The 56,905-nt window shown below is 54.3% G+C and carries 56 protein-coding genes and 2 tRNA genes (1 of these 58 cut by a window edge); 40 read left to right on the plus strand and 18 right to left on the minus strand.

The window, feature by feature from the left end:
* Positions 1-220: 220 nt before the first annotated feature.
* On the plus strand, positions 221-1,024 hold the full coding sequence (gene dkgB / locus AA74_RS0113530) for a 2,5-didehydrogluconate reductase DkgB (protein WP_008500284.1): 804 nt from the start codon (positions 221-223) through the stop codon (positions 1,022-1,024).
* A gap of 29 nt (positions 1,025-1,053) precedes the next feature.
* On the opposite strand, the gene yafC is transcribed toward dkgB, so the two are convergent.
* Positions 1,054-1,959, minus strand: coding sequence for a DNA-binding transcriptional regulator YafC (yafC, locus tag AA74_RS0113535; RefSeq protein ID WP_021242864.1), 906 nt, complete (start codon positions 1,957-1,959; stop codon positions 1,054-1,056).
* Between the two features lie 104 nt (positions 1,960-2,063).
* Between yafC and AA74_RS0113540 the strand changes: the two genes are divergently transcribed.
* The 3 genes from AA74_RS0113540 to AA74_RS0113550 all read left to right on the plus strand — a co-directional run bounded on the left by AA74_RS0113540 (position 2,064) and on the right by AA74_RS0113550 (position 5,026).
* Positions 2,064-3,239 carry an MFS transporter gene (locus tag AA74_RS0113540; protein ID WP_025912578.1) on the plus strand — a complete coding sequence of 392 codons (1,176 nt, stop codon included), beginning with the start codon at positions 2,064-2,066 and terminating at the stop codon, positions 3,237-3,239.
* Between the two features lie 136 nt (positions 3,240-3,375).
* Positions 3,376-4,176 (plus strand): endonuclease/exonuclease/phosphatase family protein, encoded by an 801-nt coding sequence (locus tag AA74_RS0113545; RefSeq protein ID WP_025912579.1) that lies wholly within the window; start codon positions 3,376-3,378, stop codon positions 4,174-4,176.
* A gap of 76 nt (positions 4,177-4,252) precedes the next feature.
* Positions 4,253-5,026: a class I SAM-dependent methyltransferase gene (locus AA74_RS0113550; protein ID WP_023343407.1), complete on the plus strand. Its 774-nt coding sequence runs from the start codon at positions 4,253-4,255 to the stop codon at positions 5,024-5,026.
* Between the two features lie 52 nt (positions 5,027-5,078).
* Here AA74_RS0113550 and mltD read toward each other — a convergent pair whose 3' ends face one another.
* Together mltD and gloB are read right to left on the minus strand one after the other, a co-directional pair.
* Positions 5,079-6,443, minus strand: coding sequence for a murein transglycosylase D (gene mltD, locus AA74_RS0113555; protein WP_023293221.1), 1,365 nt, complete (start codon positions 6,441-6,443; stop codon positions 5,079-5,081).
* Positions 6,444-6,511: 68 nt separating this feature from the next.
* Positions 6,512-7,270, minus strand: a complete 759-nt coding sequence (gene gloB / locus AA74_RS0113560) for a hydroxyacylglutathione hydrolase (RefSeq protein ID WP_025912580.1) — start codon at positions 7,268-7,270, stop codon at positions 6,512-6,514.
* Positions 7,271-7,302: 32 nt separating this feature from the next.
* On the opposite strand from gloB, the gene AA74_RS0113565 reads away from it, so the two are divergent.
* The gene (locus AA74_RS0113565; protein ID WP_008500277.1) at positions 7,303-8,019 is read left to right on the plus strand and encodes a class I SAM-dependent methyltransferase; all 717 of its coding nucleotides are present in this window, start codon (positions 7,303-7,305) and stop codon (positions 8,017-8,019) included.
* Here AA74_RS0113565 and rnhA read toward each other — a convergent pair whose 3' ends face one another.
* On the minus strand, positions 8,020-8,487 hold the full coding sequence (gene rnhA, locus AA74_RS0113570) for a ribonuclease HI (RefSeq protein ID WP_008500276.1): 468 nt from the start codon (positions 8,485-8,487) through the stop codon (positions 8,020-8,022). It lies immediately after the preceding gene.
* Between the two features lie 64 nt (positions 8,488-8,551).
* On the opposite strand from rnhA, the gene dnaQ reads away from it, so the two are divergent.
* The 9 genes from dnaQ (at position 8,552) to AA74_RS0113615 (ending at position 17,653) form a co-directional block, all read left to right on the plus strand.
* Positions 8,552-9,283 (plus strand): DNA polymerase III subunit epsilon, encoded by a 732-nt coding sequence (dnaQ, locus tag AA74_RS0113575; RefSeq protein ID WP_025912581.1) that lies wholly within the window; start codon positions 8,552-8,554, stop codon positions 9,281-9,283.
* A 132-nt stretch (positions 9,284-9,415) separates the two neighbouring features.
* Positions 9,416-9,492, plus strand: a tRNA-Asp gene (locus AA74_RS0113580).
* Positions 9,493-9,878: 386 nt separating this feature from the next.
* Entirely contained in the window at positions 9,879-10,598 is a 720-nt protein-coding gene (locus AA74_RS0113585) for a FadR/GntR family transcriptional regulator (protein ID WP_025912582.1), read from the plus strand.
* Positions 10,595-11,608 (plus strand): ABC transporter ATP-binding protein, encoded by a 1,014-nt coding sequence (locus tag AA74_RS0113590; protein WP_023326737.1) that lies wholly within the window; start codon positions 10,595-10,597, stop codon positions 11,606-11,608. The genes AA74_RS0113585 and AA74_RS0113590 overlap by 4 nt, the downstream gene beginning before the upstream one ends.
* Positions 11,605-12,687 (plus strand): ABC transporter ATP-binding protein, encoded by a 1,083-nt coding sequence (locus AA74_RS0113595; protein WP_025912583.1) that lies wholly within the window; start codon positions 11,605-11,607, stop codon positions 12,685-12,687. The genes AA74_RS0113590 and AA74_RS0113595 overlap by 4 nt, the downstream gene beginning before the upstream one ends.
* Positions 12,688-12,689: 2 nt before the next feature.
* Positions 12,690-14,204: an ABC transporter substrate-binding protein gene (locus AA74_RS0113600; protein ID WP_023343412.1), complete on the plus strand. Its 1,515-nt coding sequence runs from the start codon at positions 12,690-12,692 to the stop codon at positions 14,202-14,204.
* Between the two features lie 18 nt (positions 14,205-14,222).
* Entirely contained in the window at positions 14,223-15,164 is a 942-nt protein-coding gene (locus AA74_RS0113605) for an ABC transporter permease (RefSeq protein ID WP_008500268.1), read from the plus strand.
* A 2-nt stretch (positions 15,165-15,166) separates the two neighbouring features.
* Positions 15,167-16,042 (plus strand): ABC transporter permease, encoded by an 876-nt coding sequence (locus AA74_RS0113610; RefSeq protein ID WP_008500267.1) that lies wholly within the window; start codon positions 15,167-15,169, stop codon positions 16,040-16,042.
* A 9-nt stretch (positions 16,043-16,051) separates the two neighbouring features.
* A complete protein-coding gene (locus AA74_RS0113615; RefSeq protein WP_025912584.1) occupies positions 16,052-17,653 on the plus strand; it encodes a gamma-glutamyltransferase family protein in 1,602 nt (533 codons plus the stop codon).
* A gap of 57 nt (positions 17,654-17,710) precedes the next feature.
* Here the strand turns inward: AA74_RS0113615 and AA74_RS0113620 are convergent, their stop codons facing one another.
* A complete protein-coding gene (locus AA74_RS0113620) occupies positions 17,711-18,481 on the minus strand; it encodes an amidohydrolase (RefSeq protein ID WP_025912585.1) in 771 nt (256 codons plus the stop codon).
* 108 nt (positions 18,482-18,589) lie between these two features.
* Positions 18,590-21,034: an acyl-CoA dehydrogenase FadE gene (gene fadE / locus AA74_RS0113625; protein WP_025912586.1), complete on the minus strand. Its 2,445-nt coding sequence runs from the start codon at positions 21,032-21,034 to the stop codon at positions 18,590-18,592.
* A gap of 239 nt (positions 21,035-21,273) precedes the next feature.
* On the opposite strand from fadE, the gene lpcA reads away from it, so the two are divergent.
* Both lpcA and AA74_RS0113635 read left to right on the plus strand, forming a co-directional pair.
* A complete protein-coding gene (gene lpcA / locus AA74_RS0113630) occupies positions 21,274-21,852 on the plus strand; it encodes a D-sedoheptulose 7-phosphate isomerase (RefSeq protein ID WP_021242877.1) in 579 nt (192 codons plus the stop codon).
* Between the two features lie 48 nt (positions 21,853-21,900).
* A complete protein-coding gene (locus AA74_RS0113635) occupies positions 21,901-22,668 on the plus strand; it encodes a class II glutamine amidotransferase (protein ID WP_008500262.1) in 768 nt (255 codons plus the stop codon).
* Here the strand turns inward: AA74_RS0113635 and dpaA are convergent.
* Positions 22,639-23,379 (minus strand): peptidoglycan meso-diaminopimelic acid protein amidase, encoded by a 741-nt coding sequence (dpaA, locus tag AA74_RS0113640; protein WP_008500261.1) that lies wholly within the window; start codon positions 23,377-23,379, stop codon positions 22,639-22,641. The genes AA74_RS0113635 and dpaA overlap by 30 nt on opposite strands.
* A gap of 298 nt (positions 23,380-23,677) precedes the next feature.
* On the opposite strand from dpaA, the gene AA74_RS0113645 reads away from it, so the two are divergent.
* The 8 genes from AA74_RS0113645 to dinB all read left to right on the plus strand — a co-directional run bounded on the left by AA74_RS0113645 (position 23,678) and on the right by dinB (position 30,885).
* On the plus strand, positions 23,678-25,021 hold the full coding sequence (locus tag AA74_RS0113645; RefSeq protein WP_023326742.1) for a Na(+)-translocating NADH-quinone reductase subunit A: 1,344 nt from the start codon (positions 23,678-23,680) through the stop codon (positions 25,019-25,021).
* A 3-nt stretch (positions 25,022-25,024) separates the two neighbouring features.
* Positions 25,025-26,260 carry an NADH:ubiquinone reductase (Na(+)-transporting) subunit B gene (locus AA74_RS0113650; RefSeq protein WP_025912587.1) on the plus strand — a complete coding sequence of 412 codons (1,236 nt, stop codon included), beginning with the start codon at positions 25,025-25,027 and terminating at the stop codon, positions 26,258-26,260.
* On the plus strand, positions 26,253-27,047 hold the full coding sequence (locus AA74_RS0113655) for a Na(+)-translocating NADH-quinone reductase subunit C (protein ID WP_025912588.1): 795 nt from the start codon (positions 26,253-26,255) through the stop codon (positions 27,045-27,047). The genes AA74_RS0113650 and AA74_RS0113655 overlap by 8 nt, the downstream gene beginning before the upstream one ends.
* Positions 27,040-27,678: an NADH:ubiquinone reductase (Na(+)-transporting) subunit D gene (locus AA74_RS0113660; protein ID WP_008500256.1), complete on the plus strand. Its 639-nt coding sequence runs from the start codon at positions 27,040-27,042 to the stop codon at positions 27,676-27,678. Before AA74_RS0113655 ends, AA74_RS0113660 begins: the two co-directional genes overlap by 8 nt.
* Positions 27,679-27,684: 6 nt before the next feature.
* On the plus strand, positions 27,685-28,281 hold the full coding sequence (nqrE, locus tag AA74_RS0113665; RefSeq protein WP_008500255.1) for an NADH:ubiquinone reductase (Na(+)-transporting) subunit E: 597 nt from the start codon (positions 27,685-27,687) through the stop codon (positions 28,279-28,281).
* A gap of 10 nt (positions 28,282-28,291) precedes the next feature.
* Positions 28,292-29,515: an NADH:ubiquinone reductase (Na(+)-transporting) subunit F gene (nqrF, locus tag AA74_RS0113670; RefSeq protein WP_008500254.1), complete on the plus strand. Its 1,224-nt coding sequence runs from the start codon at positions 28,292-28,294 to the stop codon at positions 29,513-29,515.
* On the plus strand, positions 29,515-29,718 hold the full coding sequence (gene nqrM / locus AA74_RS0113675) for a (Na+)-NQR maturation NqrM (protein ID WP_023615899.1): 204 nt from the start codon (positions 29,515-29,517) through the stop codon (positions 29,716-29,718). The genes nqrF and nqrM overlap by 1 nt, the downstream gene beginning before the upstream one ends.
* A gap of 108 nt (positions 29,719-29,826) precedes the next feature.
* The gene (gene dinB / locus AA74_RS0113680) at positions 29,827-30,885 is read left to right on the plus strand and encodes a DNA polymerase IV (protein WP_008500252.1); all 1,059 of its coding nucleotides are present in this window, start codon (positions 29,827-29,829) and stop codon (positions 30,883-30,885) included.
* Between the two features lie 76 nt (positions 30,886-30,961).
* On the opposite strand, the gene pepD is transcribed toward dinB, so the two are convergent.
* Positions 30,962-32,419, minus strand: a complete 1,458-nt coding sequence (pepD, locus tag AA74_RS0113685; protein WP_008500251.1) for a cytosol nonspecific dipeptidase — start codon at positions 32,417-32,419, stop codon at positions 30,962-30,964.
* Positions 32,420-32,679: 260 nt separating this feature from the next.
* Here pepD and gpt point away from each other — a divergent pair, with 260 nt between their 5' ends.
* The 3 genes from gpt to crl all read left to right on the plus strand — a co-directional run bounded on the left by gpt (position 32,680) and on the right by crl (position 34,948).
* Complete coding sequence (gene gpt, locus AA74_RS0113690; protein ID WP_003863205.1) at positions 32,680-33,138, plus strand: xanthine phosphoribosyltransferase; 459 nt, start codon at positions 32,680-32,682, stop codon at positions 33,136-33,138.
* Between the two features lie 106 nt (positions 33,139-33,244).
* Positions 33,245-34,489, plus strand: a complete 1,245-nt coding sequence (frsA, locus tag AA74_RS0113695) for an esterase FrsA (RefSeq protein ID WP_025912589.1) — start codon at positions 33,245-33,247, stop codon at positions 34,487-34,489.
* A 57-nt stretch (positions 34,490-34,546) separates the two neighbouring features.
* Positions 34,547-34,948 carry a sigma factor-binding protein Crl gene (gene crl, locus AA74_RS0113700; protein ID WP_008500249.1) on the plus strand — a complete coding sequence of 134 codons (402 nt, stop codon included), beginning with the start codon at positions 34,547-34,549 and terminating at the stop codon, positions 34,946-34,948.
* A gap of 69 nt (positions 34,949-35,017) precedes the next feature.
* Here the strand turns inward: crl and phoE are convergent, their stop codons facing one another.
* Positions 35,018-36,070: a phosphoporin PhoE gene (gene phoE / locus AA74_RS0113705; RefSeq protein WP_008501878.1), complete on the minus strand. Its 1,053-nt coding sequence runs from the start codon at positions 36,068-36,070 to the stop codon at positions 35,018-35,020.
* Positions 36,071-36,374: 304 nt separating this feature from the next.
* Between phoE and proB the strand changes: the two genes are divergently transcribed.
* The 10 genes from proB to AA74_RS1000000123800 all read left to right on the plus strand — a co-directional run bounded on the left by proB (position 36,375) and on the right by AA74_RS1000000123800 (position 43,970).
* Positions 36,375-37,478, plus strand: a complete 1,104-nt coding sequence (gene proB / locus AA74_RS0113710; RefSeq protein ID WP_008501877.1) for a glutamate 5-kinase — start codon at positions 36,375-36,377, stop codon at positions 37,476-37,478.
* Between the two features lie 11 nt (positions 37,479-37,489).
* Positions 37,490-38,743 (plus strand): glutamate-5-semialdehyde dehydrogenase, encoded by a 1,254-nt coding sequence (gene proA, locus AA74_RS0113715; protein ID WP_025912590.1) that lies wholly within the window; start codon positions 37,490-37,492, stop codon positions 38,741-38,743.
* 111 nt (positions 38,744-38,854) lie between these two features.
* Positions 38,855-38,930: transfer RNA gene (locus AA74_RS0113720), tRNA-Thr, on the plus strand.
* A gap of 367 nt (positions 38,931-39,297) precedes the next feature.
* A complete protein-coding gene (locus tag AA74_RS01000000122195; RefSeq protein ID WP_032667550.1) occupies positions 39,298-39,570 on the plus strand; it encodes an ogr/Delta-like zinc finger family protein in 273 nt (90 codons plus the stop codon).
* 583 nt (positions 39,571-40,153) lie between these two features.
* Positions 40,154-41,023, plus strand: coding sequence for a hypothetical protein (locus AA74_RS1000000123435; protein WP_155267970.1), 870 nt, complete (start codon positions 40,154-40,156; stop codon positions 41,021-41,023).
* Entirely contained in the window at positions 40,974-41,258 is a 285-nt protein-coding gene (locus tag AA74_RS0113725; protein WP_155267971.1) for a hypothetical protein, read from the plus strand. The genes AA74_RS1000000123435 and AA74_RS0113725 overlap by 50 nt, the downstream gene beginning before the upstream one ends.
* A gap of 15 nt (positions 41,259-41,273) precedes the next feature.
* On the plus strand, positions 41,274-41,831 hold the full coding sequence (locus AA74_RS0113730) for a hypothetical protein (RefSeq protein WP_025912592.1): 558 nt from the start codon (positions 41,274-41,276) through the stop codon (positions 41,829-41,831).
* A 514-nt stretch (positions 41,832-42,345) separates the two neighbouring features.
* On the plus strand, positions 42,346-43,410 hold the full coding sequence (locus tag AA74_RS1000000122475; RefSeq protein ID WP_025912593.1) for a hypothetical protein: 1,065 nt from the start codon (positions 42,346-42,348) through the stop codon (positions 43,408-43,410).
* Positions 43,407-43,706: a hypothetical protein gene (locus tag AA74_RS0113740; RefSeq protein WP_025912594.1), complete on the plus strand. Its 300-nt coding sequence runs from the start codon at positions 43,407-43,409 to the stop codon at positions 43,704-43,706. Before AA74_RS1000000122475 ends, AA74_RS0113740 begins: the two co-directional genes overlap by 4 nt.
* Positions 43,707-43,787: 81 nt before the next feature.
* Positions 43,788-43,970: a thermonuclease family protein gene (locus tag AA74_RS1000000123800; protein ID WP_071965063.1), complete on the plus strand. Its 183-nt coding sequence runs from the start codon at positions 43,788-43,790 to the stop codon at positions 43,968-43,970.
* A 50-nt stretch (positions 43,971-44,020) separates the two neighbouring features.
* Here the strand turns inward: AA74_RS1000000123800 and catA are convergent, their stop codons facing one another.
* From catA to AA74_RS0113775, 7 genes are all read right to left on the minus strand, one after another.
* Positions 44,021-44,698: a type A chloramphenicol O-acetyltransferase gene (gene catA / locus AA74_RS0113745; protein WP_025912595.1), complete on the minus strand. Its 678-nt coding sequence runs from the start codon at positions 44,696-44,698 to the stop codon at positions 44,021-44,023.
* Positions 44,699-44,761: 63 nt separating this feature from the next.
* On the minus strand, positions 44,762-46,693 hold the full coding sequence (locus AA74_RS0113750; protein WP_025912596.1) for a bifunctional diguanylate cyclase/phosphodiesterase: 1,932 nt from the start codon (positions 46,691-46,693) through the stop codon (positions 44,762-44,764).
* A 17-nt stretch (positions 46,694-46,710) separates the two neighbouring features.
* A complete protein-coding gene (locus AA74_RS0113755) occupies positions 46,711-47,205 on the minus strand; it encodes a molybdopterin-dependent oxidoreductase (RefSeq protein WP_008503255.1) in 495 nt (164 codons plus the stop codon).
* 396 nt (positions 47,206-47,601) lie between these two features.
* On the minus strand, positions 47,602-48,189 hold the full coding sequence (locus AA74_RS0113760) for a cytochrome b (protein ID WP_025912597.1): 588 nt from the start codon (positions 48,187-48,189) through the stop codon (positions 47,602-47,604).
* Complete coding sequence (locus AA74_RS0113765) at positions 48,186-49,259, minus strand: catalase family peroxidase (RefSeq protein WP_025912598.1); 1,074 nt, start codon at positions 49,257-49,259, stop codon at positions 48,186-48,188. The genes AA74_RS0113760 and AA74_RS0113765 overlap by 4 nt, the downstream gene beginning before the upstream one ends.
* Before the next feature lie 162 nt (positions 49,260-49,421).
* Positions 49,422-50,033: a flavin reductase family protein gene (locus AA74_RS0113770; protein WP_025912599.1), complete on the minus strand. Its 612-nt coding sequence runs from the start codon at positions 50,031-50,033 to the stop codon at positions 49,422-49,424.
* A gap of 217 nt (positions 50,034-50,250) precedes the next feature.
* A complete protein-coding gene (locus AA74_RS0113775) occupies positions 50,251-51,456 on the minus strand; it encodes an L-dopachrome tautomerase-related protein (protein WP_025912600.1) in 1,206 nt (401 codons plus the stop codon).
* Positions 51,457-51,565: 109 nt separating this feature from the next.
* Here AA74_RS0113775 and AA74_RS0113780 point away from each other — a divergent pair, with 109 nt between their 5' ends.
* Together AA74_RS0113780 and AA74_RS0113785 are read left to right on the plus strand one after the other, a co-directional pair.
* Positions 51,566-52,465, plus strand: a complete 900-nt coding sequence (locus AA74_RS0113780) for a LysR family transcriptional regulator (RefSeq protein ID WP_025912601.1) — start codon at positions 51,566-51,568, stop codon at positions 52,463-52,465.
* Positions 52,466-52,481: 16 nt separating this feature from the next.
* Positions 52,482-52,991: a hypothetical protein gene (locus tag AA74_RS0113785; RefSeq protein ID WP_025912602.1), complete on the plus strand. Its 510-nt coding sequence runs from the start codon at positions 52,482-52,484 to the stop codon at positions 52,989-52,991.
* A 31-nt stretch (positions 52,992-53,022) separates the two neighbouring features.
* On the opposite strand, the gene AA74_RS0113790 is transcribed toward AA74_RS0113785, so the two are convergent.
* Positions 53,023-54,807 (minus strand): diguanylate cyclase, encoded by a 1,785-nt coding sequence (locus AA74_RS0113790; protein ID WP_025912603.1) that lies wholly within the window; start codon positions 54,805-54,807, stop codon positions 53,023-53,025.
* A 119-nt stretch (positions 54,808-54,926) separates the two neighbouring features.
* Positions 54,927-56,036: an AI-2E family transporter gene (locus tag AA74_RS0113795; RefSeq protein ID WP_008503245.1), complete on the minus strand. Its 1,110-nt coding sequence runs from the start codon at positions 56,034-56,036 to the stop codon at positions 54,927-54,929.
* 363 nt (positions 56,037-56,399) lie between these two features.
* Here AA74_RS0113795 and mmuP point away from each other — a divergent pair, with 363 nt between their 5' ends.
* Positions 56,400-56,905: the 5' portion of an S-methylmethionine permease gene (mmuP, locus tag AA74_RS0113800; protein ID WP_008503244.1), read on the plus strand. Its footprint extends 895 nt past the window's final position; the window shows 506 of its 1,401 coding nt (coding positions 1-506); its start codon is at positions 56,400-56,402; its stop codon lies off the right edge, out of view.

The raw sequence follows: 56,905 nt of genomic DNA on the forward strand, positions 1-56,905 counted from the left end.
GGTTAGAATACCTGCCTGTCACGCAGGGGGTCGCGGGTTCGAGTCCCGTCCGTTCCGCCACTTATTAAAAGCCCTGAGCTAACGCTCAGGGCTTTTTTCTTATCTGACGTTTAATTATTGCGAAATCAGCAAAAATCCTCTGCATTTTGCGATCTTTTTCTCTATAACACCGCCAGCGATAATCGTCCTCAGTTTACGAACATAATGATTGAGGAATAGTATGACTCTCCCTGCATTTGGTTTGGGCACTTTCCGCCTGAAAGACGACGTTGTTATCGCATCAGTTAAAACCGCACTCGAACTGGGCTACCGTGCTGTTGATACGGCGCAGATCTATGAAAACGAAGCAGCCGTTGGACAAGCTCTCGAAGAGAGCGGTGTGCCGCGTAATGAGCTGTTTATTACCACGAAAATCTGGATTGAGAATCTCAGCAAAGACAAGCTGATCCCAAGCCTGAAAGAAAGCCTGAAAAAACTGCGTACTGACTACGTGGATCTGACGCTGGTCCACTGGCCATCACCGAACGATGCCGTCTCCGTGGAAGAATTCATGCAGGCGCTGCTGGAAGCGAAAAAACAGGGCTTAACGCGTGAAATTGGGATCTCCAACTTCACGATCCCGCTGATGGAAAAGGCCATTGCTGCTGTTGGCGCAGAAAATATTGCAACCAACCAGATTGAGCTCTCTCCATATCTGCAAAACCGCAAAGTGGTGGACTGGGCAAAACAGCATGGGATCCACATCACCTCATACATGACGCTGGCCTACGGTAAGGCACTGAAAGATGAGGTGATTATCCGTATCGCCGAGAAGCATAATGCGACGGCTGCGCAGGTCATTCTGGCATGGGCAATGGGTGAAGGGTATGCCGTGATCCCATCATCCACTAAGCGTGAAAACCTGGCGAGCAACCTGTTAGCAACGGATCTTCATCTGGATGCTGACGATAAAAAAGCGATCGCAGCCCTGGAGTGCAACGATCGCCTGGTCAGCCCGGAAGGCTTAGCGCCAAACTGGGATTAAGTTTGACCCACCCTCTGTAACCTGAACCCTCACACAGCTCCTCCGGGAGCTGTTTTTATATGTTCACTCAGAAAATCGATAAAGGCACGAATGCGCGTACTCACCGCTCTGTCGCTGTAATACACCGCGCTGAAAGGCATTTCGACTGGCAGGCGTTTATCGGCCATCAATTCCACCAGTTCACCCCGCGCAATCTCCTTATCAATCATATAGTCAGACAAACAGGCGATACCGTTGCCTTCAAGACACAATTGCTTCAGCGTCTCCCCGCTGTTGGACGACAACCCGCAGGTGATCTCATGCAACTGACCGTCAGGGCAGGCGACGGGCCAGGTATTTAGCGAAACGGGTTCCGTGAAGCCCAGGCACAAATGCTGTTTCAACTCCTCAACCGTCTCCGGTTTGCCATGTTCAGCAATATACTGTGGCGACGCGATAATTTTACGGTAGCTGGCAAACAGCGGGCGGGCCCGCAGGCTTGAATCGGTCAGCGTTCCGGCCCGGATCGCCACATCTACCTTTCGCTCGATGAGGTTAATAAACGTCTCGGACGAGACCAGAGAGAGCGTCATCTCCGGATAGCGTTCACGGAAAGGTTTGATTAGCGGCATCAGAAAGTGCAGCACAACCGGCGTGGCTGCATCAATGCGCAGTAACCCACGCGGCGTGCTGCGGGTCTCCATAATCTCGGTCTCTGCTGCGGCCATCTCCTGCAGTACCGACTGCACGCGGCGAAAATAACGCTCACCTTCCTCCGTCAGGCTCAGCTGCCGCGTCGTTCGGTTGAGCAGACTCACCCCAAGCTTCATCTCCAGCTTTTTTACCGAGCGGCTGATGGCTGAGTTAGCCTGTCCCAGCTGTTCGGCCGCGCGGCTAAAGCTGCCGCTTTCAACCACGGCGACAAAGATTGTCAGCTCTTCTGACGTTGCTTTCATTGTTGCACCACCCGCAAAATTCTATTGAGATTTTGACCATTTTTGTTATTTAAGCACTGACGCATACTGCCTGTCATCTTAATCCTGATGATACGGAGTATTTTATGCCACTGGCGCTACTTGCCCTGACGATCAGTGCCTTCGCAATTGGCACGACCGAATTTGTTATCGTGGGACTGGTTCCCACCATTGCTAACCAGCTTGCGATCTCGCTGCCCTCCGCCGGATTGCTGGTGTCTATCTATGCCCTGGGCGTTGCCGTCGGTGCGCCAGCCCTGACGGCCCTGACAGGACGTTTCCCACGTAAGCAGCTGTTAGTTGCACTGATGGTGCTGTTCACTGCTGGCAACATTCTGGCCTGGCAGGCGCCGGACTACACCACGCTGGTCATCGCTCGGCTGTTGACCGGCCTTGCTCACGGGGTGTTCTTCTCGATTGGTTCTACTATTGCAACCAGCCTGGTACCCAAAGAGAAAGCGGCATCCGCCATTGCGATCATGTTCGGTGGGTTGACCGTTGCACTCGTTACGGGCGTACCGTTGGGCACGTTTATCGGACAACACTTCGGCTGGCGTGAAACGTTCCTGGCCGTCTCCCTACTGGGCGTCATTGCCTTGGTGACCAGCCTGCTGCTGGTGCCGTCGAATATTCCAGGCCGGGCCAGCGCTAGCTTGAGCGATCAGCTGAAGGTACTTACGCATCCGCGTTTGCTGATCATCTACGCGGTTACGGCGCTGGGCTATGGTGGCGTATTCACTGCTTTTACCTTCCTGGCACCGATGATGCAGGACCTGGCGGGCTTCTCTACCAACGCCGTGAGCTGGATCTTGCTGGGGTACGGTATTTCCGTTGCGATTGGCAATATCTGGGGCGGCAAGCTTGCGGATAAGCATGGTGCGGTGCCGGCGCTGAAATTCATCTTCGCCGCGCTGGTTGTTCTGCTGATGATTTTCCAGTTCACCGCCTCGATACAGTACGCCGCGCTGGTCACGGTACTGGTCATGGGGATCTTCGCTTTTGGTAATGTGCCAGGGCTTCAGGTCTACGTTGTACAGAAAGCCGAGCTTTATACGCCAAATGCGGTGGACGTGGCATCGGGGCTGAACATTGCCGCATTTAATATTGGTATTGCGCTGGGTTCAATTATTGGCGGACAAACCGTCGAGCACTTCGGATTGACCCAGACCCCGTGGATTGGCGCGGTGATTGTCCTGATCGCCTTCCTGCTGATTGGCATGAGCGGACGTCTGGATAAGCCAGCCCGCGTTGCGCTGGGGTAACATCAGTAAGCGCTGGCTTACAAAACTGGAAAGCGGTTTCTCAGAAATTGCGTTGAAAGTGTGACCTAAAGTCCCTATAACATTAGAACCAGTCCGTTTTCCGGACTGGTTCATGTTACAGAGGCTGTTTCCAAAAGTGCGAAAAAATACCTATGCCATGCGTTATGTTGCCGGAATGCCCGCGGAGAGGATCTTGCCTCCGGGGTCGTTTGCGAGCATCAGTCAGGCATTACCCGCCGGCACACCGTTAAGCAGCGATGAAAAAATCCGCGTACTGGTGTGGAATATCTTTAAGCAGCAGCGTGCGGAGTGGTTATCGGTACTCAAGAATTTTGGCAAAGATGCCCATCTGGTTCTGCTCCAGGAGGCGCAAACCACCCCTGAGCTGGTCCGGTTTGCCACCACTCACTATCTTGCCGCCGACCAGGTACCGGCCTTTGTTCTGCCTCAGCACCCCTCGGGGGTGATGACGCTTTCAGCAGCACATCCGGTCTATTGTTGTCCATTGCGCGAACGCGAGCCTATCCTGCGTCTGGCGAAATCGGCACTGGTGACGGTCTATCCACTGCCGGATACCCGTATGCTGATGGTCGTGAATATCCACGCGGTAAACTTCAGCCTGGGCGTGGATGTTTATAGCAAGCAGTTACTTCCGATCGGCGATCAGATTGCGCATCACAGTGGGCCGATCATTATGGCCGGTGATTTCAATGCCTGGAGCCGCCCGCGCATGAATGCGCTGTACCGCTTTGCGCGCGAAATGTCGCTGCGTGAAGTCCGTTTTAGCGATGACCAGCGCAAAAAAGCCTTTGGTCGTCCTCTCGATTTTGTCTTCTACCGTGGTTTAAGCGTACACGACGCCTCTGTGCTGGTGACGCGCGCCTCCGATCATAACCCTCTACTAGTCGAATTCAGTCCCGGCAAACCTGATAAATAATGGTGTGTCAGGTCTGCCGTGGGGCAGACCTGCGCGGGTGCTGCCCTTCTATTTTTAACCCACAAAGGACAGTACGATGACAACAACACACTCCCATCATGACAACGTAGAAAAACAGTTTGGTTCTCAGGCAAATGCCTATCTGAGCAGCGCCGTGCACGCTTCAGGTCGCGATCTGGTGCGTCTCGGTGAACGTCTGTCGGCATTCCCGCAGGCGCACGTGCTGGATTTAGGCTGCGGGGCAGGGCATGCCAGCTTCACGGCTGCGCAGCAGGTGGCGCACGTAACCGCATATGACTTATCCAGCCAGATGCTGGAGGTGGTTGCTGAAGCGGCGAAAGCGAAGGGACTGGGCAACATTGATACGCGTCAGGGCTATGCCGAATCCTTACCTTTTGATGATGCCTCGTTTGAGGTGGTGATCAGCCGTTATTCCGCGCACCACTGGCATGATGTTGGCCAGGCATTACGCGAAGTCAAACGCGTTCTGAAGCCGGGTGGCATCTTCATTATTATGGATGTCATGTCGCCTGGGCATCCGGTACGTAATATCTGGCTGCAGACGGTGGAAGCGCTGCGCGACACCTCCCATGTGCAAAACTACGCCAGCGGAGAGTGGTTATCGCTTATCACGGAAGCGGGGCTGATCGCGCGTTCGTTAATCACAGACCGTTTACCGCTGGAGTTTAGCTCGTGGATAGCGCGTATGCGCACCCCGGAAGCATTAAGCCAGGCTATCAGGCTGTATCAGGAGAGTGCGTCGGCAGAGGTGAAGGCGTACTTTGAACTGCAGGACGATGGTTCATTTACCAGCGATACCATCATGGCGGAAGCGCAAAAAGCGGGATAAACAAAAAAGGCACCGAGGGGAATCGGTGCCTTTTTATCTTTCGGTCGTGTTATCAGGAGTCTGGCGTCGCGCTGTTCTTCACAAACAGCGTTAGCTGGTCGCCCGGTTTCAGATTGTCAGTATCGTTGTTCCAGCGCATCACATCTTTGATGTTCACGCCGTGACGTTTTGCGATACTGGACAGCGAATCACCCTTGCGCACGCGATAGGTAATGCTATCGCTGTTGCTGGCGAGACGCTGTGCGCTGCTACCTGCACCCACCGTCAGAGTTTGACCCACTTTCAGGCCTGAACTGCGCAGGTTATTCCACTGCTGCAGATCTTTCGCATTCACGCCAAGACGTGACGCAATGCCCGAAAGCGTATCACCTGAACGAACCTTATAGCTGCGGCTGTTAACTGATGATGCATCCGCGATCAGCGTTGACTGAACGGCGGCGATTTCACCCGAAGCTAAAGACTCACGTAACTGCTCAGCATGTTTCTGCGGAACCATTACATACTGCGGGCCACTCGCCCCCAGCGTTGAGCCTTTAACGCCAGCATTAAAGGTTTTCAATTTACTTACCGACATACCCGTCATATCAGCAACCTGTTGAATATCAACCGGATTGCTGAGGCGAACACGCGCCAGTGCACGACTTTCGTCTGGTGTTGGCAGTTGTACACCGTAACGCTTGCTGTTCTTGAGAATATCGCTCAAAGCCAGCATTTTCGGTACGTAAATCTTTGTTTCCTGTGGCAGTGAGAGCGACCAAAAATCGGTGGATTTACCCCGTGCTTTATTCGCTTTCATTGCCTTCAGTACACGACCTTCGCCGCTATTGTACGCTGCGACCGTTAACAGCCAGTCGCCGTCAAACATCTTGTTCAGACGTTGCATCATGTCGAGAGCGGCTGTCGTTGAAGCGACAACATCGCGACGCGCATCATAGTTGCGGGTCTGTTTCAGACCATAGTTTCGCCCGGTGCTCGGAATGATCTGCCAAATGCCTGCGGCATTGGCGCCAGACGTCGCGTGTGGGTCAAAAGCGCTCTCCACTATGGGTAGGAGTACCAGCTCCATAGGCATGTTACGTTTCTTAACTTGCCCGGCTATCCAGTACATATACGGCTCTGCCCGTAACGTTACATCGTGGAGATAGCTCTTATTACTTAAATACTTCTGTTTCTGTTCGCGAATCCGGCTGTTTTCCGGAATTCCCATCTTTAGCTCGTCGCCAATAGAGGTCCACAAGTCTTGCTCCTGCGCGAAAGATGTCCCATCGTCCATCCAGCGCGCCGAACTTGTAAACTTCCCTGCTTCCCCTTGACCAGCTGCAGAAAGGCTCTGTGCGTGCTGTTGTACGTTGCTGCCGTTCTGCGACTGGCAACCTACAAGCAGGACAGAGGCGAGTAATATCGCTTTTGCCTTCATGTGTGTGTCAATAGTTGCTTAAAAGACGAGCGATGATAACGGCGAATTTTTGAAAAGGCAACCAGCAATTATCTGAAGTTATCTTTCTTTGACCTTAACCATGCAAATCGCTGTTCTGGTTGTTGCAAATTTGTTTCTTGGTTAATTTTGCTAATTAAATCAATATCATCTGTTCGCAAAAATAAATTAATTTGGCGCTCGTTTTTCAGAATTACGGGGAGTGTGTTTTGGTTTTTTGCACGTAACTCCTTCACTTTGTGATAATAATCCTGAATCGCCCGATCCTCAGGCAACAGGCTGACGGCAAACTTCATATTTCCTAATGTATACTCATGTGCGCAACAAATAACGGTGTCATCGGGTAATGCGTTAATCTTCTGTAAAGACTGATACATTTGCGCTGGTGTTCCTTCAAACAGCCTTCCGCAGCCCCCTGAGAACAGCGTGTCACCGCAAAAAAGATAAGGCTTACTGTAGAAACACAGATGTCCCATAGTGTGACCCGGTGTGGCAAATACGGAAAACTCCCACTCACGTATGAGGATTTTTTCGCCTTCTTCGACTACTTGCGTGACACCCTTATCTTGTGCCTCTGACGGTCCGTAAACCACAACATGCGGAAAATGGGTACGCAGTTCAGGTACACCGCCCGTATGATCGTTATGGTGATGCGTCAACAGAATAGCTTCCGGCTGCCAGCCGTTCTCTTCTATTGCGCGCAGTACGGGGGCGGATTCTCCGGGATCGACAATGACGCATCGACGTTCATCGTCAACCAAAACCCAGATGTAATTGTCCTCAAAAGCAGAAATACTGATAAGATTCATACATTACCTCTTATAGCGTGGCGGGTGTGTTGATGAAACCGGCAAGGATACCTCAGACTGTCGCAGCACCGGAACGTTGGGCGGAACTGCCCTGGGGTGAATACTATCGCGAGGCGTTAGAGCAACAGCTGAAGCCCTGGCTCGCGAAAATGTATGGCTTTCACCTGCTTAAGATTGGCAATCTCAGCGCGGAAATCAATACCGAAAGCTGCGCTATCTCGCATCAGGTGAACGTCTCTCTCGGCGGATCGCCGGTTCAGGTGAAAGCAGACCCGTTACATCTGCCGTTTGCGGAAAAATCCGTTGATGCGTGTTTGCTCGCACATACGTTACCCTGGTGCAGCGATCCGCACCGTCTGCTTCGCGAAGCCGATCGCGTGCTGATTGATGACGGCTGGCTGGTGCTGAGCGGATTCAACCCGCTGAGCCTGATGGGCCTGCGAAAGCTGGTACCGGTGCTGCGCCGGACGCCGCCTTACAACAGCCGGATGTTCACCATGATGCGCCAGCTCGACTGGCTGTCACTGCTTAACTTCGAAGTGCTCTGCTACGGCGGCTTTCAGGTGCTGCCCTGGGCACGGCAGGGGGGCGTCTTGTTGAGCACGCATTTGCCTGCCTTAGGCTGCATGCAGTTTATCGTCGCGCGTAAGCGAACCATTCCCCTAACGCTTAATCCCATGAAGCAGAGCAAATCGAAAACACCGATCCGCCAGACCGTTGGCGCCACGCGGCAGTACAGAAAGCCCTGATCAGGATTCAGGCTGATAACCCGCGTCCTCATGCGCAGGGTTAGCGGCTGCCGCACGCGCCAGTTCGTCACAGCGTTCGTTTTCCGGATGACCGGCGTGCCCTTTAACCCACTCCCACTTGATCTGGTGCTGTCCCAGGGCGGCATCAAGCCGTTTCCAGAGATCGACGTTCTTGACCGGTTTCTTATCGGCAGTCTTCCAGCCGCGTTTTTTCCAGTTATGGATCCACTGGGTAATTCCCTGACGAACGTACTGGCTGTCGGTACTTAACACCACGTCACAATGTTCTTTTAACGCCTCCAGCGCCACAATGGCCGCCATGAGCTCCATCCGGTTGTTGGTGGTCAGAAAATAGCCTTCGCTAAAAGTTTTTTCATGCTGGCGATAACGCATAATCGCGCCGTAGCCGCCGGGACCCGGGTTGCCGAGACAAGATCCATCGGTGAAAATTTCTACCTGTTTACGCATCTCTGGTAGACTTCCTGTATTTGAAACGTTCAGTTAAACGATAAGTCTGACATAAATGACCGCTATGAGCACTGCAATTACTCGCCAGATCGTCCTCGATACCGAAACCACCGGTATGAACCAGATTGGCGCGCACTACGAAGGGCATAAGATCATTGAGATCGGTGCCGTTGAAGTGGTGAACCGTCGTCTTACGGGGAACAACTTCCACGTCTATCTCAAGCCCGATCGGCTGGTGGATCCCGAAGCGTTCGGCGTTCACGGTATTGCCGATGAGTTCTTGCTGGATAAGCCGACTTTTGCGGACGTGGCTGACGAATTCCTGGAATACATCAGGGGCGCTGAGCTTGTTATCCATAACGCCTCGTTCGATATCGGCTTTATGGATTATGAATTCAGCAAGCTTAATCGTGATATCCCGAAGACGAACACCTTCTGTAAGGTGACAGACAGTCTGGCGCTGGCGAGGAAAATGTTCCCCGGCAAGCGTAACAGCCTGGATGCACTGTGTTCGCGCTACGAGATAGATAATACCAAACGAACGCTCCACGGGGCGTTGCTCGATGCCCAGATCCTCGCCGATGTCTATCTGACGATGACCGGTGGGCAGACGTCTATGAAGTTCAGTATGGAAAATGAGTCGCAGCAAACGCAGGGCGAAGCGGGTATTCAGCGTGTCGTCCGTCAGGCAAGTCGGCTGCGGGTTGTTTTAGCCAGTGATGAAGAGCTGCTTAATCACGAATCCCGTCTTGATCTGGTGCAAAAGAAGGGCGGCAGCTGTCTCTGGCGTGCCTGAAAAAACGCCGGAACGCCTGTAAAATCATCGTTTGGGCGATTTTTGCAGCAAACGATTCAAAACGCGAGAAAAAGCGTTGACGAGATCGGAGGCGCACCGTAATATGCGCCTCGTTCCCCAAACGGGAACAGTGGAGCGGTAGTTCAGTCGGTTAGAATACCTGCCTGTCACGCAGGGGGTCGCGGGTTCGAGTCCCGTCCGTTCCGCCACTATTCAGAAGGCCTGAATCAGAAATGATTCAGGCCTTCGTCGTTTCAGCCAGCTGTGATTCCATTCCCTCTCTTCTGACTTGTAGTTAACAAAAAGTTAATATCAATAGTGCAATTAATTAACAATTGCACATCATTAGTGCATTCTTTGCACTGTTGTTGTGCATTTTTCCACCGCCGGCTATTCAGGCACGAGTCAGATTGTGTCTCTCTGTAAAAAAGAATTCATACAGAATCATCTGCTTATAACCCGCTATGCAAAAAATTACTGAACCAATTGCAGATTGGTTTGGTTATTGCTTAATCATTAGCACGATAAGCGTCATTCCATATCAATAACTTATCGTTAATAAAAATAAAGCAATGATGAAAGCGAGCGAACCAATATGGAAAAACCGTCACGGTTTCTGGCCAATTCCAGCACCGCGCTTGAGCAGTTGCGCGGGCTAATCAACCAGCATGAGTCAACACCAGGCATTCCGCTGCCCACGGAACGTGAGCTGTCGGACACTCTCGGCGTAGGACGACGTGAAGTCCGTCGTGCGCTGGACGTGCTGGAAGAAGAGGGGCGTATCTGGCGTAAGCAGGGCAAAGGGACCTTTATCGGCCCGTCAGCACCTGTTGAACCGCTGGCCCTTCAGGGATTGGTTCAGCAAACCAACCTTCTGGAAGTGATGGAAGCTCGTCTGCAGCTCGAACCCGGCTTAGCCCGGCTTGCGGCACTGCGTGCCACCAGGGAAAACCTCGCGCTCATGCAGCGCATGCTGGAACGCATCGACAAAGTCAGCCCGGATGACCGCGATCTCAACGAACTGTGGGATAGCGCTTTTCACCGCGCCATTGCGGAAGCGGCGGGCAACCGCCTGATGCTCGGCCTGTTTGATGCCATTGATGCCGTGCGGCGTGAACCGGGCTGGCAGCATCTGCGCGAACTGGCACGCACCCCCGAGCGTGTCGATAGCTATAACGACCACCACCACAAGATCATGGCTGCCATTATCCATCGCCAGCCTAACGAGGCCGCGACCGCGATGCGCGAACACCTGCTCAGCCTGCAAACCGCCCTGATTCAGGCGATCCACCTCGAGGACGACTTCACGCCATGACGACAATCCCCTTTAAGGACGCCACGCCCGTATTGCAAGTAAAAAATCTCAACGTTACGTTCGCGGGCTCGCCGGTAAGCGTGCTTGACGGTATCTCGTTGACCGTCAGGGCGGGCGAAACGCTGGCGCTGGTGGGAGAATCCGGCTGTGGGAAAAGTATCACCTCCCTGGCGCTGATGGGGTTATTGCCCGCCAGCGCACGGATCGTCAGCGGGGAGATGCAGTTTCGTCGCCACGATCTGCGCAAGCTCTCGCCGCGGGAATATGCCGATCTGCGCGGTAGCGAGCTGGCGATGATTTTCCAGGAGCCGATGACCTCGCTCAATCCGGCGTTTACGCTGGGCGATCAGCTGAGCGAGGCGGTTATGCGTCATCAGGACGTCTCGCGCGCAGAGGCGATGAAGATCGCGCTGCAGATCCTTGAGAAAGTGCAGATTCCGGCAGCAGAGATGCGATTGAAAGCCTATCCCCACCAGCTTTCCGGCGGCATGCGCCAGCGCGTGATGATAGCCATGGCGCTGATCAATCATCCTAAATTATTGATTGCCGACGAGCCGACCACCGCGCTCGACGTCACCATCCAGGCGCAAATCCTCGCCTTACTCAACACCTTGAAAGAGGAAACCGGCACGGCGGTGCTGATGATCACCCACGATTTAGGCGTGGTGGCCGAAGTGGCGCAGCAGGTGGCGGTGATGTATGCCGGACAGGTGGTAGAGCAGGGGAGCGTCGAGGCGATATTTGCCGACCCGCAGCACCCGTACACCATCGGCCTGATGGGCTCGATCCCCTCCCTTAGCGCACGCAAGGGCCCGCTTTCCACTATTCCCGGATCGGTCCCGCTGCCGGAATCCATGCCGCAAGGCTGCCGTTTCGCAACGCGCTGCCCGTTTGCGCAGTCGCGCTGCCATGACGAAAAACCGCCGCTCACCACGCTCGGCGCGGGCCATCGGGTTGCCTGCTTCCGCGTGCCGCTCGAACACCACATCGCCCTGGGAGAGACCGCATGACCACGCCCATTCTGGAAGCTCGGGACCTCAGCAAGCTGTTCCCCGGCCCGAAAAAACTCTTTACCCCCGCCCGGTTTGTGACGGCGGTCGATCGCGTGTCGCTTGCCGTGATGCCGGGCGAAACGCTGGCGATTGTCGGCGAGTCCGGTTCCGGAAAATCCACGCTTGGCCGCCTGCTGCTGCGCCTGCTGGCCGCCAGCGAAGGACGCGTGTTTTATCAGGGGGAGGAAATTACCCACGCCACAGGCGCCCGTCTGAACCAGCTCCGGCGCGAGCTGCAGATTATTTTTCAGGATCCTTTTGCCTCGCTGAATCCGCGCATGACGGTGGAGCAGATCGTCGGTGAGCCGCTGTGGCTGCACCAGAACATGAAGAAAGGGGACCGGCAGCACCGCGTTGCCGAACTGCTTAAGACCGTGGGCCTGCCCGCCGCCTGGGCCGGGCGCTACCCGCACGAGTTTTCCGGCGGGCAGCGCCAGCGTATCGGCATTGCGCGCGCGCTGGCCTCAGGACCAAAGCTGCTGCTGGGCGATGAGCCGGTATCCGCGCTGGATGTGTCGGTGCAGGCGCAGGTGGTCAATTTACTGGAAAGCCTGAAGCACCAGCTGGGGCTGACGATGGTGATTGTCGCCCACGGTCTGGCTGTTATTCGCCATATGAGCTACCGCGTGGCGGTCATGTACCTCGGGCAAATCGTCGAGCTTGCCAGCGTCGATGAGATCTTTGACGCACCGCTGCACCCCTATACCCAGGCGCTGATCGCCTCGGCGCCGCAGATGCAGCCGGGCGCTGAACGCGACGCGCCGCTGCTGCAGGGGGACTTACCGAACCCGGCCAGTCCGCCGTCCGGCTGCCGTTTCCACACCCGCTGCCCGTACGTCACCGACGAATGCCGTCAGGTCGAGCCGATTAATCAGGTGCTCGACGGCGGGCGTCAGGTTGCCTGTCATCGCTGGCAGGAGATCAACCGCGATCGCAGCGTTATCCAGATCGCACCGCCATCCGCTGCGTTTCTGCGCCGCCGCGCGCTGTTTGAACACGCGGCCACCCACTCGTCCCTTCCTTCAAGGAACTCATGATAATGACAATGCGTAATTCTCTTTTGACCGTACTGGGAAGTGTTATGTTGCTTGGCGCGGCGCTGCCCGCCCATTCTGAAAGTGTGCTGCGTATTGGCCTGGGGGCTGACCCGGACATGCTCGACCCGCATCTGGCGCGCACCTACTATGGCCGCTTCGTCTTTGCCTCCCTGTGCGACAGGCTGGTGGATGTGGATGAAAACCTGAAGGTCGTCCCAGGTCTGGCCAAAGACTGGGCGTGGAGTGACGACGGTAAAACCCTGACGCTCAACCTGCGCGAAGGCGTGACCTTCCACGACGGTGAGAAATTCGATGCCGCCGCGGCAAAATACAACCTCGACCGCGCCCTGACCTTAAAAGGCTCCCTGCGTAAAAGCGAGATCTCCTCCGTTGAATCGGTCGAGGTCACCGGTCCGATGCAGATTGCCCTGCACCTGAAAACGCCGGATGCGGCACTGCTGATGCAGCTCACCGACCGTGCGGGCGCGATGATGGCCCCTGAAGCGGCAAAAAAGCCTGACTTTGCCGCCCATCCGGTCTGTTCCGGCCCGTATAAATTCGACAGCCGCGTGTCCCAGGACCGCATCGTTCTGACCCGCTTCGACAACTACTGGAACAAAGACGCCTACCACTTCGACAAAATCATCTATCTGCCGATCCCGGATGCCTCCGTGCGCCTCGCGAACCTGCGCGCGGGCGATCTTGATCTGACCGAAGGCATCGCCGCCAGCGACGTTAAAACCGTCGAAGCCGACAGCAAGCTGGCGCTGGCGAAGGTGACCGGTCTGGGCTATCAGGGCATCACTTTCAACATCAATAACGGCAAGGTGCCCGCCAACGATCCGTTCAAGGACGCTCGAGTACGCGAAGCGTTTTCTCAGGCCATCGACCGCGATGCGCTAAATCAGGTGGTCTTTGAAGGGTTGTATACGCCAGCCAACCAGGCGTTTTCCACGGTGAGTCCGTATCACGTCAACCTGCCGGTCCCGCCGCGTGACGTCGATAAAGCCAAAGCCCTGCTCAAAGCGGCAGGCGTCACCGCGCCGCTGACCGTCAACCTGCTGGTGCCGAACAACCCAACCTCGCAGCAGGTGGGGCAGGTGCTGCAGGCGATGGTCGCCGAGGCGGGCTTTAACCTGAACCTGCAGATGACCGAATTCGCCACGCTGCTGGACCGCCAGCAGAGCGGGGACTATCAGCTGAGCTTCTCCGGCTGGTCGGGGCGCCCGGATCCGGACGGCAGCATCTACGGCTTTATCAACAGCAAAGGCACCCTGAACGACGGCCGCTACAGCAACGCGCAGGTCGATGAGTGGCTGACCCAGGCGCGCCAGAGTACCGACCAGGCCGCGCGCCAGCCGCTGTACGACAAGGTGGTGAAGCAGCTGCAAACCGACATGCCGATTGCCTACCTCTACTTCGAGCCGCGTATTTTTGGCCTGAACAAAAGCGTGCAGGGCTTTAAGCCGTACCCGGACGGCATCGTGCGTCTGGCTGGCTTAACGCTTGCGAAATAAGTGTCCTGAGGAGAGCCCATGCTGGAACTGATTTGCAAACGTCTGCTGCTGGCCGTCCCGACGCTGTTGCTGGTGAGCATGATGGTGTTTGGGCTGCAAAAGCTGCTGCCTGGCGACCCGCTGATCGCCATGGCAGGCGAGGAGCGCGACCCGGCAGTTATCGCTCAGCTGCGTGCGGAGCTGAACCTCGATGCCCCGATCCCGGTGCAGTATTTCCACTGGCTGACGCGGGCGCTGCAGGGCGATCTGGGCGTCTCCTTACGCACGCACGAGCCGGTGACGCAGCTGATTGCCAGCAAGCTACCGGTGACGCTTGAGCTGTCGCTGCTGGCGATGATTATCGCGCTGGTGTTTGGCATCAGCATGGGGATCCTCGCGGCGGTGAACAAAAACAGCTGGGTCGATCACGGGGCGAACTTCGTGGCGATCTCGGGGATCTCGATCCCGCACTTCTGGCTGGGGATCCTGCTGATTCTGGTCTTTTCGGTAAACCTGCAGTGGCTACCCGCGTCCGGCTACGTGCCGTTCAGTGAAGATCCGCTCCAGAACCTGCGCACGCTGCTGCTGCCCGCGTCCGTGCTCGGAACGGGCCTGGCGGCAACGCTGATGCGCCACACCCGCGCCTCGATGATTGCGGTACTGAAGGCGGACTACATCCGCACCGCGCGGGCGAAAGGGCTGCTGCCGAAGGCGGTGATCTTAAAGCACGCCTTTCGCAACGCGCTGGTGCCGGTGATCACCCTCACCACGCTGCTGTTTGGCGAACTGCTGGGCGGCGCGGTGCTGACCGAGCAGGTTTTCACCATTCCGGGCTTCGGCAAGATGATCGTCGATTCGGTATTTAACCGTGATTACGCGGTGGTGCAGGGCGTGGTGCTGATCGTCGCCATCGGCTTCCTGATGCTCAACCTGCTGGCCGACGTGCTTTACGTCCTTATCAACCCGAAAATGCGAGGCTAACGATGGCGGAAATGACGACACAAACCGTTGTGCCCGCACTGCCGCGGGCGCAAAACCGGGTATTGAAAAAATTCCTCGCCAATAAAAGCGCGGTCATTGGCGCGGCAGTGGTGGGATTCTTTGTGCTGGTGGCGCTGCTGGCGCCGTGGATCGCCCCGTTCGACCCGGTCAAAGCCAACTTCCTGGCGGTGCGCAAAGCGCCGTCGGCGATGTACTGGTTCGGCACCGACGAGCTGGGGCGAGACATCCTATCCCGCATTATCTGGGGGGCGCGCACCTCGCTGATGGCGGGCTGTATGTCTGTGGTGATTGCCGTGGTTATCGGCGTACCGCTGGGGCTGGTGGCGGGTTACTTCCAGAAGATCTGGGACGGCGTCATCTCGCGCGTGATCGAGGCGCTGCTGGCCTGCCCGTTCCTGATCATGGCGATCGCGCTGGGGGCGTTTTTGGGCCCGAGCCTGACCAACGCGATGATCGCCATCGGCCTTTCCGCGATGCCGATCTTCGCCCGCCTGACGCGCGGCCAGGTGATCGCCATTCGCAACGAAGAGTACATCGACGGCGCGCGGGCAATTGGCCTGCCGGATCGCTGGATCATCATCAAATACGTTCTGCCCAACGTGATGTCGCCGATTCTGGTGCAGGCCACGTTGGCGATTGCCTCGGCGATAATCGCTGAAGCCAGCCTGTCGTTTTTGGGGCTGGGACAGCAGCCGCCCAATCCCTCCTGGGGCTCCATGCTCAACACCGCCAAAGGTTTTCTTGAACAGGCTCCGTGGATGTCCATTTTCCCCGGCGTGGCGATTTTCCTTGCCGTGCAGGGCTTTAATTTACTCGGCGACGGGCTGCGCGATGCGCTCGATCCGCGCCACGACTAAGGAGTCATGATGACCAAAGCGCTTGATTTTACGTCCGGTTACGCTTCACGCCGCCCGCCGATGCTGGGCCATAACGCCGTTGCGACGTCTCAGCCGCTGGCGGCTCAGGCGGGAATGAAGATGCTGCAGCTGGGGGGGAATGCCGTGGATGCGGCCATAGCCGCCGCCATGGCGCTGACGGTGGTCGAGCCGACCGGCAACGGGATCGGCAGCGACGCCTTTGCTATCGTCTGGGACGGTGAAAAGCTGCACGGCCTGAACGCCTCAGGTCGTTCGCCTGCGAGCTGGCATGCGGATCTGTTTGCCGGAAAAACCGCGGTGCCCGAAATCGGCTGGGACGCGGTGACCGTGCCGGGGGCGGTATCCGGCTGGGTCGCCCTGGCGGAACGCTTCGGCTCGCTGCCGCTGACCACCCTGGCGCAGCCCGCCATTGACTACGCGCGCAACGGCTTCCCGGTCTCCCCGCTGATTGGGCATCTCTGGCAGCGCGGCTATAACAAGCTGAAAGATCAGCCGGGCTTCAGCGCCTGTTTCGCCCCGGAAGGCCGCGCCCCGCGGGTGGGGGGGATCTTCCGTAACCCGGCGCAGGCGAACTCGCTTGAGCTGATTGCCCGCACCAACGGCGAAGCCTTTTACCGCGGTGAGCTGGCGCAGAAAATTGCCGCCTTCGCCAGAGAGCATGGCGCGCACCTGACGGCCGAGGATCTGGCCAACCACCGCGTGGACTGGGTAGAACTGCTGTCACGCGACTTTGCGGGCGGCTCGGTGCAGGAGCTGCCGCCGAACGGGCAGGGGATCGCCACGCTGATTGCGCTCGGCATTCTTGAGCAGTGCGGCATTGAGAAGCATCATCCGGATTCCGTGCAGTCTCTGCATCTCTCTATCGAGGCAATGAAGCTGGCGCTGGCGGATCTCGACCGCTACGTGGCAGACGAAGCACACATGGCGTTCGCGGCGAAAGAGCTGCTGAGCGACCATTATCTGAAGTCGCGTGCGGCGCTGATCAACCACGACAGCGCGTCCGATTTTGTCTACGGTTCCCCGACGCAGAGCGGCACGGTCTACATCAGCACCGCGGACGCCAGCGGGATGATGGTCTCGTTTATTCAGTCCAACTATATGGGCTTCGGTTCAGGCATTGTGGTGCCGGATACCGGGATCAGCCTGCAAAACCGGGGCTGTGGCTTTGTGCTGGATCCAAATCACCCGAACGCGCTGGCGGGCAGCAAGCGTCCGTTCCACACCATCATTCCGGGCTTTGCGATGGACGGCAACGGCCAGCCGCTGATGTCCTTCGGCGTGATGGGCGGCCCGATGCAGGCGCAGGGGCACATGCAGATGGCGCTGCGCATCATGCTGCACGGGCAAAACCCGCAGGCGGCAATCGATGCGCCGCGCTGGCGCGTGGTGCAGGGCAGGGAGGTGATCGTTGAATCGACGTTCGATCGCAACACGATTGCCGCGCTGCGCGAGCGCGGGCATCAGATCGTGGTGGAAGATCCGCTTCAGGATTACAACTTCGGTGGTGCGCAGGTGATTTACCGCCTGCCGGAAGGACACTACGTGGCCGCGACGGAAAGCCGCAAAGACGGGCAGGCGTTGGTGAGTTAAAAGAAGCGAGCAACATTGGTAGGCCGGGTAAGGCGTAGCCGCCACCCGGCTTTTTTTTCACTCAATGCTAAAAGGATCCGCATCCTGCCACGCCGGAAACTTCTCCCGGTACTCCTTCAGCGCCGTCAAGGACAGCTCCGCATCAATACGCGTCGCCTGATGCGGCTCGGCGGTGGCGATGATCTCGCCCTGCGGATTCACCACCCGGCTGTCGCCGCGATAGTGATGCCCGTTGCCGTCCGTCCCCACGCGGTTGCAGCCCACCACGTACGCCTGGTTCTCAATCGCGCGCGCCACGAGCAGCGACTGCCAGTGCAGGGAGCGCGGTGCAGGCCAGTTGGCCACATACAGCGCCAGGTCGTAATCGTTGCGGTTACGCGACCACACCGGGAAGCGCAGGTCGTAGCAGACCAGCGGCAGAATACGCCAGCCGCGCCATTCGAACACCACGCGCGCGTTACCGGCTTCATAGTGATGGTGCTCATCCGCCATACGGAACAGGTGGCGCTTGTCGTAGAAATGCACCTTTCCTTCCGGCTCGACCAGCAGGAAGCGGTTCACCGGGCCGCGCTCCGTTTGCAGCGCGGCGCTACCGGCAATCAGCGCGTTGGTCTGCTGCGCTTTGGCATGCATCCAGGCGACCACCTCCTCCTGCGGCATTGACTGTTTTGCCGCTTCCATGGCGAAGCCGGTGGTGAACATTTCCGGCAGGACAATCACATCACGCCCGGTAATGTCTTCGAGTTGACGATCGAAGTGGCGCAGGTTGGCGGGGCCATCCATCCACACTAAAGGTTGCTGCAAAATAGAAATCTTCAGACCAGGCACGATACAGGCTCCTCAAACGACCACTTTTTGACACTGTAGCACGACATAACGAGAAAATGTGGCAATAAAAAACCCCGCGCGAGGCGGGGTTTAGGTAAGCGAAACGCGTTATGCCGCTTCAGGTTTACGGTGCTTCTCCGGCAGCTTTACCGGCTGCGTCGCCAGCTCGTCCGGTTCGAAATCATCCACGTTAATGCTGCGCAGACGGCTCTCTTCGGCTTTCACCAGCAGAGCGGCCTCATCTTTATTGATAATGCCACCGGCCAGCGCCTGTTTTGCCAGTTCGTCCAGACGGGTAAACGGCAGGTTTTTGCCCAGCTGTTTACAGATCTTCTGGTGAATCGGATCGGCGGCCATCACGTCAAGCAGCGCCTCTTCCAGCAGACCCACCGGGTTATGCGGCGTCGGTGCCAGGTACTGACCGCGGCCGATGCGGGAACGGGTTGCGCTCGGAACCTGCAGGATCTTCGCCACTTTGTGGTCCAGCCTGTCGGACGGTGCCAGATGGTGACGACCGGTCGGGAAGATCACCACGCGCAGGGCACCAGCCACGAAGCGGTTCGGGAAGTTCGCCAGCAGATCGTCAATCGCCTGTTCAGCCTGATACAACGCATCCTGCACGCCCCAGTGCACCAGGGGCAGATCCGCTTCCTGACGGCCTTCGTCGTCGTAACGTTTCAGGACCGCAGAGGCCAGGAAGATCTGGCTCAGCACATCGCCCAGACGGGCAGAGATACGTTCGCGACGCTTCAGGCTGCCGCCCAGTACCGCCATGGAAACGTCGGACAGCAGGGCCAGGTTGGCGCTCAGACGGTTCAGATGCTGATAATAACGTTTAGTTGCATCGCCGGTCGGCGTGGCGCTGGTAAGGCCGCGCGTCAGGCCCAGCCAGAAGCTGCGCACCTTGTTGCTGCCCACGTGACCGATATGCTTGAACAGCAGCTTATCGAAGGCATCCACGTCGTTGTTCTGCGCCGCGGCCATCTCCTCCAGCACGTATGGATGGCAGCGAATTGCGCCCTGACCGAAGATCATCATGCTGCGGGTCAGGATGTTTGCCCCTTCCACGGTGATGGCAATCGGTGCGCCCTGATAGCCGCGCGCCAGGAAGTTGCCTTCGCCGAGCATAATGCCTTTACCGCCCGCGATATCCATCGCGTCAATAATTGACTGCTGCGCGCGGTGGGTACAGTGGTACTTCACAATGGCGGACAGTACGGCTGGTTTTTCGCCCAGCATAATGCCGTAGGTAATCAGCGTGGCGGCAGCGTCCATCACGTAGGCGTTGCCCGCGATACGCGCCAGCGGCTCTTCGATACCTTCCATCTTGCCGATGGAGATTTTGAACTGACGGCGGATGTGGGCGTAGGCACCAATCCCCATCGCCACCGACTTCAGACCGCCGGTTGAGTTCGACGGCAGGGTAATGCCGCGGCCCACCGACAGACATTCCACCAGCATACGCCAGCCCTGACCGGCCATTTTCGGGCCACCGATGATGTAATCAATTGGCACAAAGATATCCTGCCCGCGGGTTGGACCGTTCTGGAACGGCACGTTCAGCGGGAAGTGACGACGACCAATCTCGACGCCCGGGGTGGAGGTTGGGATCAGTGCACAGGTAATGCCCAGATCTTCTTCGCCGCCCAGCAGTCTTTCCGGGTCAGAGAGCTTAAAGGCCAGACCCAGCACGGTGGCGATAGGGGCCAGCGTGATATAACGCTTGTTCCAGGTCAGGCGCATGCCCAGCACCTGCTCGCCCTGCCACTCGCCCATGCAGACCACGCCGGTATCCGGAATCGCGCCCGCATCGGAGCCTGCTTCCGGGCTGGTCAGCGCGAAGCAAGGGATTTCCTGACCGCGAGCCAGACGCGGCAGGTAGTGATCTTTTTGCTCTTCCGTACCGTAATGCTGCAGCAGTTCGCCTGGGCCTAAGGAGTTCGGTACGCCAACGGTAATCGCCAGGATGCCGGAAACGCCTGCCAGCTTTTGCAGCACGCGAGCCTGAGCGTAGGCGGAGAATTCCAGACCGCCGTACTCTTTCTTAATGATCATCGCGAAGAAGCGATGCTCTTTCAGGTACGCCCACAGCTCTGGCGGCAGGTCGGCCATTTCATGGGTGATGGCAAAGTCGTTCGCCATACGGCAGGCTTCTTCTACCGGGCCGTCAATAAACGCCTGCTCTTCCGCGGTCAGACGCGGCTGCGGGTAGTTATGCAGCTTTTTCCAGTCCGGATTGCCCTGGAACAGGTCGCCTTCCCACCAGGTGGTGCCCGCATCAATCGCTTCTTTTTCAGTACGCGACATGGGCGGCATCACCTTGCGGAAGCCTTTGAACACCGGTGCAGAAATCATTGATTTACGCATCGGGGCAAAGTTAAACGGCAGAAGGATGATGGCAAGAGGGACTAAAAGCCAGATAGTCCAGAGACCTGCGACGCCAAGCGCAGCCGTCCAGGCCAGAATAATCAGGCTGCTCAGGAATAAACTTACGCGGTGATAGAACAACACACCGAGCAGAACAACGGTTGCGAGAATGCTCAAAATCATCATAAAGAAAAGCTCCCTTGCTTGTAGGAGGTCTGACCACTTGTGATGATATGGTTGTAGTTGATGTTATTTCCTTTAGCAATGTGTTTACAAAATAATTACAACCTGGTTCACATTGTTCGCGTTTTACCCGGCACGAAAAAGCAAAACGCCGGACGTTTCGCATGGCTTTAGCTTCTCGCTTTTCCCGCTATCCGGTACACTCCACTGTGTTATTTCATCAATACTGAAGGATTATCCTCATGTACCAGGATCTTATTCGTAACGAACTGAACGAAGCGGCGGAAACGCTGGCGAACTTTCTGAAAGATGATGCCAATATTCACGCTATTCAGCGCGCGGCGGTCCTGCTGGCCGACAGCTTCAAAGCGGGTGGCAAAGTGCTCTCCTGCGGTAACGGCGGCTCTCACTGTGACGCGATGCACTTCGCAGAAGAGCTGACCGGACGCTATCGCGAAAACCGTCCTGGCTACCCGGCGATTGCGATTTCCGACGTGAGCCACATCTCCTGCGTAGGCAACGACTTCGGTTACGACCACATCTTCTCTCGCTACGTTGAAGCGGTAGGCCGTGAAGGCGACGTGCTGCTGGGGATTTCTACCTCCGGCAACTCCGGTAATGTGATCAAAGCGATCGCCGCCGCGCGTGAAAAAGGGATGAAAGTCATCACCCTGACGGGCAAAGATGGCGGTAAGATGGACGGTACGGCGGATGTTGAAATTCGCGTTCCGCACTTCGGTTATGCTGACCGCATTCAGGAAATTCACATCAAAGTGATCCACATCCTGATCCAGCTGATCGAAAAAGAGATGGCTAAGTAAGACTTCGCTGGGGGGCGCCGGTGCCCCCCGCTGTTGTGGAGGTGATGTATGTGCGAACTGCTCGGGATGAGCGCCAATGTGCCAACCGATATCTGCTTTAGTTTCACCGGGCTGGTGCAGCGCGGTGGAGGAACCGGGCCGCATAAAGACGGCTGGGGCATCACCTTCTACGAAGGCAAAGGGTGTCGCACGTTCAAAGATCCACAGCCCAGCTTTAACTCACCGATTGCCAAACTGGTGCAGGACTATCCTATCAAGTCCCGCTCGGTGATCGCCCATATTCGCCAGGCTAACCGTGGCGAAGTGGCGCTGGAAAATACCCATCCGTTTACCCGGGAACTGTGGGGCCGAAACTGGACCTACGCGCACAACGGGCAACTCACGGGCTATAAGTCGCTGGAGACGGGCAATTTCCGCCCGGTAGGCGAAACCGACAGCGAAAAAGCCTTCTGCTGGCTGCTGCACAAGCTGACGGAGCGCTATCCCCGCACGCCAGGCAACATGGCTGCCGTGTTTAAATACATCGCAACGCTGGCCACCGAACTACGCGAAAAAGGCGTGTTCAACATGCTGCTCTCAGACGGCCGCTATGTGATGGCGTTCTGCTCGACGAATTTGTTCTGGATCACCCGCCGTGCGCCGTTTGGTGTGGCAACGCTGCTCGATCAGGATGTGGAGATAGACTTTCAGAAGGAGACCACACCGAACGATGTGGTCACTGTTATTGCAACGCAGCCGCTGACGGGCAACGAAACCTGGCAAAAGATTATGCCAGGCGAGTGGGTGCTATTTTGTCTCGGGGACCGTGTAATTTGACGCCAGCTGTGGATGGACAACTTCGTGGCTCAGCGGCTTGCTGACCACGTAACGGCCATCCACAACCGAGACAACAGGCGGCTTGTGAGTCTGCTCGAAGTAGTCATAGCCGGGTTTCAGCTGTTTCCAGAAATCCGCGTAGTACGAATACTTGTGACGCGCCATGTTGGCATCCGTCATGCGGAACGGATAGATGCTGACCTGAACGTTTGGCTGACCAAAGACCAACGCGCCGGTGACAAACTGGAAAATCTCATCAATGCCGGAATCGGTCATCGCGTAGCAGCCGATAGACACGCAGGCACCGTGGATCATCAGGTATTTACCTTCATAACCGTGTGCACGGTCATAGGCATTCGGGAAACCGATATTGATGGCTTTATAGAAACGGCTGTCTGGTTTGAGCTGGCTACGCTGAACGTTGTAAAACCCTTCCGGACTTTTGAAATCGCCCTGACGCTGTTTTGGCCCTAATCCACCGGAGTAGTTACAGATTTTGTAGCTATCAAGCAGCTGATACGTCTCACCCATTTTTACAAACAGATCGAGAGTGCGTTCTTCCTTGAAGATCTGAATATAAACCGGCGATCCCATTAACTGCTGTTTATATTCTTTGCTGATCGGCGTCGTTGAGCTATTACTGCTGAGCAGTCCGGCAAACGACATGCACGGAATCAGAAGCATCGCAATGAACAATGCGATTTTACGCATACTACTAGTTCCTTGATAAAACCATGACCAACTTGCCAGGACGGCAAAAGAGACCCGAAATCAGATTATTCTGTTAGGAGCGCTCACATTAGCACCGCTATAGATTTTCGCAAGAGCCGGGCGGTGAGTTTACAAATTAGTTTTACTTTATAAACCATCAAAATCGCGATGGCTCCAGGAACTTTGCGCATTAGCTCGCAATTTGGCGCGCGCGACGGCGGATTCGCTGCCCGCGAGAAGGGGAAAATGTTACACTTCGCGGCCACTGGATTGTTGTTCATGGAAACCTGCTAACCACATGTTTAAAATCAAAAAAGGACTTGATCTGCCGATTGCAGGCGTGCCCGCGCAGCACGTTTCGACAGGCGCAAGTGTCCGTCATGTCGCCATTGTGGGCGACGACTACCTGGGAATGCGTCCTTCGATGTTGGTACAGGAAGGCGATCGCGTGATCAAAGGCCAGGCGCTCTTTGAGGACAAAAAAAATCCCGGCGTGATGTTTACAGCCCCCGCGAGCGGCACCGTTGTGGCGATCAACCGTGGCGAACGGCGCGTTCTGCAGTCGGTGGTGATCCGCATTGAAGGCGATGAACAGCGTGAATTCGCCCGTTACGATGCCGCAGACCTCGCGTCGCTGAGCCGTGAGGCTGTTCAGGCTCAGCTTCTGGCGTCCGGCTTATGGACCGCGCTTCGCACGCGTCCCTTCAGTAAATCCCCGGTTCCCGGCACGGAACCGGCCGCGATTTTCGTCACGGCAATGGATACCAACCCGCTCAGCGTGGATCCGCAGCCGGTTATCCTGGCACAGCGCAAAGCCTTTGATGCCGGGCTTACCGTTTTAACCCGTCTGACGTCGGGAAAAGTCCACGTTTGCCAGGCCGGTGGCGGCAAGCTTGGCGGTCATCCTCAGGGGCAGGTCACGTTTAATGAGTTTGCTGGCCCGCATCCGGCGGGTCTGGTCGGGACGCACATCCATTTCCTTGAGCCGGTGAGCCTGACGAAACAGGTCTGGCATCTTAATTATCAGGACGTCATCGCCATCGGTACGCTCTTCACCTCAGGAGAGCTGTGCGCGGAACGCATCATCGCCATCGGTGGGCCGCAGGCTGCAAACCCGCGTCTGGTGAAGACGCTGATTGGCGCGGATATCAATGAACTGCTGAACGAAGAAACCAAGGCAGGCGAAAACCGGCTGATTTCCGGTTCGGTCCTCAGTGGCCGCCATGCCGTGCAGGCGCACGCCTATCTGGGACGTTTCCATTTGCAGGTCAGCATTGTGCAGGAAGGCCGCGAGAAAGAGCTGTTCGGCTGGGTGCTGCCCGGTGCGGAAAAATACTCCGTCACCCGTACCACGCTGGGGCACTTCCTGCGTAATAAGCTGTTTAGCTTCTCGACCAGTACGCACGGCGGCGAGCGCGCTATGGTCCCGATTGGCAACTACGAGCGCGTCATGCCGCTGGATATTCTGCCGACCATGCTGTTGCGCGATCTGCTCGCCGGCGATACCGACAGCGCGCAGGCGCTGGGCTGTCTGGAACTGGACGAAGAAGATCTGGCGCTCTGTACCTATGTCTGTCCGGGAAAATACGAATATGGACCGGTATTGCGCGAGGTGTTAACCCGCATTGAGCAGGAAGGATAACCGATGGGCTTAAAACACCTCTTTGAAAAAATTGAGCCGCACTTTACCGAAGGGAAGCTCAAAAAGTACTACCCGCTGTTTGAAGCAACGGCGACCATTTTCTACACGCCGGGGCTGGTGACGAAAGGAGCGGCGCACGTCCGTGACGCCATCGACCTTAAGCGGATGATGATCCTGGTGTGGTTTGCGGTCTTCCCGGCGATGTTCTGGGGGATGTACAACGTCGGTCTGCAGACCATTCCGGCGCTGCACCACATGTACGATGTGCAGCAGCTGGCGCAGGTGCTTCAGTCTGACTGGCACTACCGTCTGGCCCAGTCGTTAGGGGTGAGCTTTGCGCCAGACGCGGGCTGGGTGAGCATGATGACGCTGGGGGCGGTGTTCTTCCTGCCGATTTACATCACGGTCTTTATCGTGGGCGGCTTCTGGGAAGTGCTGTTTGCCATCATCCGTAAACATGAGATCAACGAAGGCTTCTTCGTGACCTCTATTCTGTTTGCCCTGATTGTTCCCCCGACGCTACCGCTCTGGCAGGCAGCGCTGGGCATCAGCTTTGGCGTGGTCATTGCCAAAGAGATCTTCGGCGGCACCGGGCGGAACTTCCTTAACCCGGCGCTGGCGGGGCGTGCGTTCCTCTTCTTTGCCTATCCGGCGCAAATCTCCGGCGACCTGGTCTGGACGGCGGCTGACGGTTTTTCCGGCGCGACGCCGCTTTCACAGTGGGCGGCACACGGCGGCGAAACGCTGGTGAACAACGCGACGGGTCAGCCTGTAACCTGGTTTGATGCCTTTATTGGCAACATTCCGGGTTCCATTGGTGAAGTTTCAACGCTGATGATTTTGATTGGTGGAGCGATCATCCTGTTTGGGCGCGTGGCCTCCTGGCGAATTGTGGCGGGCGTGATGATCGGCATGGTGCTGACCGCCACGATGTTCAACGTTATCGGTTCGACCACCAACCCAATGTTCTCCATGCCCTGGTACTGGCATCTGGTACTGGGTGGCTTCGCGTTTGGCATGATGTTCATGGCAACCGACCCCGTCTCAGCCTCGTTTACGGACAAAGGTAAATGGAGCTATGGCGTGCTCATTGGCGCGATGTGTGTCCTGATCCGCGTGGTCAACCCGGCGTACCCGGAAGGAATGATGCTGGCCATTCTGTTTGCCAACCTGTTTGCGCCACTCTTCGATTACCTGGTGGTGCGGGCCAACATTAAGCGGAGGAAGGCGCGTGGCTGAAGTTAAAAATAACGACAGTATCAGCAAAACGCTGCTGGTGGTGCTGGTGCTCTGTCTGGTCTGTTCGATTGTCGTGGCCGGCTCTGCCGTGGGGTTAAAACCCCTGCAGCAGGCGCAACGTGCGCTGGATAAACAGCGCAACATACTGGCCGTGGCCGGGTTGATGCAGGAAGGGATGAGTGCAGACGACGTCTCGGCGGTATTTGCGGAGCGTATTTCACCGCGTCTGGTGGATTTGAAAACCGGCCAGCTGCTGGATAAAGATCCGGCGAAGTATAACCAGGCGCTGGCGCTGAAAGATCCGCAGATGAGCCTGACGCTCGAGGCATCGCAAGATCCCGCCGGGATTAAGCGCCGCAGCAATCTCGCCGAAATTTATCTGGTGCGTGACCCCCAAAAACGCATTCAGGAAGTGGTGCTTCCTGTCTACGGCAACGGCCTGTGGTCAATGATGTATGCCTTTGTGGCGCTTGATACGGATGGCCGTACCGTAAAAGGCATTACGTATTACGACCAGGGCGAAACGCCGGGGCTGGGTGGCGAAGTAGAAAACCCGAACTGGCGGGCACAGTTTATCGGTAAGAAAGTGCTCGACGATAACGGTCTGCCTGCGCTGAAGGTGATGAAAGGGGCGGCACGTCCCGGTGACGACTACGCCGTCGACGGGCTGTCCGGCGCCACGCTCACCTCCAATGGCGTGCAGCACAGTTTTGATTTCTGGATGGGCGAGCTGGGTTTTGGTCCTTTCCTGAAAAACGTACGTGAAGGAGCGCTGAACAATGGCTGATACCGGTGAACTGAAAGAAGTCAAAAAGGTGCTCATTGGCCCACTGCTGGCCAATAACCCGATCACGCTGCAGGTGCTGGGCGTCTGTTCAGCCCTGGCGGTGACGACCAAGCTGGAAACGGCGGTGGTGATGACGCTGGCGGTCACGCTGGTCACGGCATTTTCGAGCATGTTTATCTCGATGATCCGCCACCACATTCCCAACAGCGTGAGGATCATCGTGCAGATGGCGATCATCGCCTCGCTGGTGATCGTGGTCGATCAGCTGCTGCGCGCCTTCGCCTATGAAACCTCCAAACAGCTCTCGGTATTTGTCGGGCTGATCATCACCAACTGTATTGTGATGGGGCGTGCGGAAGCCTACGCCATGAAAATGCCGCCGCTGGCGAGTTTTATGGACGGTATCGGTAACGGCCTCGGCTACGGTGTGATCCTGCTGACCGTTGGCTTCCTGCGTGAGCTCATTGGCAGCGGTAAGCTGTTTGGCATCACGGTGCTGGACACGGTGCAAAACGGTGGATGGTATCTGCCAAACGGCCTGTTCCTGCTGGCTCCCAGCGCATTTTTCATTATCGGTTTGTTGATCTGGCTGATTCGTACCTTGAGACCAGAACAGCAGGAAAAGGAGTAACCGACGATGGCTCATTACCTGAGTTTGTTTGTGCGCGCGGTGTTTGTTGAAAACATGGCGCTCGCGTTTTTCCTCGGCATGTGTACTTTCCTTGCGGTGTCCAAAAAAGTGTCGACGGCATTTGGGCTGGGTATCGCGGTCACCGTGGTGCTTGGCTTATCTGTACCGATTAACAATCTGGTCTACAACTTTGTGCTGCGGGACGGCGCGCTGGTGGAAGGGGTTGACCTCAGCTTCCTGAACTTCATCACCTTTATTGGCGTGATTGCCGCGCTGGTGCAAATCCTGGAGATGATCCTCGATAAGTACTTCCCGTCGCTGTACAACGCGCTGGGGATCTTCCTGCCGCTGATCGCGGTGAACTGCGCCATCTTCGGCGGCGTCTCGTTTATGGTTCAGCGTGATTACAACTTCAGTGAATCCGTGGTGTACGGTTTCGGCTCCGGCATCGGCTGGATGCTGGCGATTGTCACCATGGCGGGGATCCGCGAAAAAATGAAATATGCCAACGTGCCTGCAGGCCTGCGTGGCTTAGGGATCACCTTTATCACCACCGGGCTGATGGCGCTGGGCTTCATGTCCTTCTCCGGCGTGCAGCTATAAGGGCTTACAGATGGAAATTATTCTTGGCGTGGTGATGTTCACGCTGATTGTACTGGTGCTGTCAGGGCTCATTCTGGCGGCGCGCGCGAAGCTGGTGAATTCCGGCGACGTGGTGATTGATATTAACGACGATCCGCAGAATCAGATCCGCACGCCTGCGGGAGATAAACTGCTCAACACGCTGTCCGGTAACGGAATTTTTGTCTCCTCGGCCTGCGGCGGCGGCGGCTCCTGTGGGCAGTGCCGCGTGACGGTAAAAGAGGGTGGCGGCGATATTCTGCCCACCGAGCTGTCGCATATCACAAAGCGTGAGGCAAAAGAGGGCTGCCGTCTGGCCTGTCAGGTCGCAGTGCGTCAGAACATGAAGATTGAACTGCCGGAAGAGATTTTCGGCGTCAAAAAATGGGAATGTGAGGTTATCTCTAATGATAACAAAGCTACCTTTATCAAAGAGCTGAAGCTGCGGGTGCCGGAAGGGGAAGATGTCCCGTTCCGCGCCGGAGGATACATTCAGATTGAGTGCCCTGAGCATACCGTGGCGTATGCGGACTTTGACGTTCCGCAGGCGTACCGCGCCGACTGGGACAAATTCAATCTCTTCCGCTTTGTATCAGAGGTGAAAGAGCCGACGCTGCGCGCCTACTCGATGGCCAACTACCCGGAAGAGAAGGGCATTATCATGCTCAACGTGCGTATCGCCACGCCGCCACCGAATGTGCCGGATGCGCCGCCGGGCGTGATGTCATCATACATCTGGTCCCTGAAGCCGGGCGATAAGGTGACCATCTCCGGCCCGTTCGGGGAGTTCTTCGCGAAAGATACCGACGCGGAAATGGTCTTTATCGGCGGCGGTGCCGGCATGGCCCCGATGCGCTCGCACATCTTTGACCAGCTCAAGCGGCTCGGCAGCAAGCGTAAAATCAGCTTCTGGTACGGGGCGCGTTCGCTGCGTGAGATGTTCTACGATGATGAGTTTGAACAGCTGGCGCGTGAAAACCCGAACTTTACCTTCCACGTGGCGCTCTCCGATCCGCAGCCGGAAGATAACTGGACGGGCTATACGGGGTTCATCCACAACGTGCTGTATGAAAACTACCTTAAACAGCACCCGGCTCCCGAGGACTGCGAGTTCTATATGTGTGGTCCGCCGATGATGAACGCCGCCGTGATTAAGATGCTGAAAGATCTCGGCGTCGAAGATGAGAACATCATGCTCGATGACTTTGGAGGCTGATGATGCTGACGTTTCTGGCAACCTTTGTGGTTTTTGTACTTGTCATCTTTGGCATGTCGCTAGGCTGGATCGTTAAGCGGAAAAGCATTCAGGGCAGCTGCGGCGGTATTTCCTCCATTGGCATGGAGAAGGTCTGCGACTGCCCGGAACCGTGCGACGCCCGCAAAAAACGCATGGCGCGCGAGCAGCAGCGCATTATTTAAGTTTTTGTAGGCCGGGTAAGGCAAAGCCGCCACCCGGCATTCTTACATCTGCTTCTCAATCCTCATTTGTTTACTGTATACTTATCCAGTTATGAGTGAGGGCTTACTATGCGCAAAATAATCCATGTTGATATGGACTGCTTTTTTGCCGCAGTGGAGATGCGAGACAACCCGGCGCTGCGGGATATTCCCATCGCTATTGGCGGCAGCCGCGTTCAGCGTGGCGTTATCAGCACCGCCAACTATCCTGCGCGCAAATTTGGCGTGCGTAGCGCCATGCCGACGGCGATGGCCTTAAAGCTTTGCCCTCATCTCACGCTTCTGCCCGGGCGGTTCGACGCCTATAAAGAGGCTTCCCTTCATATTCGGGAAATCTTCTCCCGCTATACCTCTTTGATAGAGCCGCTGTCGCTGGACGAAGCCTATCTCGATGTGACCGACAGCGTGCATTGCCACGGCTCCGCCACGCTGATGGCGCAGGAGATCCGCCAGACGATTTTCAACGAGCTGAACCTGACGGCATCTGCGGGGGTCGCGCCCGTTAAATTCCTTGCCAAAATCGCTTCGGATTTAAATAAGCCCAACGGCCAGTACGTCATTACGCCGGAAGAGGTGCCTGCATTTTTAAAAACGCTGCCGCTCGGCAAAATCCCCGGCGTCGGGAAAGTCTCCGCCGCAAAGCTGGAAAGCATGGGATTACGCACCTGCGAAGACGTGCAGCGAAGCGACCTCGCCATGCTGCTCAAGCGCTTCGGGAAGTTTGGCCGCGTGCTGTGGGAGCGCAGCCAGGGGATTGACGATCGCGATGTGAACAGCGAACGGCTGCGGAAATCCGTCGGCGTCGAGCGAACCCTCATTGAAGATATTCATGACTGGTCCGAATGCGAAACCATTATCACGGAACAGCTTTATCCTGAGCTGGAACGACGCTTAAGCAAGGTAAAACCGGACCTGCTGATTGCCCGTCAGGGCATCAAGCTCAAATTCAACGATTTTCAGCAGACTACGCAGGAACACGTCTGGCCGCGTCTTAATAAAGACGATCTTATCGCGACGGCAAAAAAGGCATGGGAAGAGCGCAGGGGCGGGCGAGGGGTGAGGCTGGTGGGATTGCACGTCACGCTGCTGGATCCGCAGTTAGAGCGACAGCTGGTATTAGGATTGTAAAAAAGCCCGGTGCGCTACGCTTACCGGGCCTGGGTTTTTCACCCTATCCCTGTGGGAGAGGGTTGGGATGAGGGTATTACTTAACTGGGATCGCCTTAAGCAGTTCAGTCAGCAGCGTCCAGTAATGGCCAACGCTTTCGATATGAACCTGCTCATCCGGCGAGTGCGGACCGGTAATGGTTGGCCCGATAGATACCATGTCCATATTCGGATACGGTTTCTTGAACAGACCACATTCCAGACCCGCGTGGATCACCTGAATGTTCGGCGTGCTGTTGAACAGACGCTGATAGGTTTCACGCACCAGTGCCATCACCGGAGAGCTTGCATCCGGCTGCCAGCCCGGGTAGCTGCCTTTTGCAGACGTTTTCGCGCCCGCCAGCGTGCCCAGAGATTCCAGCATGCTCACCACATACTCTTTACCGCTGTCGATAAGGGAGCGGATCAGGCAGATGATCTCCGCGCTGTCGTCGCTCATGGTCACCACGCCCACGTTCAGTGAGGTTTCCACTACGCCTTTCGCCACGTCAGAGTTGCGGATGACGCCGTTTGGCGTCGCGTTCAGCAGCTGAACGAAGGTGTCACGAGACTGCACGGTCAGCGCGGCTTTATCCGTGGAGACGGATTCCAGCACCACGGTCAGGTTCTTCTCTTTCGCCGACAGTTCGTTTTTCAGGATATCCAGGTACACGGTGGAGAGTTTTTTCAGCTCGTCGGCTTTTGCCGCTGGAACCGCTACGGTGGCGAAGGCTTCGCGCGGGATCGCGTTGCGCAGGGTGCCGCCGTTGAAGTCTACCAGACGCAGATCCAGCTCGGCCGCATGGCCTGCCAGGAAGCGTGCCAGCAGCTTGTTGGCGTTACCCAGACCCAGATGAATATCACCGCCGGAGTGGCCGCCTTTCAGCCCTTTCAGCGTCAGCTTGAAGGTCTGGAAACCGGCAGGAATCGCTTCGCGCGACAGCGGCAGGGTAGAGATGAAATCAATCCCGCCCGCGCAGCCCATGTAGATCTCGCCTTCTTCTTCGGAGTCGGTGTTGATCAGGATATCCGCCTGTAGCCAGTTCGCCTGCAGACCGAACGCCCCGTCCATGCCCGCTTCTTCGGTCATGGTCAGCAGCACTTCCAGTGGACCGTGCTCAACGCTGTCGTCAGCCAGCACGGCCAGCGCAGAGGCCATACCGATGCCGTTATCCGCACCCAGGGTGGTGCCGCGCGCTTTCACCCAGTCGCCGTCGATGTACGGCTGAATCGGGTCTTTGGTGAAGTCGTGAACGGTGTCGTTGTTCTTCTGTGGCACCATGTCCAGGTGCGCCTGCAGCACAACCGGTTTACGGTTTTCCATGCCTGCGGTGGCGGGTTTGCGGATCAGAATGTTGCCAACCTGGTCACGTTCCGCATGCAGACCTTTTTCCTTCGCCCAGCCCATAATATGTTCGGCGAGCTGTTCTTCATGGTAGGAAGGGTGTGGAATGGAGCAGATTTTGGCAAAAATATCCCACAGCGGCTGCGGAGATAGTTGAGACAGTTCAGACACGATAAGTCTCCTTGTCGAGGCGCTGCAAACAGGGTTGCAGGTCACAGGGTTAGCAGGTTAATAGTTACCACAAGTCAGGCTTGCGAGATGAAACTGAGAATACCACTTTCTCTGCTGGCTGGTAGCATAAAGCATGTAAAAACTCAGGCAGAGGGCGCTAAACACTGGTTTTTAGTGCGTCAGATCTCTATAATCTCGCGCAACCTATTTCCCCCTCGAACACTTTTTAAGCCGTATAAAAACAGGCTGGGACACTTCACATGAGCGAAAAATACGTCGTCACCTGGGACATGTTGCAGATTCACGCACGCAAACTGGCTGCGCGTCTGATGCCTTCCGAACAGTGGAAAGGCATTATTGCCGTCAGCCGTGGCGGTCTGGTACCGGGGGCGCTGCTGGCACGTGAGCTGGGTATTCGTCATGTCGATACCGTTTGCATCTCCAGCTATGACCATGACAACCAGCGCGAGCTGAAAGTGCTGAAACGCGCGGAAGGCGACGGTGAAGGCTTCATCGTTATTGATGACCTGGTGGATACCGGCGGTACCGCGGTGGCTATCCGTGAAATGTATCCGAAAGCACATTTCGTCACTATCTTCGCGAAGCCTGCTGGCCGCCCGCTGGTTGACGATTACGTGATTGATATTCCGCAGGATACCTGGATTGAACAGCCATGGGATATGGGCGTGGTCTTCGTCCCGCCAATCTCGGGTCGTTAATCACGTTCCGCAATTAATTTAACGCCCGGTGATGCCGGGCGTTGTTTTTTTTAGTCTGGCGCGCGTTACAATAGTCTCTATACGACGTATTCATGGAGGCAATGCAATGACGCAGGCGAATCTCACCGAGACTCTCTTCAAACCCCGTTTCAAACACCCTGAAACGTCGACGCTGGTGCGTCGCTTCAATCCGGGTACTCAGCCTGCCGTCCAGTCTGCGTTAGACGGTAAAAACGTGCCTCACTGGTATCGCATGATTAACCGCCTGATGTGGATCTGGCGCGGTATCGACCCCCGTGAAATCCTTGATGTGCAGGCACGTATCGTGATGAGTGAAGCCGAGCGTACCGACAGCGAACTCTATGATACGGTGGTGGGCTACCGTGGCGGAAACTGGATCTACGAGTGGTCTAAACAGGCGATGCTCTGGCAGCAAAAAGCCAGCCAGGAAGAGGATGCCACGCGCAGCGGCAAACACTGGCTGCATGCGGCCAACCTCTATGCCATTGCCGCGTATCCACATCTGAAAGGCGATGAGCTGGCTGAACAGGCGCAGGCGCTGGCGAATCGCGCCTACGAAGAGGCGGCTCAACGCCTGCCGGGCCAGATGCGCGAGCTTGAGTTCGCTGTTCCGGGCGGGGCGCCCATTACCGGGTTCCTGCATATGCCCGAAGGTGAAGGCCCGTTCCCGACCGTGCTGATGTGCGGCGGGCTGGACTCTCTGCAAATTGACTATTACAGCCTGTATGAGCGCTACTTCGCACCAAAAGGGATCGCGATGCTGACGCTGGATATGCCCTCAATTGGCTTCTCCTCCAAATGGAAACTGACTCAGGATTCCAGCCTGCTGCACCAGCATGCGCTAAAAGCGCTGGAAAACATTCCGTGGGTTGACCACACCCGCGTGGCGGCATTTGGCTTCCGCTTTGGCGCAAACGTCGCGGTGCGTCTGGCTTACCTTGAATCCTCCCGCCTGAAAGCTGTCGCCTGCCTTGGACCGGTCGTTCATGCTCTGCTCAGCGATCCCGCACGCCAGGGGAGCGTGCCCGAAATGTACCTTGATGTGCTGGCCAGCCGTCTTGGCATGCATGATGCATCAGACGAAGCGCTGCGCGTTGAGCTCAATCGCTACTCGTTAAAAACGCAAGGGTTGCTGGGACGTCGCTGCCCGACACCGATGCTGTCGGGGTTCTGGAAAAACGATCCGTTCAGTCCGGAAGAAGAGTCGCGCTTAATCACGTCGTCATCTGCGGATGGCAAATTGCTTGAGGTGCCGTTCAGCCCGGTCTATCAGAATTTCGATAAAGCTCTGAAGGAGATTACGCGCTGGATCGCTCAGAGATTGTGTTAATAGATTGCTAAATTTCGCTGGTTTGGTAAAACAGTGGCTTCACAAAAGGAGATCGCAATGACGTTACCGAGTGGACACCCGAAAAGTAGATTGATTAAGAAGTTCATGGCTCTTGGCCCGTATATTCGAGAAGAGCAGTGTGAAGAGAATCGCTTTTTTTTCGACTGCCTGGCTGTATGCGTCAACGTGAAGCCTGCACCCGAAAAACGTGAATTCTGGGGCTGGTGGATGGAAATGGAAGCAGAGGAAAAACGCTTTACGTATAGCTACCAGTTTGGCCTGTTTAATAAAGACGGTAACTGGCAGGCCACCACCATTAAAGATCAGGAAGTGATCGATCGCCTGGAATATACCCTGAAAGAGTTTCACGACAAAGCGAGCGCACTGCTGGCCACCCTGGATCTTAAGTTCGAGCCAGCGGATGATTTTTCCAGCGAAGCGGTGAAGCTGACTGCCTGATAGCGTCACAGCGCCACCGGGCAAAAAAAATCCCGGCTTATCTGCCGGGATTTTCTTATTCGGATAATCTTAGAACTGGTAGGTCATACCCAGGGCAACGATATCATCGCTGCTCACGCCCAGTTTATTATCGTCGTCAATCTGGTTAATTTTATAATCAACAAACGCGGACATATTTTTGTTGAAGTAATAGGTCGCGCCAACGTCAATATATTTCACCAGATCTTCGTCACCAATACCTTCGATATCTTTGCCTTTAGACTGGACGTAACCCAGGGAAGGACGCAGACCGAAGTCGAACTGATATTGTGCAACGACTTCAAAGTTCTGTGCTTTATTGGCAAATCCGCCAGAAATTGGCGTCATGTTGCGGGTTTCTGAATACATCGCTGCCAGATAAATATCGTTCGCGTCATATTTCAGACCGGTAGCCCAGGCTTCGGCTTTCTGCCCCTGACCACGCGCCAGCAGGTTCTGCGCGTTGGTGCGGTCAGAGTTAGTGTAAGCACCGCTGACGGCAAAATCGCTGCCGCCGAAGTCATAGCTCAGAGAGGTACCAAAACCGTCACCATTCTGCTTCTTGGCGTCACGGTTTTCGTTTTTACCCTGGTACTGCAGGGTCATGTCCAGGCCGTCAACCGCGCCGAAGAAGTCGGTGTTGCGGTAGGTGGCAAGACCGGTCGCACGCTTGGTCATGAAGTTATCGGTCTGCGCGGAAGAGTCGCCGCCGAACTCAGGGAACATGTCGGTCCATGCTTCGACGTCATACAGCGCACCCAGGTTACGACCGTAATCCAGAGAACCAAAGTTTTTCAGCTTCAGGCCCGCGAACGCCAGACGGGTTTTCTGAGAGGAGTCGCTCTCGGCTTTGTTACCCGCAAATTCAGATTCCCAACGACCATAGCCCGTCAGCTGATCGTTAATCTGGGTTTCGCCTTTAAAACCGAAACGAACGTAAGTCTGATCGCCATCTTTGGTGGCATCATCGCTGATGTAGTGCATGGCTTTCACTTTGCCGTACACGTCCAGCTTATTACCATCTTTATTATAAACTTCAGCTGCGTGAACGGATGCAGAAGCCACTACGCCCATAACCATTAATGCCAGAGTGCTCTTTTTCATTTTCGATCCTGTCTTATAAACGCGCTAAAAAATTCGCTGGACGATAAGCTCATGCTTAAGTCCCGTGAAAAAACAGGAAGGGTTTTATCGTTCTGGAATGAAACTTTTATGACAAACTAAGAATAATTTTAAAAAACTGTGATTTATTATTTCGGTAATAAAAGTGTCAAATTCTCCCGCTACGCTTCCTGATCCCGCGCAACAAAGTGTTTCGCGATGTGCTAAGGCAGTTGGCAACGGGGCTGACTCCTGCTAAAACGTTCGTTCGACATTACTTTCCCTTATCGTTGAACGGCAGAGAATCATGAGTGACAGCCAGACGCTGGTGGTAAAACTCGGTACCAGTGTTTTAACAGGCGGATCGCGCCGCCTAAATCGCGCCCACATTGTTGAGCTTGTACGTCAGTGCGCTCAGTTACATGCCGCAGGGCATCGTATTGTAATTGTGACCTCCGGGGCGATTGCCGCCGGGCGTGAACACCTGGGTTACCCCGAACTCCCCGCGACGATCGCCTCTAAACAGCTGCTGGCCGCCGTGGGACAAAGCCGACTCATTCAACTCTGGGAACAGCTGTTCTCTATCTATGGCATCCACGTCGGACAGATGCTGCTGACGCGTGCGGATATGGAAGACAGAGAGCGCTTCCTGAACGCCCGCGATACCCTGCGCGCGCTGCTGGACAACAATATCGTTCCGGTCATTAATGAGAACGATGCCGTTGCTACCGCTGAAATCAAAGTGGGTGATAACGATAACCTCTCTGCGCTGGCCGCCATTCTGGCTGGCGCCGATAAATTACTGCTTCTGACCGATCAGCAGGGGTTGTTCACTGCCGATCCGCGCTCCAACCCGGAAGCCGAGCTGATTACCGACGTTCACGGCATCGACGATGCGCTGCGCGCCATCGCCGGTGACAGCGTGTCCGGCCTCGGAACGGGCGGTATGGGGACGAAGCTACAGGCCGCCGACGTGGCGTGCCGCGCCGGTATCGACACCATCATTGCCGCGGGCAGCCGCCCTGGCGTGATTGGCGACGTGATGGAAGGCATCTCCGTCGGCACCCGCTTCCACGCTCAGGAATCCCCGCTGGAAAACCGTAAACGCTGGATATTTGGCGCGCCACCTGCGGGCGAACTCGTCGTTGATGAAGGGGCGACCGCCGCGATTCTGGAACGAGGAAGTTCATTACTTCCTAAAGGAATTAAAAGCGTGACAGGCAACTTCTCCCGTGGTGAAGTGATCCGCATCCGTAACCTCGAAGGCCGCGACATCGCCCACGGCGTAAGCCGCTATAACAGCGATGCCCTGCGCCGCATCGCGGGTCACCATTCGCAGCAGATCGACGCCATTCTGGGCTATGAATATGGCCCGGTTGCCGTGCATCGCGATGACATGATTATTCGTTAAGGAGCCAGAACATGCTGGAACAAATGGGCGCCGCCGCGAAGGCCGCCTCTTATAAACTGGCGCTCCTTTCCAGCCGCGAGAAAAACCGCGTGCTGGAAAAAATCGCTGATTATCTGGAATCTCAGTCCCAGGAGATTTTGCTCGCCAACGAGCAGGATTTACTGGAAGCGCGTCGAAACGGCCTGAGCGAAGCGATGCTCGACCGCCTGGCGTTGACCCCGGCCCGCCTGAAAGGCATCGCCGGCGATGTTCGTCAGGTCTGCAATCTGGCCGACCCGGTAGGGCAGGTGATTGACGGTGGGCTGCTGGACAGCGGTTTACGCCTGGAGCGCCGTCGCGTGCCGCTCGGCGTTATCGGCGTTATTTATGAAGCCCGTCCAAACGTGACGGTGGATGTCGCCTCCCTGTGCCTGAAAACCGGCAACGCCGCCATTCTGCGCGGTGGGAAAGAGACCTGGCGCACCAACGCCGCGACGGTGAAAGTCATTCAGCAGGCGCTGGAAGAGTGTGGCTTACCGGCGGGTGCCGTGCAGGCAATTGAGAGCCCGGACCGCGCGCTGGTCAACGAAATGCTGCGCATGGACAAATACATCGACATGCTGATCCCACGCGGCGGCGCGGGGCTGCACAAGCTGTGCCGCGAGCAGTCGACGATTCCGGTGATCACCGGCGGTATTGGCGTGTGTCATATCGTGGTAGACGACAGCGCTGAGATTGCTCCTGCGCTGAAGATTATCGTGAACGCGAAGACCCAGCGTCCTAGCACCTGTAACACCGTTGAAACGCTGCTGGTGCATCAGGGCATAGCGAACACCTTCCTGCCGGCTCTGAGCAAACAGATGGCCGAGAGTGGCGTGACGCTGCACGCTGACGCCAGTGCGCTCGCGCTGCTGCAGGATGGCCCGGCTAACGTCGTTCCCGTCAACGCGGAGCAGTACGACGACGAGTTCCTGTCACTGGATCTGAACGTGAAAATCGTGAGCGATCTTGACGACGCGATTGCGCACATCCGTGAGCATGGCACGCAGCATTCTGACGCCATCCTGACGCGCACCATGCGCAATGCCGATCGCTTCGTGAACGAAGTGGATTCCTCTGCGGTGTATGTGAATGCCTCCACCCGCTTCACCGACGGCGGCCAGTTCGGCCTCGGCGCTGAGGTGGCGGTCAGCACGCAGAAACTGCACGCGCGCGGTCCGATGGGGCTGGAAGCGCTGACCACCTACAAGTGGATCGGCTTTGGCGACGATACGATTCGTGCGTAAATAATCACGGGTGATGCAAAAATAGCCGTTTGATTCAAAAGGGCATTGACGCATCACCCGGATAGATCTAACCTTTTGCCCCGTGGTTACATTCGTAACCGGCCTCTCAGGGCCGATATAGCTCAGTTGGTAGAGCAGCGCATTCGTAATGCGAAGGTCGTAGGTTCGACTCCTATTATCGGCACCATCTCCTAGTTTTCTCAGGTCAATCCACTTCAACAAAACCTTTCGAAACATACAAATTACGCTGTTTTAGTCGTTTGAGGTCACCCCTTGTCTCATGAAATCAACATGCGATTGGGGGGTAATCAGGGCATCTTCTGTTCGGCTTAGTAAATGTGTCCTCGATGATGCTGAATGCCAGTCAGGTAGAAGCCGCTAAAGATAAAAGCTATAAACCATCTGATGGAGGTGGCCTGTAACAGAGGTAAAAAAACTCAGTATGTTACCTCTCGTTACCTCTCAATTTAATACTTGCTACCAGTGTTACACGTTCAGAACAAAATGGAGGGGAACCAAAATCCTTTCTTCTGGTAAGCAACAGAGGTTTCGCTATGCGAGTGATGAAAATTTACTGCCCGGAGTGTATGTCTGCGGCAACGGTGAGAAAAACAAACCGAAAGCACCCCAAATTATCAGATGTGTACTGTTATTGCTCAAATGTAGAGTGTGGGCACACGTTTGTGATGAACGTTTCCTTCTCACACACGATTAGTCCCAGCGCTTTGCGCGGCCAGGGATGGATTAAAGAGCTAATGGATGCCCTGCCACCGGACGAGCGACAAAAAGCATTAGAACTCCTGTTGGCAGCCAAAGAGAGTCACTGAACGGTTCGCCGGGAGTAACTAAAATTTTCCCGGCTTCGGTTCATTAAATTTCAGCGGCTTAAGAAAAAATGTCTATAAGAATCAGTTTGTTAACTTTTAAGTGTGCCGTCAGTTATCATGAAAAATCTCACCTAAAATTTTATATCCCTTTACTATCAATAGCTTAATTCAAGTGGTTACGATGTTGGAGTAAAGCTAAACTGAAAAAAGCTGAAATTCTTTTCACTCTTTTCAGTTCTCTGCTCGCTGTAAATCCCCAGTTGTGGCGCGGTCTGGCGCTATCATTTGTAAAAAATCCCAACTGAAAAATTTTTGCGATCTGAAAACCGCAGGCGGGTGCGGTGTAGTGCGATTTTGGTCGTTCGAGTAATTATGTGATGCTTGTCTTGTCTTACTCTGAACTACATCGACGATGACTTAATATGAATAGATTTTTCGCGTTTTGACCTGTAAATTATTCAGTGTAAGGCGATGTGGAAGATTGCCATAGTCCATATGATTTAGCTGATTATAAGGTCTAATTGTTCTGAGACTAATCTATGAAGAATAACAAAGAATTTTATACAGAATCTGGGAGAGCAAAATGAAATTAGAAGCATGTACCTTGAAATTATATGATTTCACGAAATTTTCATTTTCTGATTATAAAGAGAATAAAGTAAGGTTGTCTGATATAGATAAGTTTCTAGATCCAATGATTAAGTTCTTAAATAAGAAAACTTTTAAGAACAGCAGAGTTTCTTCTCATGGTACTAAGGAAGTATATTGCTATGACATCAAAAAATATAATGATGATTACATAGTGATTTTATGGATTGGTGTAAGTGGAAATAAAAATAATGTTCTCTCTCTTCCGCATAATGGCAATGTAGGAGATAAGAATTCTGTTGCCCGCACACGTATAGGAAAAGAAAGGATTCCAGGGATTCCAGCATATTTTTATATTGCTTCAAAAGAAAGGATGTTAGTAACTTTAGATTTTAAAGGCTCGTCTTCAGAAACTGGAGTCCTTCTTCAGTACATAAGAGATTTCATGCATAATTACTCAGCATTTTCGGATCATGTATTGGGTGCCAATGGGAAATTTAGCGGTGGTTATAAAGTCAAAAAAAATGATGAAAATTATTGTTATTTTTCACTTGATTGCAAGAGATATGTAAATGCTTCGGTAGAAAAAGATCTTATTTTGAATTTTAAAAACATCACTAAAATTATTACAAAAGAAAAAATAACGGTTAGTACTAGCTCCTCGCAATCTTTAGTTAACTTAAAGCCAATAATAAAATTATTTACCTCTCAAAAAGATAAAACCACCCTAGAATCAGTAGTTAAGGTGGAGGTTGATGTTGCTTTTGATAATGAAGCGCAGATTAAAGAGTATATTGATAATATTAAAGGAACATATGATGTTGGCAATGTTAATTTCCTTGTCCAAAAGGAAAAAAGGCATTGAGACTGTAAATCTTCAAAATAGCTATGCAAAAGAAAAGGTTGTTTTAGAGGCTAAGTTGAATGGTGTTGATAGTATTATAACATGGCCTTATGATGCTAATGATATTATAATGGCATTGAACAATCAAAATTATATTGATAGCTTCATCAAATTATCATGTAAAAAAATAGATGAGGTTAAGTTTGATAAAGCATCTGATGCCGTTTCGGAAATTAAGGTCTCGGCGCAATCGTGAATGTAGAGGCGAAAAATGTCTAAAGGGAAAATGGTGGTTGTCATTCCACTAATTGTTTTTATCATTATCGCAGCTGCGATAGGGGTAGGAGCATATATATATGAAGACAGTATTAAAAAAGCTTTGCTTGATGGGACATTGAAAGTTACGGATCTTAATAGCACTCTAATCAATATTGCATCAATTATTTTTGCAATAAGTGGTGCCTGGATTGCTCTTATATTTCCTAAGTCAATTAAAAAACTTAAAAGTAATCAAGTTAAAGAAATTACATCTGAGGATGAGGAAGCCGCGTTTTATGATATATCTATATGTTCGGTGATAAGTTTATTAGTCTTATTCGTAATTATGATAATAAATTATCTGCTTTCGATTGCTGTGATATATGAAAATAAGCTTGATGTATTTTATTATTCTTTCATTATTGTAAGCGTTTTGTATCTCTTGGAATCGGTTGTGGTACTTTGGACAGCGAAAACAACATTCAAAGTTTTTGCATCCTATAGTATGGCAATTATGAATCGCGCAACTGTAGAGAACATTGAAAGTGTTCAACGCGAGGATGAAGAGTGATGTGCTAGGAGTTGCTGTGGTGCTTTCGGCTGATGGCAGCATTAACGGGGGCACTTTAGGGGGCACTTTATTGTGCCCTTTTGAATTTTGTCTTTTAAAGCAAGTGGTTATGTCGGTTATGTATTCCTATTATCACCATCTCAAATTCCTCAAACGTCTGAATTCATCCATAAAGTCCATGATATAAAATGATTTTAATGCTTTTTAGTCCATTATTTTCCGTAACCTTCCAGTAAAATCGATGCTGAATCTGTATAGGATTGTGTATATATTCCTGTTCGGTTTGCGCCGTCCGTGGTTAAACAACAAACAGATCTTCGTCATCATTTACGTTCGGATGGGGCGCTAATGTGGGCTGTCTGTCATCTTCCGCAAGCAGTGTGCTTTCTTCTCAGGGTGCAGAATCCGTTGCTTACAGCCACACAACTGGCCATTACCTGCTATATTCGTGTCTTTGCCAGATTTCCGGAATGAGCGATAATGTGGCACATAATGGCAGCGTAAAAGGGGCAATATGCTTCATCACAGCCAGGCAATGTCACTGGATGACATCTACCTTGAGGACATTCCTCACATTATTCACCCGGATACGGCGGCAGGAGACCTCGTAGATACTGCAAGGCCTAACCGCATCATTCAGGAGTGGAATTTGCCACAGGGCTACACCCGGTTTGTCAGCCGGTATCAACTGTACCACTGGCAACATCCCTGGATGGCATACCGTGACACGCTCGACGACATCAAATCCGGGAAGCTCGTTCTGCTGAGAAAAGACATCACCGGCAATGCCATTTCGGGCGTGCTCACGACATCCGGTGACCTTCGCAATGACCTGCCTCTGTTCCTTCAAACCCGACTCCGACACATTCTGTCCCGGCAACTGAATCGCCCGAGATATCAGGTCCGCCATGCGGCACCGGTGCAACATGCCCAGGCCGCAAAAACCATCAACAGCAAAACTGCCGGTCGGTTGCTGGCCGCGGGTGGGATCTATAATGGCAATATCGAGGGATTCCATCAGACCGCGCAGCAGCTCGGTGGTGATGCACCGGCGGGTTACGATCAGGTTATGGATAATAAAGGGCTGATTATCGCTGGTGCTTCTGTTGCTGCGGGCCTTGGCCTGGGCAGACTGGGGACGGCGAGTGAGCTTAGCAATCTTCATGTTCTGGGAAAAGTCGAGGGTGAGTACTCGATGATAAAACCCGGACCATTACCTAAAGAGCTGGCTGAAACTTTCTCCAGTGGTACATATAAAGAGATCACGCTATCAACAGACACGAGTTTCTACAGAGGTGGTATTGAGGGCCGACCATTAGGTCAGTTTTTCGGATATGAACAACCTCAGGGAGTGCTCCAGACCAGAATAGATAAGGCCCTGCTCCCCAAATGGCCTAACGGAAGTGAATCCCCTCTTGATAGCTATCACAAGATACAAATACCCGCTGGAACGAAAGTATATGTTGGAGAAGTTGGCTATCAAACAGACCTTTTTTCCGGTGGCTCTGAGCAAGTTGTGATACCTACCCCGTGGAAAATACCTGGCGTTAAGATACTTGGAAGTGGTGGTTTGAAATGAAAAATGAAATAAAGAAAACGGTAACTGATATCATCAAAATCCTCTCCTCAAATGATGAGGATTCATGGGCAAAAACATTCGAAAAACTAGCCATCGAGCTCGATGTTGATTGTGAGTCATCCATTTACTCGTTGAAAAAACTCTACGGCGGGATGGGATCATTTAACGATATTGTTCTTCATAAAAATGGAATACCTCTCATTCGGGAAAATGACGAGTTAGACGATTTGAGACACAAACTCTACAAGCAGCTTGACCATGCAATCGTTTTGTTAAAAGCAGGTGATTTACCATAGCGTTAGTTTCCAGCGCCGTCAGTAAATTATTGGGTACGCCTCCAGCCTGACAGGGGAAGCGCAGAACCTTAAAACTGGCTCATGTGTGTTCGTCTCGTCAGCATCGATGCCCCCGAAAAGAACCTGCCCTTTGGGCAGCGTTCCCGGCAGACATTCTCATCGATAGTGGCGCAGTGTGCCGTCTCCATAACGTGCAGGAACGCAGATTTCTATGGCCCTTGTGGCCTCACATGGAAAGCGCATAAAATAATGAAAGCCCGGTAGGCTTCTCACACCCACTCCTGCAGATGGAAACCCTCAGCACTTCTTACGCATCATGCGACAGGTTCCTCTGACAGCCCCGACAAACCATCACACATCTCCTGCAACTCATTAAACATCCTTGCCACATGGAAACCATCGCACACCGAATGATGCACCTGCACTGCGAGCGGCAGCAGCACTTTTCCATCCTGCTCGTAGTATTTTCCAAACGTGAACATAGGCGAAAAGAAGTTCTTCATGTGCGCAATGTTCATATTAAAGTTGGTAAAGGTTACCCACGGAATAGACGAGACGAAGAAGACATTTTCCCGGGACTCTTCCTTAGGCCAGTATGAAAGGCTATTTCCATAGCGGGCCGTATCTTCTGCATACGTGTTCTGGAAGTGATGAATATTGCCGTCATAGTGGCTCCACAATGACGAAAACGTCTCCGTTTCGGGGTGGAAAATGGTATAGCTGGGATGAACTTCATTCCATATTACGAGCTCATTGTCCTTCATGGCCATGCGGAACTCAGGATGCCGGTTCATGATGTTAGACAGGAGAAAAATGATCGTCGGGTAGAACTTCCAGCCCACCGCTTTGATATGTTTTCGCAGCGCGGTAATGTCGATCAGAACGGTTTGGTTAATTGTGCATTCAGCAAATGACTGGAAGACTTCAAAATGCTCCTTCCTTGGCCAACGAGATAAATCAACAGGCGTATACTCCGGGGCTGTTTTTTTCATTATTTAACCTTTGATTATCAACCGTCTACGTGATTTTTGGCCAGAAACAACCGGACAACCATTTCAACCGTATCTAATCTTCCTGTCAATCTCAGCCTGTGGCTTTCCGAACAGGTATCCCTGCACGAGATCGCAGCCAAGCGCCTGAAGCCGTTCAAGCTGCGCTTCGGTTTCAACACCCTCTGCAATGACCCGCATGTTGAGGCTCTTCGCCATGCCGGTAATCAATTTAACGATATTAAGGGCATCATCCTGCGTGGATATCGGATTCACAAAAGATTTATCTATTTTAATTTTATCAAAATTCAGTTCACTCAGTCGTGAGAGCGAGGAATATCCCGTTCCGAAATCATCGATGGAAATTTTGACACCCAGTGCCCGGAGCTTTTTGAGAATAGTGATCGGCATGTTGCTGTCACTGAAGAGCGAAGACTCTGTTACCTCTAGCTCAAGTCGGCTGGCCGGTAGCCCTGTCTCTTTCAGGATGGACTGCACCATCGCGGTAAACGATTTCGTGCCTAGCTGAACGGGGGAGACGTTCACCGAGATCCTGGCCGGCACCGCCCAGGAAACTGCTTCCCGGCAGGCCATCTCAAGCACCGACTTGCCGATCTCATTGATCATTCCCGTTTTTTCAGCGACGGAAATAAAATAATCTGGCGCGAGTATCCCTTTCACCGGGTGTATCCAGCGAATAAGCGCTTCATAGCCATAAATTTCATTGCTGAATGAATCGACAATAGGCTGGTAATAGACAACGAATTCATTGTGATCGATCGCCAGAGCCATATCATGTTCAAGGGTTCTGCTTTCCTGCAGTCTTTGCAGCATCCACTGACGGAAGACTTTGATCTGCTGCGAACCTTCTTTTTTCGCTTCGTAAAGGGCCAGATCGGCAAATTTGTATAGATAATCAGAGCGTCGTTCATTATCAGATAAAACGATGCCCACGCAGGTGGCAATTTTTATCAGCTGGTTATTAATCGTATAGGGCTGGCTGATATGATCGCTGATTTCTTTGGCGCGCGAAACGGCGGCGGTTTCCGTGAGTCCGCTGGAGAGAAGGGCGAATTCATCGCCGCCCAAACGGTAAAACGTATCCGTTGCGCTGCTCATTGAGGTCAGCCGTCGGGAGACCTGATTCAGCAGCAAATCTCCCGTATCATGGCCATAGGTATCGTTGACCTCTTTGAAACGGTCTAAATCAAATAACATCACCGTGACGGGGACGTGGTTTTTATCTGCCTGAAGATTAATTTTGTTGAGATCGTCCCAGAAGAAAAGGCGGTTTTTCATGCCGGTGAGGGAGTCATGATAAACATCATACTCCAGCTTCGAGTTCTGAATTTGCAGCTTTTCTTTTGATATTTGAAGCTCGTCAGCCAGGCTCTTAACCTGCATGTGTGCTTTCAGAATGTTTTTATTCTGGTAGATCATTAAGAAGCCGAGAATAAAGCTTAAAATCACCAGGAGCAATGAAAGCGCCGAGTAGATATAATACAGTATCTGTATTTTCTTATTGGATTCGTTAACTGTGTTAATATCTTTTGTTAATGCCGTGGCAGAAAGCTGGCTTAGCGGTGCATCGAGTTCATGCATATTTGTCAGGTATGCTTTTAACTCCGGGTGGCTCATATTTTCAAGATGGCTATCCAGATAGGCCAGTATGTTTTCTAAGCGTAAAGCGAGTTCCTGATGCGTTTTATCGCTGTCAATGTAGCGACCTAAATCGCCCCCCTTCATTAAATCGCCCTGACTGAGCATAATTTCGAGACGCATGCGGACCTGGTCTATCGTAACGTCATCGGTATCGGTTGCGTATAGACCAAGCCATGATTCAAAACGGTAATACTCTGATACCAGTTGTGCCACGGACCAGGACTCAGTGTATTGAGTCAGTTTTTGCAATTCTTGCTGACGATCATAAACAAGGTATGCAATATATCCTGTCGTGATAAAAAGAGAAAAAATGATACCAACCAGTATCCTGTTCATTATGTTCTCCTGAACGACTACTCAATCTTCATTTTGCTTACCTGCCATGCTGATCGTGAGTAATAAATCTGATTATTCAACTCAGGAAGACTGTCATAGGGGTATACAATGAACGATGGGCCTTTATCGCGGATGCGCATATATTCGCCATTGACTTTTAAGGCAAGGATGGCGTTGTATTTTTTAAAGTCGCTAAGAGGGATGATGGTTGAGTAATCATTGAGCGCAATAACATTCACGTTCGTACCTTTTGCACCCACATAATCCATGAGCTTGCTCATTGGGACACCCTCAAACTTCGTACGACCGTTATACCAGGGGGAGGTTGTCTCGAAACTCACGACACCCAGTTTTTCAAGGCTGGCGAGATCAAACACTGCTTTTCCATTTTCATTGGTATTTTCTATATTACCGGAAATCGTTAAAATGGGTTTACCAACTGGTTTTGGCAGGTCGCCAGCCCAGGTTACACTCTGTACCAGACAGCATAACAGCAGTAGGGTTAATCGCATTTTGACCTCCACCTTTTAACAGAAGTATAAGAATTATAATTTAGATATCACACGAGTTGATATATTTTGTTGGGAAGTCAGGGGTTTTATCGTTTTTATTGATGTGATGTCAATAAAATCAATCTGTTAGGTGGTGTGGGTGACAGAGTGTTTGATACTCAAGCGACACTTAACTTTTTGATAAAAGCTAAAATTGCGGGCATAAATGCTCTTTTGATTAAAAAATAATCGCTTTAATTGAGGGATATTATCTTTTAAGACAATTGTGGGGTGTTCGTGGCGTTTTGACGCGCGAATCTGGAGACCAAATACGTGCTCCGGTTGTGTCCGTTGTTTCAGGATGATGACAAGCGAGGACACGAACATTCCGACAGTGCGTGTCCCCTACCGCTTGCCTTACTTCAGGTCCTCCCGGATGGCTGACACCGGCTTACCCCCTTTCGCCATGCTGGCAAACACTGCGTCTCGGTAGATCCACGCATGAACGAGTGCGGCAGAGAGATGGACCAGCACCACAGCATAAAGCAACTTTGCCAGAAGGCTATGGGCGTCGTGACACCAGGCAAAGAGTGCCGGACTGGTCGGGACAATTGCCGGCAGGTTGACACCATCAAACATGACAATTGGCAGGCCCGCTGCCGACAGCTGCGCCCAGCCCAGCAGCGGCATTGCCAGCATTAACCCATACAGCATCCAGTGTGATGCCTTTGCGGCAAGCACCTGCCAGACGGGCAAATCGGCAGGAAGTGGGGGCGTCCGGCTCAGAAGTCGGTTGACCAGACGAACCAGTGCCAGCAGTAAAATGGCGATACCCAGCGGCCGGTGCAGATCGATTAACCAAATCCGGTGATGTAATGACGTCATCATCGCGGCACCGATGAAAAGCATGGACAGGATCATCACCGCCATCAGCCAGTGCAGGCTCCGCGCCAGGGTATTGAAATGCTGCGGCGCGTGCTCTCGCCTATCTTTATTTGGGCTCATTTTACCTCCTGCTTTTGCACGGCTTCGGTGGCTTTGCCGTAGCCAATTTCCCGCTCACGACGGCTGAAAGAGTGGGAGTAGGCAGCGGAGCGGGCGTTTAAGATGGGATCGTCAGACACCGCAACGCCTGCAGGAACAACAGAAGGGTCAAAGTTAACGTCGCGGCACGCGCCTGTGGATTGTGCTTCGACGCGCGTCACTTCCAGCGTACCGGCCACCCTCTTTTTGCGATCGTCCGGCCATGGCTGGGAAGGGTCATCCACCGGATCGCCCGGCTGTGCGAGCTGCAAAACGTAATCCCAGTAGAGTGGCTTCTGCGCCAGGCGCTGACGCAGGTTTTCGAACAGGAAGTTGTCATCGGCTTTTTGTCGTTGCTCATCGCTTATCGACAGGAAAGGCTCGTGCGGACGCATCATCCAGCGAACGGCTTGACGTTCCCCCTGCGCGTTCACAAGGTAAAAGGCGTTAATGCTGTAAAAGGTTGCGCCCGCGAAGCTGCCGGGGGCGGGTTTTTGTGCCGCCCATTTAAGGTATTTCTCCGCCTCCGGGTACGCTTTTAAAAAGTCTTTGAGACGCTGCGGATCCGGTTTTCCGGTGGCTGCATCAACAGCAGTGGCTTTTCGCAAGGCCAGAAAACCTTCCGGGCTGTGCGTGGCGAAGAAAGGCTCGTTGTTCATCGCCATTCGCCATTGTTGCTTGTCATCTGTCTTCAGCAGCAGCGCCATGCTCAGGGTTTTGGTCGTACTATCCGGGGCATGGGGATCGCCAGTACCAATAGAGAATCGGCCCACCACGGGCACTTCCAGCTGCGAGAAGAGGCGGGAGGTTGAAAGGGAATCCGCCGAGCCGTTTGGCGTAAAGGTGCCGGCAAAGCAGATGCCTTTTCCATGCGCGCGACGAAAACCCGGCGGGAAGGGTTTCGGTGTTTCACCCACCAGTGCCTGGCTGACCGTGCGTGACCCAAGCCAGCCCGCCGTCCATGCAAAAGCAGATGCCAGCGTACCGGCGACAACGGCGATCGCTGCCAGCGCGCCCCAGGTTTTTTTGGACCTCAAATCCAGTTTCGACATAGACGTTTTTCCAGAACAAAATATCTTCACCTGTCATGCGCAACGTATTGTGCGTGACAGGTGTTAATACAGTGGCGAATATGGCTCGAGTATAGGAACTAAGGGGCGTAAAGAAAGAATATCACGAAAAGTTTAAACCTTTCCGCTGTCAAAAAGTCCGGGTTACTCATCGTGGCGGAAGTTGTGACCGAGTCGGTGACCCAGCGAGAAATAGTGGCGAAATAGATAATAGAGGGGGTTCCATTTCTCCACATTAAATTTCACCCCTCGCTGAGTACGAATTAATAAAGCCTCAGATATGTGGACGCAGGTTATCGAGGCATCAACGGACACCAGGTTCCCCTGCGAACCGGTCAGGGGCGATATCCCGCAAACCTGAGCCTCTATTTGTACAGGACACTCTTTAATTCTCCACGAGTTAATCGTAACCGCCTTTTCCTTATGGAAATTTCCGCAGCTAAATTTGTCCTGTTCAAAAACATACCCCCTCTTTTTCTTCCATTTCGGTGGCGATGCTTTTCCCGTTTTATTTGCGATAGCTTCAATATTCTGCCAGAGCCTGCTGTCCGGTATGTTCAGAACAATATCGGGGTTACCCGTGATATTTTCATAACATTTTCCGGAGGTGCCAAGCCCGAACACGATATTCCGGTCAAGGATCCACCATGATGAAACCGGGCTCAGGTTGGTTGAACCGTCAGGATTTTGGCTGGAGATAATGGCAACCGGTGTACCAAAATATAAAGAAGCAAAATCGACCTGCTGGGTTTTCATTTTATCATCCTCTGATTAAAGGAGACCCAGTCTACGTTGTGCAAACGTGCGTTACTTCGGTGAAGCGCGAAGTAAAACGCGCCTCACGGAATTTCCAGGTGCGCAATGTTAACCACTTCTTTCTGAGCAGGGCGAAGACATCACGTTCAGCCTTTAAGGAAATAAGAACGTGTGAAATTATGAGCCCATATATGCAGGTCTCCTTGTTTACTTGCCCTTATTTTTGTAAAGCATCGAGACGCAAGCGCCACAAATCATAGCGTTCTTCTCCCGGTTTAACGGTTCCCGCGAAGTGGTCATTGAGGCGACTCGAGGTAAATACCAGGTCTCCGTTAGGACGGATTGCCAGCGTGTCTGGCCAGCGCACCTCTTCGCTTGCCGCAATCAGCGACATGGAATGGGTTTCAGGATCGTATCTGACGATACCATTGCGTGTGACATCGGTAATGTAGAGGTTACCTTTTACATCTGTCACCATTCCGTCGGTGTTGCCCCCCACGCGACCCAGATCGCGGATCTGCCCGGCGATTTGCGCATTGGTTGACGCAGGCTGCCTCAGTATCGCGGTCGGTACCGTATAGGCGTGCGTGCCGGTTGTCACTGTCCAGTACAGCGTGCCCGCATCGGGTGAAAGCGCAATGCCATTGATACCAATCAGTAATGGTTTACCAGGCCAGACTTCAGTCCCGTGCGAGACGACGTTAACGCCTGGCTCAATCTGCAGCGCAGGATGACGATCGAGCACGCGCCGGGCCGTACCGGTAGCGAAATCGACGATAATTAGTCCCACTTGGTTTTCAGGCGCACTCCGCGAGCCGCTGTCGGAGATATAGGCGACACGGCGGTTTTCATCGACCACCACATCATTCAGAAAGCTGGCCTTGCGGTCCGCTACGCCGTCCAGGGCGATACGTTTGATGGTGCGGCCAGAGTGGAGATCCAGTACGACCAGTTTCTGCGCCCCCGCGGGGGACTCTGTTTCGCCTGCAACAAACCCCATGTCCAGCGCCCATAGCCAGCCGTTTTTACGGTCAATATAAAAACCGAGCACGTTGCGCAGGCTCTGAGCGGGATCGGTGTTCACCGCATTCCCCTCGCGGGAGGGAAACGCCGTCAGGCGGGCAGGGCCAGACTGCGCCGTCGTATCCAGAATGCTTAACGTGGCGGGTGCTGCGGCGGAAACCAGCCGGGGGGTGCTGACAAAGGCCCGGTCCATTGCATCAAAGTGGATACCTGCAATAGGGGCATTGACCGAACCGGAAAACGTCGCAGGTATCTTTCCGTCTTGAGCGGTTTCCCAGCTCACACCGGCGTAGCTTCGCCAGCGCTCCAGAGGCGGGTGGTTCGCCGCGTTGACAACACTTGGGAAAGCGAACAACGCCGCCATTGCGATGGCGGGCAGAATAAGGGGGCGGTTGAACATTGGCAGGCTCCAGTAGCGCGTTCAGGTGATGAATGCTGGCCACTTTACTCATCGCCCAACGGGAGATAAATTAGCCAAATTGAAAAACATTTGTTCCTGAGAGAGCAAAATGAGCCGGAAATTCGATTACCTCGGCGACGTAGAAGTCTTCATTGCTGTGGTTGAGCACGGCTCATTTACGGGCGCAGCGGTTGCCCTTTCAACCACCCCTTCGGTACTGAGCCGCGCGGTCACCCGTCTGGAAGCGCGTCTTGGACGGCAGCTGTTACAGCGCACGACCCGCCGGGTGGGGCTGACTGAAGCCGGACGCGTCTATCTTGAGCAGGCGCGTTCTGCGTTCTCTCTGCTTGATGACGCCGAACGCGTTGGCCGGGGTCAGGAGGGCGATCTGACCGGTCGCGTGAGAATGAGTGTCCCGACCACCTATGCGCACTACCGCCTGCCGCCGCTGCTGGCGCACTATAATCAACGCTACCCACGCGTACAGGTGGAGCTGAACATTACTAATCGCAATGTTGACCTGATCGCAGAGGGGTTCGATCTCGCGATCCGTCTGGGACAGTTGCCTGACAGTGGACTTGTGGCGCGTAAGCTGGAAGTCGCGGCATTGCTTCTGGTCGCCTCTCCGGACTACCTGCACCGGAGAGGAAAGCCTCAGACGCTGGAAGAGCTGCAGCGCCATCAGTGCCTGCCGTTTATCATGCCGCGCACCGGGCGTATCGCCCCCTGGGTATTTCATGACGAAGGGCGCGATATTGACTGGATGCCGGGTTCAACTATCGAAATATCAGACGATGTACTCGGCGTGGTTTCGCTGGCGGAGCAGGGGATAGGGATCTGCCAAAGCTATGAATTTATCGTTCGCGACAGAATACAGGGCGGTCAGTTAGTTGAGGTGCTGCCGCACCTTCGGGGACGATCGCGACCTTTCTCCGTGCTGTTTGCCCCGCACCGACGTCAGTCAGCAGCCACCCGGGCAATGATTGACCTTCTGACCCGACAAGAATGACAAGGACGAGTCCACCATGAAAAAAGCGCGTTTTTCCTTTTGGATCCCTCTCATCGCGGGCGGGATAGCACTGATATCGGCTTTTGTGGTCTGGTCAGTCAACATTTACCGCGTGACATACCTTTCGATCCGCGGGGAGCAGTACCTAGCCTGTGGGGCGTTGCTGCTGGCGCTGGTGCCGATGGTCTATTTCATCAGAAAGGGGAGACTGAAAGGTAAGCGCCTTGCTGACGCGGTCAAAATCTACCTCGGCTTCTTTATTTGCAGCCTGCCGGTTGCCATGTTCGCGGTCTTTACAACGGCCTGGCTGCTGGAGGGGGACTATTCGGCCTGGAGTAAACCTTACCGGTATGAGTCCAGTACCCGCCACACCTGCTCGGGTGCGGAAGTCTACGAGCCGGAATTAAAGAAGGAGATCCGCATCTGTAACCCGCAGGGTAACGTTTATTCCGATACCACCCTGTATGTGGAAAAGCGGAGCAATGCCCTGGGGATTGTCGTGCTTTGGGCTATCACGCGCGCCTGAACCGGGGAAAGTCAGGGCGCGAGAATCAGCGTCAGCCCGCCTCCAGCATCCCAAAACTCACAATCCGCGCGCGTCCCAGCTCTTTTGCTCGGTACAAGGCCACATCCGCGGCGCGCAGCAGGTTGTCGGTCTGGGCATGTTGTGGGTAGCTGGCAATGCCAATCGACACGTCCACCGGCCCAATCTCGGTCAGCCCGTAGCGAAGCGACAGCTCATGCACGCCGGTGTAAATCTTCTGCGCGCAGGCGAACGCTTCTGCTTCATCGGCACCGGAAAGCAGCACCAGAAACTCCTCGCCCCCGTAGCGGAATGCCAGTCCGTTGTCATGTGCGGCGCGCTGAACAATTGACGCCACGCTTTTGATCACCAGATCGCCCGCTTCATGGCCGAAGCGATCGTTAATGCTCTTGAAGTGGTCGATATCAATCATCATGCAGCTTAACGGTACGCCAGTGCGTATCGCCTGTGCCGTTTGGGTTTGCAGGGTATCTTCCAGATGATGACGGTTACGCAGGCCGGTGAGCGGGTCAAACAACGCTTTTTCCAGCAACGCGTCGCGCAGACGCTGGTTGGCCAACGCCAGCCCGAGCGCCTCGGCCATCAGCTCCAGATACGCGCGGGAAGGGGCATTGTCCGCTGTAATATTCTGGAAGGAGAGCAGGCCAATGGCCTCGCCCTGAGCGATAAGCGGCACGCAAAGCGCGCTTTCCGCCTGGGATGCCGGAAGATGGTAGCAGGCAATATCCGGCTCGCCGTTCACCGGCGGGTGACTCTGCCCGCGACGCACGGCCCAGCACTCGTCCGGGTGGAACGTCGTCTCTTCACCCACCGGCGAAAGCCATTGCGCGACGCAGCGCATCTGCCACGGCTCGCGGTCAAGGACGTAGAGGCGGCCCGCGATCCCCGGCGCGATATTGGGGGCAAACAGCTCCGCCACGTTAATCACATCGTTAAAGTTCTCACACCCCTGCAGCCGCTGGGTCATGCGCGCCAGCAGCTCGCGGATGGCCCAGTCGGCATCGCGCTCTTTTTCCAGACGCTGACGCGCCAGGCCGTTTTCACGGAAGATGCTGATGGCCTGAGCCATATCGCCTATCTCATCGATCTGGTTGAAATTGGGCGTTTCAACCGCGTAATCCTGGGATGCCAGGCGGTGCACCACGTCGCTCAGGCGGACCACGGGGCGCAGCACGCGGCGTTTTAATATAAAGCCGAGCACAAACAGGAACAGCAGGGCGGTCAGGCCGACCGTCAGCTCAGAGGCGGTACGCAGCGCTTTCGATTTTTTAGTCGCCTCCTGAACGGCGGCGATGACGCGCTTGTCGAGTATCTGGCGGAAGTGATCGAGCTGATTCTGCGCGCGCTCAAGCTCCTGCTCATAGGGCTGACCATAGAGCAAGGCTACGGCCTGGGCGTCTTCACCGCGTTCCAGGCTTTCGAGGGCGGTTTGCTGCTCGTCCTGCAGCTCATCGACGATCTTTATTCCTTCATGCAGCAGGGCCAGTTCTTCATCCGATGCGCCGTTATCCTGCAGCTTTTCCAGCCGAAGCTCGATGCGCTTCAGGCTGTTTTCTGCCTGGTTATATTCCTTGAGCACCTGAGGATCTTTTTTAATGGCGTACAGCCGCGCTAAATCAGACTGCGCCCAGATATCGGTTTCGATATCTTCCGTCAGCTGATCAAATTTCTGCCGTTGTTCAACGGCCTGACGCTCGAGGGTATCCGCACTGGACGCCATCAGCATGATGATGCCGGAGGCGATGGTCAGGCAGACCGTGGCCCCATAGGCCCAGTTTGTTATCGTCGCGATTCGCACCAGATGATCCTTTTACGACATGAGTAGGATGGCGTTCTTCAAATTATAGAAAACGTCTGATTTAAGGCGAAAAAAAAGGCGGCACGGCGCCGCCTGGTGTGGTCTTTATCGTCACGTCCTTACAAATCTGGAGGATTTTTTCCTTCTTCGATGAAATCCGCGTCCAGCTCTTCGGCGTTGCCTTCGTGATCGCGACCGGAGAAGAGGTTCCAGCAGGCGATAAACAGCGCGGCGATGAGCGGCCCAATCACAAAGCCGTTAATGCCGTACAGCTCCATGCCGCCGAGGGTGGAGATCAGAATCAGATAGTCCGGCATTTTGGTGTCTTTCCCCACCAGCAGCGGGCGCAGGATGTTGTCCACCAGCCCGACGACGATCACGAAGAAGCCGACAATAAACAGCCCCTGCCAGATCTGGTGCGTGGCGAACAGGAAGATAGCGGCGGGCACCCAGACAATCGCCGAGCCGATGGCGGGCACCAGCGAGAGGAAGGCCATCAATGCGCCCCAGAGCACGCTGCCGTCGATACCGGCAATGGCAAAGGCAATCCCGCCGAGGATGCCCTGAACCACGGCCACCGCCGCCGTCCCTTTTACCGTGGCGCGTGACACGCCGACGAATTTGGCGAACAGATGCTGCTTGGCAAAATCGGACAGGGGCAGGGAGTCGAGGATCTGGCGTACCAGATACGGGCCGTCTTTCAGCAGGAAGAACAGCAGATACAGCATGATGCCGAAGCTAATCGCAAAGCCAAAGGTGCCTTTGCCGATCAGGAACGCGCTGCCCGCCAGATACTGTCCGCCCTGCAGCGCGACGTCGGAGAGTTTTTTCTGGATCTGCGCCGCGTTGGTCAGGTTGTGATCCGCGAGGAAGCCGCTGGCCCAGTCAGGCAGGTGGTTGAAGATGCTCGCCACCACTTCCGGAAACTGGGTATTGTTCTCCTGCAGTTTGGTGTAAACCACGTTCAGCTCAATGGCGAGCGAGGAGAGGATCACCATCAGCGGAATAAAGACGATCAGGCAGATAATACCGATGGTCAACAGCGAGGCCAGCCCGTTGCGATCCCCCAGCGCGGCGCGAAGCTTGTTTTTTACCGGATTGAAGATAACGGTCAGAATGGCGGCCCACAGTATCGCGGAGAAGTAGGGCGACAGCACGTCGAAGAAGGCCCAGGTCACAAGGGCGAGAATGAAAATAAAGAAACCTTTAGTCAGTCCGTTAAAGCGCATCAGTCAGTCCTGGTTACTAAGAAACTGTGACGACTATAGAACTGATTGTGAGAATTACCAACCTTGCGCCGGGTGGCGGCTGCGCCTTACCCGTCCTACGGGGAGTGTTACGGTATGACTTCGCGCTTTACGGATACCACTTTCGACTGACCGAAGATCGGCTTTTCCCGCACCATGCTGTAAGTATCTGCTTGCGGAGGTGCTTATGGCCTGGCGTCCTATCCTGTATGTGATCCTCACAACCCACCCCAGACTCAGCGCGCGGCGCGCCCGTTTGCGTCTGGTCATCTAGCTTTTTATTAACAATCGCGGTATAACACACCTCCTTTGGATGTTTAGATGTCCATACGTATAGAAGGTAATATGCAAACACAACAAGAAAATGGGCAGCTTAAGCGCACCATGAAAACACGCCACCTGATCATGCTCTCGCTGGGTGGCGTGATTGGGACAGGGTTATTCTTCAATACCGGCTACATCATTTCCACGACCGGGGCGGCGGGCACGCTGCTGGCCTACCTGATAGGTGCGCTGGTGGTCTGGCTGGTGATGCAGTGTCTGGGCGAACTCTCCGTGGCGATGCCGGAAACCGGCGCGTTTCACGTCTATGCCGCGCGCTATCTTGGCCCGGCGACGGGCTACACCGTGGCGTGGCTCTACTGGCTCACCTGGACGGTGGCGCTCGGTTCGAGCTTTACCGCCGCGGGCTTCTGCATGCAGTACTGGTTCCCGCAGGTGCCCGTCTGGGCGTGGTGCGTGGTCTTCTGCGTGGTGATTTTTGGCCTGAACGTCATTTCCACGCGCTTCTTTGCGGAGGGTGAGTTCTGGTTCTCCCTGGTGAAGGTCATCACCATCATCGCCTTTATTAT

This window comes from Enterobacter sp. 5-4, assembly GCF_000612205.1.
GTDB lineage: Bacteria > Pseudomonadota > Gammaproteobacteria > Enterobacterales > Enterobacteriaceae > Enterobacter > Enterobacter roggenkampii.

Coding starts and splice junctions, on each gene's coding strand:
- AA74_RS0113605 (WP_008500268.1), top strand. CDS start 14,223: ATGCTGGAACTGATTTGCAAACGTCTGCTGCTGGCCGTCCCGACGCTG.
- AA74_RS0113730 (WP_025912592.1), top strand. CDS start 41,274: ATGTCTAAAGGGAAAATGGTGGTTGTCATTCCACTAATTGTTTTTATC.
- AA74_RS0113565 (WP_008500277.1), top strand. CDS start 7,303: ATGAAACCGGCAAGGATACCTCAGACTGTCGCAGCACCGGAACGTTGG.
- AA74_RS0113660 (WP_008500256.1), top strand. CDS start 27,040: ATGGCTGATACCGGTGAACTGAAAGAAGTCAAAAAGGTGCTCATTGGC.
- crl (WP_008500249.1), top strand. CDS start 34,547: ATGACGTTACCGAGTGGACACCCGAAAAGTAGATTGATTAAGAAGTTC.
- AA74_RS0113615 (WP_025912584.1), top strand. CDS start 16,052: ATGACCAAAGCGCTTGATTTTACGTCCGGTTACGCTTCACGCCGCCCG.
- AA74_RS0113755 (WP_008503255.1), bottom strand. CDS start 47,205: ATGCGATTAACCCTACTGCTGTTATGCTGTCTGGTACAGAGTGTAACC.
- frsA (WP_025912589.1), top strand. CDS start 33,245: ATGACGCAGGCGAATCTCACCGAGACTCTCTTCAAACCCCGTTTCAAA.
- AA74_RS0113585 (WP_025912582.1), top strand. CDS start 9,879: ATGGAAAAACCGTCACGGTTTCTGGCCAATTCCAGCACCGCGCTTGAG.
- AA74_RS0113760 (WP_025912597.1), bottom strand. CDS start 48,189: ATGAGCCCAAATAAAGATAGGCGAGAGCACGCGCCGCAGCATTTCAAT.
- fadE (WP_025912586.1), bottom strand. CDS start 21,034: ATGATGATTTTGAGCATTCTCGCAACCGTTGTTCTGCTCGGTGTGTTG.
- AA74_RS0113775 (WP_025912600.1), bottom strand. CDS start 51,456: ATGTTCAACCGCCCCCTTATTCTGCCCGCCATCGCAATGGCGGCGTTG.
- dkgB (WP_008500284.1), top strand. CDS start 221: ATGACTCTCCCTGCATTTGGTTTGGGCACTTTCCGCCTGAAAGACGAC.
- nqrM (WP_023615899.1), top strand. CDS start 29,515: ATGATGCTGACGTTTCTGGCAACCTTTGTGGTTTTTGTACTTGTCATC.
- AA74_RS0113795 (WP_008503245.1), bottom strand. CDS start 56,036: ATGCGCTTTAACGGACTGACTAAAGGTTTCTTTATTTTCATTCTCGCC.
- nqrF (WP_008500254.1), top strand. CDS start 28,292: ATGGAAATTATTCTTGGCGTGGTGATGTTCACGCTGATTGTACTGGTG.
- AA74_RS1000000122475 (WP_025912593.1), top strand. CDS start 42,346: ATGCTTCATCACAGCCAGGCAATGTCACTGGATGACATCTACCTTGAG.
- proA (WP_025912590.1), top strand. CDS start 37,490: ATGCTGGAACAAATGGGCGCCGCCGCGAAGGCCGCCTCTTATAAACTG.
- AA74_RS01000000122195 (WP_032667550.1), top strand. CDS start 39,298: ATGCGAGTGATGAAAATTTACTGCCCGGAGTGTATGTCTGCGGCAACG.
- AA74_RS0113740 (WP_025912594.1), top strand. CDS start 43,407: ATGAAAAATGAAATAAAGAAAACGGTAACTGATATCATCAAAATCCTC.
- yafC (WP_021242864.1), bottom strand. CDS start 1,959: ATGAAAGCAACGTCAGAAGAGCTGACAATCTTTGTCGCCGTGGTTGAA.
- dinB (WP_008500252.1), top strand. CDS start 29,827: ATGCGCAAAATAATCCATGTTGATATGGACTGCTTTTTTGCCGCAGTG.
- mltD (WP_023293221.1), bottom strand. CDS start 6,443: ATGAAGGCAAAAGCGATATTACTCGCCTCTGTCCTGCTTGTAGGTTGC.
- AA74_RS0113785 (WP_025912602.1), top strand. CDS start 52,482: ATGAAAAAAGCGCGTTTTTCCTTTTGGATCCCTCTCATCGCGGGCGGG.
- AA74_RS0113635 (WP_008500262.1), top strand. CDS start 21,901: ATGTGCGAACTGCTCGGGATGAGCGCCAATGTGCCAACCGATATCTGC.
- AA74_RS0113590 (WP_023326737.1), top strand. CDS start 10,595: ATGACGACAATCCCCTTTAAGGACGCCACGCCCGTATTGCAAGTAAAA.
- gpt (WP_003863205.1), top strand. CDS start 32,680: ATGAGCGAAAAATACGTCGTCACCTGGGACATGTTGCAGATTCACGCA.
- AA74_RS1000000123800 (WP_071965063.1), top strand. CDS start 43,788: ATGTGTGTTCGTCTCGTCAGCATCGATGCCCCCGAAAAGAACCTGCCC.
- dpaA (WP_008500261.1), bottom strand. CDS start 23,379: ATGCGTAAAATCGCATTGTTCATTGCGATGCTTCTGATTCCGTGCATG.
- AA74_RS0113610 (WP_008500267.1), top strand. CDS start 15,167: ATGGCGGAAATGACGACACAAACCGTTGTGCCCGCACTGCCGCGGGCG.
- AA74_RS0113770 (WP_025912599.1), bottom strand. CDS start 50,033: ATGAAAACCCAGCAGGTCGATTTTGCTTCTTTATATTTTGGTACACCG.
- proB (WP_008501877.1), top strand. CDS start 36,375: ATGAGTGACAGCCAGACGCTGGTGGTAAAACTCGGTACCAGTGTTTTA.
- AA74_RS0113725 (WP_155267971.1), top strand. CDS start 40,974: ATGATGTTGGCAATGTTAATTTCCTTGTCCAAAAGGAAAAAAGGCATT.
- catA (WP_025912595.1), bottom strand. CDS start 44,698: ATGAAAAAAACAGCCCCGGAGTATACGCCTGTTGATTTATCTCGTTGG.
- gloB (WP_025912580.1), bottom strand. CDS start 7,270: ATGAATCTTATCAGTATTTCTGCTTTTGAGGACAATTACATCTGGGTT.
- AA74_RS0113540 (WP_025912578.1), top strand. CDS start 2,064: ATGCCACTGGCGCTACTTGCCCTGACGATCAGTGCCTTCGCAATTGGC.
- AA74_RS0113595 (WP_025912583.1), top strand. CDS start 11,605: ATGACCACGCCCATTCTGGAAGCTCGGGACCTCAGCAAGCTGTTCCCC.
- phoE (WP_008501878.1), bottom strand. CDS start 36,070: ATGAAAAAGAGCACTCTGGCATTAATGGTTATGGGCGTAGTGGCTTCT.
- nqrE (WP_008500255.1), top strand. CDS start 27,685: ATGGCTCATTACCTGAGTTTGTTTGTGCGCGCGGTGTTTGTTGAAAAC.
- AA74_RS0113550 (WP_023343407.1), top strand. CDS start 4,253: ATGACAACAACACACTCCCATCATGACAACGTAGAAAAACAGTTTGGT.
- lpcA (WP_021242877.1), top strand. CDS start 21,274: ATGTACCAGGATCTTATTCGTAACGAACTGAACGAAGCGGCGGAAACG.
- rnhA (WP_008500276.1), bottom strand. CDS start 8,487: ATGCGTAAACAGGTAGAAATTTTCACCGATGGATCTTGTCTCGGCAAC.
- AA74_RS0113780 (WP_025912601.1), top strand. CDS start 51,566: ATGAGCCGGAAATTCGATTACCTCGGCGACGTAGAAGTCTTCATTGCT.
- AA74_RS0113645 (WP_023326742.1), top strand. CDS start 23,678: ATGTTTAAAATCAAAAAAGGACTTGATCTGCCGATTGCAGGCGTGCCC.
- dnaQ (WP_025912581.1), top strand. CDS start 8,552: ATGAGCACTGCAATTACTCGCCAGATCGTCCTCGATACCGAAACCACC.
- AA74_RS0113765 (WP_025912598.1), bottom strand. CDS start 49,259: ATGTCGAAACTGGATTTGAGGTCCAAAAAAACCTGGGGCGCGCTGGCA.
- AA74_RS0113650 (WP_025912587.1), top strand. CDS start 25,025: ATGGGCTTAAAACACCTCTTTGAAAAAATTGAGCCGCACTTTACCGAA.
- AA74_RS0113600 (WP_023343412.1), top strand. CDS start 12,690: ATGACAATGCGTAATTCTCTTTTGACCGTACTGGGAAGTGTTATGTTG.
- AA74_RS0113750 (WP_025912596.1), bottom strand. CDS start 46,693: ATGAACAGGATACTGGTTGGTATCATTTTTTCTCTTTTTATCACGACA.
- AA74_RS1000000123435 (WP_155267970.1), top strand. CDS start 40,154: ATGAAATTAGAAGCATGTACCTTGAAATTATATGATTTCACGAAATTT.